At 44.4% G+C, this 57,671-nt stretch carries 43 protein-coding genes, 1 tRNA gene and 1 riboswitch (1 of these 45 running past the window's edge); of the genes, 26 read left to right on the top strand and 18 right to left on the bottom strand.

Annotated features, from left to right (window positions below; translation table 11 throughout):
• From rsxB to AB4138_RS04425, 6 genes are all read right to left on the bottom strand, one after another.
• On the bottom strand, positions 1–38 hold the 5' portion of the coding sequence (gene rsxB / locus AB4138_RS04450; protein WP_004734040.1) for an electron transport complex subunit RsxB. It extends 556 nt beyond the left edge of the window; only the first 38 of its 594 coding nucleotides appear in the window; it begins with the start codon at positions 36–38; its stop codon lies beyond the left edge, outside the window.
• 2 nt (positions 39–40) lie between these two features.
• Positions 41–619, bottom strand: coding sequence for an electron transport complex subunit RsxA (rsxA, locus tag AB4138_RS04445; protein WP_004734039.1), 579 nt, complete (start codon positions 617–619; stop codon positions 41–43).
• 269 nt (positions 620–888) lie between these two features.
• A complete protein-coding gene (locus AB4138_RS04440; RefSeq protein WP_086775400.1) occupies positions 889–1,893 on the bottom strand; it encodes a substrate-binding domain-containing protein in 1,005 nt (334 codons plus the stop codon).
• A 282-nt stretch (positions 1,894–2,175) separates the two neighbouring features.
• Positions 2,176–5,277 (bottom strand): beta-galactosidase, encoded by a 3,102-nt coding sequence (locus tag AB4138_RS04435; RefSeq protein WP_372305109.1) that lies wholly within the window; start codon positions 5,275–5,277, stop codon positions 2,176–2,178.
• 129 nt (positions 5,278–5,406) lie between these two features.
• The gene (locus tag AB4138_RS04430; RefSeq protein ID WP_102321135.1) at positions 5,407–6,309 is read right to left on the bottom strand and encodes a MalM family protein; all 903 of its coding nucleotides are present in this window, start codon (positions 6,307–6,309) and stop codon (positions 5,407–5,409) included.
• Between the two features lie 107 nt (positions 6,310–6,416).
• The gene (locus AB4138_RS04425) at positions 6,417–7,661 is read right to left on the bottom strand and encodes a carbohydrate porin (RefSeq protein ID WP_102321134.1); all 1,245 of its coding nucleotides are present in this window, start codon (positions 7,659–7,661) and stop codon (positions 6,417–6,419) included.
• A gap of 831 nt (positions 7,662–8,492) precedes the next feature.
• Here AB4138_RS04425 and AB4138_RS04420 point away from each other — a divergent pair.
• A complete protein-coding gene (locus AB4138_RS04420; RefSeq protein ID WP_102321133.1) occupies positions 8,493–10,610 on the top strand; it encodes an alpha-galactosidase in 2,118 nt (705 codons plus the stop codon).
• A 475-nt stretch (positions 10,611–11,085) separates the two neighbouring features.
• Positions 11,086–12,459 (top strand): melibiose:sodium transporter MelB, encoded by a 1,374-nt coding sequence (melB, locus tag AB4138_RS04415; RefSeq protein ID WP_372074419.1) that lies wholly within the window; start codon positions 11,086–11,088, stop codon positions 12,457–12,459.
• A gap of 289 nt (positions 12,460–12,748) precedes the next feature.
• Here the strand turns inward: melB and AB4138_RS04410 are convergent.
• Positions 12,749–12,824: transfer RNA gene (locus tag AB4138_RS04410), tRNA-Asn, on the bottom strand.
• 508 nt (positions 12,825–13,332) lie between these two features.
• Here AB4138_RS04410 and uvrB point away from each other — a divergent pair.
• From uvrB to luxU, 3 genes are all read left to right on the top strand, one after another.
• Complete coding sequence (gene uvrB / locus AB4138_RS04405; RefSeq protein WP_017066592.1) at positions 13,333–15,363, top strand: excinuclease ABC subunit UvrB; 2,031 nt, start codon at positions 13,333–13,335, stop codon at positions 15,361–15,363.
• A 302-nt stretch (positions 15,364–15,665) separates the two neighbouring features.
• Positions 15,666–17,054 carry a quorum-sensing sigma-54 dependent transcriptional regulator LuxO gene (luxO, locus tag AB4138_RS04400; protein WP_004734031.1) on the top strand — a complete coding sequence of 463 codons (1,389 nt, stop codon included), beginning with the start codon at positions 15,666–15,668 and terminating at the stop codon, positions 17,052–17,054.
• 24 nt (positions 17,055–17,078) lie between these two features.
• On the top strand, positions 17,079–17,423 hold the full coding sequence (gene luxU / locus AB4138_RS04395; RefSeq protein ID WP_017062179.1) for a quorum-sensing phosphorelay protein LuxU: 345 nt from the start codon (positions 17,079–17,081) through the stop codon (positions 17,421–17,423).
• Positions 17,424–17,497: 74 nt separating this feature from the next.
• Here the strand turns inward: luxU and AB4138_RS04390 are convergent, their stop codons facing one another.
• Complete coding sequence (locus AB4138_RS04390; RefSeq protein ID WP_017062178.1) at positions 17,498–18,385, bottom strand: YvcK family protein; 888 nt, start codon at positions 18,383–18,385, stop codon at positions 17,498–17,500.
• A gap of 194 nt (positions 18,386–18,579) precedes the next feature.
• Positions 18,580–18,732, top strand: a riboswitch (molybdenum cofactor riboswitch).
• Here AB4138_RS04390 and moaA point away from each other — a divergent pair.
• The 11 genes from moaA to AB4138_RS04335 all read left to right on the top strand — a co-directional run bounded on the left by moaA (position 18,721) and on the right by AB4138_RS04335 (position 28,859).
• Positions 18,721–19,710, top strand: a complete 990-nt coding sequence (moaA, locus tag AB4138_RS04385) for a GTP 3',8-cyclase MoaA (protein WP_009848642.1) — start codon at positions 18,721–18,723, stop codon at positions 19,708–19,710. (Overlaps the previous riboswitch by 12 nt.)
• Before the next feature lie 86 nt (positions 19,711–19,796).
• Entirely contained in the window at positions 19,797–20,309 is a 513-nt protein-coding gene (gene moaB / locus AB4138_RS04380; RefSeq protein ID WP_004734027.1) for a molybdenum cofactor biosynthesis protein B, read from the top strand.
• 12 nt (positions 20,310–20,321) lie between these two features.
• Positions 20,322–20,801, top strand: coding sequence for a cyclic pyranopterin monophosphate synthase MoaC (gene moaC, locus AB4138_RS04375; RefSeq protein WP_004734026.1), 480 nt, complete (start codon positions 20,322–20,324; stop codon positions 20,799–20,801).
• Complete coding sequence (moaD, locus tag AB4138_RS04370) at positions 20,798–21,043, top strand: molybdopterin synthase sulfur carrier subunit (RefSeq protein WP_055319720.1); 246 nt, start codon at positions 20,798–20,800, stop codon at positions 21,041–21,043. The genes moaC and moaD overlap by 4 nt, the downstream gene beginning before the upstream one ends.
• 2 nt (positions 21,044–21,045) lie before the next feature.
• Positions 21,046–21,501: a molybdopterin synthase catalytic subunit MoaE gene (moaE, locus tag AB4138_RS04365; protein ID WP_017062176.1), complete on the top strand. Its 456-nt coding sequence runs from the start codon at positions 21,046–21,048 to the stop codon at positions 21,499–21,501.
• 650 nt (positions 21,502–22,151) lie between these two features.
• Positions 22,152–23,783, top strand: coding sequence for an ABC transporter substrate-binding protein (locus AB4138_RS04360; RefSeq protein WP_372305106.1), 1,632 nt, complete (start codon positions 22,152–22,154; stop codon positions 23,781–23,783).
• Between the two features lie 103 nt (positions 23,784–23,886).
• Complete coding sequence (oppB, locus tag AB4138_RS04355) at positions 23,887–24,807, top strand: oligopeptide ABC transporter permease OppB (RefSeq protein WP_017067676.1); 921 nt, start codon at positions 23,887–23,889, stop codon at positions 24,805–24,807.
• A 15-nt stretch (positions 24,808–24,822) separates the two neighbouring features.
• On the top strand, positions 24,823–25,725 hold the full coding sequence (gene oppC, locus AB4138_RS04350) for an oligopeptide ABC transporter permease OppC (RefSeq protein ID WP_019823598.1): 903 nt from the start codon (positions 24,823–24,825) through the stop codon (positions 25,723–25,725).
• Between the two features lie 42 nt (positions 25,726–25,767).
• On the top strand, positions 25,768–26,739 hold the full coding sequence (locus AB4138_RS04345) for an ABC transporter ATP-binding protein (protein ID WP_012603544.1): 972 nt from the start codon (positions 25,768–25,770) through the stop codon (positions 26,737–26,739).
• Entirely contained in the window at positions 26,736–27,722 is a 987-nt protein-coding gene (gene oppF, locus AB4138_RS04340; protein WP_017062172.1) for a murein tripeptide/oligopeptide ABC transporter ATP binding protein OppF, read from the top strand. Before AB4138_RS04345 ends, oppF begins: the two co-directional genes overlap by 4 nt.
• 198 nt (positions 27,723–27,920) lie before the next feature.
• On the top strand, positions 27,921–28,859 hold the full coding sequence (locus AB4138_RS04335; RefSeq protein WP_372084081.1) for a glutathione S-transferase family protein: 939 nt from the start codon (positions 27,921–27,923) through the stop codon (positions 28,857–28,859).
• An 83-nt stretch (positions 28,860–28,942) separates the two neighbouring features.
• On the opposite strand, the gene pta is transcribed toward AB4138_RS04335, so the two are convergent.
• Together pta and AB4138_RS04325 are read right to left on the bottom strand one after the other, a co-directional pair.
• A complete protein-coding gene (gene pta / locus AB4138_RS04330; RefSeq protein ID WP_017069189.1) occupies positions 28,943–31,108 on the bottom strand; it encodes a phosphate acetyltransferase in 2,166 nt (721 codons plus the stop codon).
• Positions 31,109–31,254: 146 nt separating this feature from the next.
• Positions 31,255–32,451, bottom strand: coding sequence for an acetate kinase (locus AB4138_RS04325; protein ID WP_017062169.1), 1,197 nt, complete (start codon positions 32,449–32,451; stop codon positions 31,255–31,257).
• Positions 32,452–32,792: 341 nt separating this feature from the next.
• Here AB4138_RS04325 and yfbV point away from each other — a divergent pair, with 341 nt between their 5' ends.
• The 3 genes from yfbV (at position 32,793) to AB4138_RS04310 (ending at position 36,231) form a co-directional block, all read left to right on the top strand.
• On the top strand, positions 32,793–33,245 hold the full coding sequence (yfbV, locus tag AB4138_RS04320) for a terminus macrodomain insulation protein YfbV (protein ID WP_017062168.1): 453 nt from the start codon (positions 32,793–32,795) through the stop codon (positions 33,243–33,245).
• Between the two features lie 302 nt (positions 33,246–33,547).
• Positions 33,548–34,513, top strand: coding sequence for an ABC transporter substrate-binding protein (locus AB4138_RS04315; protein WP_017062167.1), 966 nt, complete (start codon positions 33,548–33,550; stop codon positions 34,511–34,513).
• Between the two features lie 251 nt (positions 34,514–34,764).
• Complete coding sequence (locus tag AB4138_RS04310; protein WP_372305102.1) at positions 34,765–36,231, top strand: GGDEF domain-containing protein; 1,467 nt, start codon at positions 34,765–34,767, stop codon at positions 36,229–36,231.
• 143 nt (positions 36,232–36,374) lie between these two features.
• Here AB4138_RS04310 and dusC read toward each other — a convergent pair whose 3' ends face one another.
• On the bottom strand, positions 36,375–37,331 hold the full coding sequence (gene dusC / locus AB4138_RS04305; protein WP_017069187.1) for a tRNA dihydrouridine(16) synthase DusC: 957 nt from the start codon (positions 37,329–37,331) through the stop codon (positions 36,375–36,377).
• A gap of 175 nt (positions 37,332–37,506) precedes the next feature.
• Here dusC and AB4138_RS04300 point away from each other — a divergent pair, with 175 nt between their 5' ends.
• On the top strand, positions 37,507–38,127 hold the full coding sequence (locus AB4138_RS04300) for a YecA family protein (protein ID WP_372305099.1): 621 nt from the start codon (positions 37,507–37,509) through the stop codon (positions 38,125–38,127).
• Between the two features lie 127 nt (positions 38,128–38,254).
• On the opposite strand, the gene dsbB is transcribed toward AB4138_RS04300, so the two are convergent.
• Together dsbB and nhaB are read right to left on the bottom strand one after the other, a co-directional pair.
• Positions 38,255–38,764, bottom strand: coding sequence for a disulfide bond formation protein DsbB (gene dsbB / locus AB4138_RS04295; RefSeq protein ID WP_102394342.1), 510 nt, complete (start codon positions 38,762–38,764; stop codon positions 38,255–38,257).
• Positions 38,765–39,190: 426 nt separating this feature from the next.
• Entirely contained in the window at positions 39,191–40,783 is a 1,593-nt protein-coding gene (gene nhaB, locus AB4138_RS04290; RefSeq protein WP_372305097.1) for a Na(+)/H(+) antiporter NhaB, read from the bottom strand.
• 640 nt (positions 40,784–41,423) lie between these two features.
• Here nhaB and fadR point away from each other — a divergent pair.
• Complete coding sequence (gene fadR / locus AB4138_RS04285; RefSeq protein WP_017062161.1) at positions 41,424–42,263, top strand: fatty acid metabolism transcriptional regulator FadR; 840 nt, start codon at positions 41,424–41,426, stop codon at positions 42,261–42,263.
• A 194-nt stretch (positions 42,264–42,457) separates the two neighbouring features.
• On the opposite strand, the gene AB4138_RS04280 is transcribed toward fadR, so the two are convergent.
• Entirely contained in the window at positions 42,458–42,937 is a 480-nt protein-coding gene (locus AB4138_RS04280) for a DUF1456 family protein (protein WP_372305095.1), read from the bottom strand.
• A gap of 221 nt (positions 42,938–43,158) precedes the next feature.
• Complete coding sequence (gene metG / locus AB4138_RS04275; RefSeq protein WP_017062160.1) at positions 43,159–45,219, bottom strand: methionine--tRNA ligase; 2,061 nt, start codon at positions 45,217–45,219, stop codon at positions 43,159–43,161.
• 157 nt (positions 45,220–45,376) lie between these two features.
• Here metG and apbC point away from each other — a divergent pair, with 157 nt between their 5' ends.
• The 3 genes from apbC to AB4138_RS04260 all read left to right on the top strand — a co-directional run bounded on the left by apbC (position 45,377) and on the right by AB4138_RS04260 (position 49,635).
• Positions 45,377–46,453: an iron-sulfur cluster carrier protein ApbC gene (apbC, locus tag AB4138_RS04270; protein WP_017063474.1), complete on the top strand. Its 1,077-nt coding sequence runs from the start codon at positions 45,377–45,379 to the stop codon at positions 46,451–46,453.
• 295 nt (positions 46,454–46,748) lie between these two features.
• The gene (gene udk / locus AB4138_RS04265) at positions 46,749–47,390 is read left to right on the top strand and encodes a uridine kinase (RefSeq protein WP_004734002.1); all 642 of its coding nucleotides are present in this window, start codon (positions 46,749–46,751) and stop codon (positions 47,388–47,390) included.
• A 106-nt stretch (positions 47,391–47,496) separates the two neighbouring features.
• Positions 47,497–49,635: an AsmA family protein gene (locus tag AB4138_RS04260; RefSeq protein ID WP_102427874.1), complete on the top strand. Its 2,139-nt coding sequence runs from the start codon at positions 47,497–47,499 to the stop codon at positions 49,633–49,635.
• 223 nt (positions 49,636–49,858) lie between these two features.
• Here AB4138_RS04260 and cobO read toward each other — a convergent pair whose 3' ends face one another.
• Positions 49,859–50,464 carry a cob(I)yrinic acid a,c-diamide adenosyltransferase gene (cobO, locus tag AB4138_RS04255; protein ID WP_017062158.1) on the bottom strand — a complete coding sequence of 202 codons (606 nt, stop codon included), beginning with the start codon at positions 50,462–50,464 and terminating at the stop codon, positions 49,859–49,861.
• Between the two features lie 84 nt (positions 50,465–50,548).
• On the opposite strand from cobO, the gene AB4138_RS04250 reads away from it, so the two are divergent.
• Positions 50,549–50,998, top strand: coding sequence for a low molecular weight protein-tyrosine-phosphatase (locus AB4138_RS04250; RefSeq protein ID WP_017067202.1), 450 nt, complete (start codon positions 50,549–50,551; stop codon positions 50,996–50,998).
• A 114-nt stretch (positions 50,999–51,112) separates the two neighbouring features.
• Here the strand turns inward: AB4138_RS04250 and AB4138_RS04245 are convergent, their stop codons facing one another.
• Complete coding sequence (locus tag AB4138_RS04245; RefSeq protein ID WP_239716289.1) at positions 51,113–52,660, bottom strand: SulP family inorganic anion transporter; 1,548 nt, start codon at positions 52,658–52,660, stop codon at positions 51,113–51,115.
• A gap of 258 nt (positions 52,661–52,918) precedes the next feature.
• Positions 52,919–56,086 carry a ribonuclease E gene (rne, locus tag AB4138_RS04240; RefSeq protein WP_372305092.1) on the bottom strand — a complete coding sequence of 1,056 codons (3,168 nt, stop codon included), beginning with the start codon at positions 56,084–56,086 and terminating at the stop codon, positions 52,919–52,921.
• Between the two features lie 618 nt (positions 56,087–56,704).
• Here rne and rluC point away from each other — a divergent pair.
• Complete coding sequence (rluC, locus tag AB4138_RS04235; protein WP_372305089.1) at positions 56,705–57,649, top strand: 23S rRNA pseudouridine(955/2504/2580) synthase RluC; 945 nt, start codon at positions 56,705–56,707, stop codon at positions 57,647–57,649.
• Positions 57,650–57,671: the final 22 nt, after the last annotated feature.

Genomic DNA, 57,671 nt, shown 5'->3' with positions numbered 1-57,671 from the left:
ACGGCTAGCGCAATGATCGCAATTAAAATGGTACTCATGCTTATTTCACCAACCCAGTAAAGCCCATAAATGCCAGAGACATTAGGCCTGCTGTGATCATCGCAATCGATGCGCCTTTGAATGGCATTGGAACATCAGCAACCGCAATACGTTCACGCATTGCAGCAAATAGGATCAATACAAGAGAGAAACCAACCGCTGCGCCGAAACCATAGATGATCGACTGAATGAAGTTGTGGTTTTCATTGATGTTCAGAAGTGCCACACCTAATACCGCACAGTTGGTGGTGATAAGAGGTAGGAAGATACCCAGCAGGCGATAAAGAGTCGGGCTGGTTTTGTGAACGACCATTTCCGTAAATTGAACAACCACCGCGATAACCAAGATGAAACTCATGGTACGCAGGTATTCAATACCCAGAGGGGTAAGGATGTAGGTTTCTACTAGGTATGCAGAGACCGACGCTAACGTTAGAACGAAAGTCGTCGCGAGGCCCATGCCAATCGCAGTCTCCAGTTTCTTGGAGACTCCCATAAATGGACATAGTCCTAAAAACTTCACTAGCACAAAGTTATTGACCAGCACTGTGCCAACCAACAACAAAAGGTATTCGGTCATAATGGATTAATTCTTGAGATTCCGATCCCGATATTATCCTGCTTTGCTCACCTAATAACAACCAAGGATCACTAGGGATTTAGACACTTGGTGAAAAAATCAACGGGTAACCGTTTGATTAAGATGGATCAGGTTAAGTATAGGTGGGTATTTGCGGGGAATGAAAAATAAGATTAACTCAATGATAACTCATCGAATCAATCCTATTTTCTTCGTTGTAAAAAGTGTCGAGGAACGAAATGACTTAGTCTTTATGAACCTGAGCTTTTTCAATTAATGTTTCGAACAGAGGCTCTGCGCACCAAAATTGGCATAAATAGCTTATGTTCCGGGTGCTCTTTTGGTTCGTCACTTGCGAGTTGCAGAGAGAGCTTAACCGCTTGGTTAGCCATAACTTGGATTGGATAACGAATGGTGGTCAATCTAGGGTAAATGAAGCGAGCAATGTGGCCGTCATCAAAACCAATAACTGACATATCTTCTGGAATACGAACGCCATTTTCTTGTAATAACGCCAAACAGCCTGCTGCCATGTAATCGTTATACGTTGCAATGGCAGTGATATCTGTGTTTTTTGCCATTAAGTTAACCATGGCTTGCTCACCGCCTAGCTCGTCAGGTTCACCATATTCGATATACTCATCGTTTGATTCAATACCGTGATCTTTCAATGCATCCAAATAGCCACCTAAGCGGTCGTGAGCATCTTCAATATCGTGACTCGAGCAGATGTAGCCAATGTGTTTGTGGCCGTTTTTAATCAAATACTCTGTCGCGATGTAAGAGCCGCGACGGTTGTCGAGAGCAATACAGCGGTTTTCGATATCGGGAACAATTCGGTTGATGAGAACCAAGCCGGGCACTTCATTCGCTAGCTTAACCAATTCTTCGTCGCTAATGCCTTTGCTGTGAACGACGAGTGATTCGCAGCGGCTGTTGATAAGCAGGTTAATCGCATTACGCTCTTTGGTGGCGTCATGGTAGCCACTGCCAATCAGTAACTGCTTTTCTTGCTCACTTGCCACGGTATCAATGGCTTTGATCATCGAGCCGAAGAACGGGGCAGAAACATCATTAACCAGTACACCAATCGCGTTTGAAGATTTGCTGACCAATGCACGGGCGTTGGCATTTGGGCGATAGCCGAGTTTTTCCATAGCGGCTTTTACCGCCGCAATTGCGGTTTCACTGGTGTGAGGTGCATTGTTGATTACTCGAGAGGTGGTCGCGATTGATACGCCTGCTTCCTTCGCAACATCTTTAATGGTAGCCATTCCGCTCTCTTATTCTGAATATAATGCTGTGCTAGTGGTTGGACATTTAACAACGGATAGTTAGCCAATTCAAATACTAAACATCAAATATGACGAGGTTTGATGGTTTATTTTTGGTTGGTTGATTTGTTTGAAAATAAAAAGCCAAGCTCTAGATTTGAGCTTGGCTTTTGAGTCACATTGGCGTGTGAACTGTTGTCGTGTGAAGTAAGGTAATCATAGGTAACCCAAAGTAATAGGGAACCAAGTGGCTTTAGAGCAAACCACTTGGCCCGAATCTGCTTACGATGCGCTTGTTAGCGTAACCTGATAACGATATTGATTGTCGGTGAGTTGAAACTCTTGGTGAACACTTGGACTCCAAGAATCATCACCACCAACGCCCATATGTTGGTGATCTACGCGTACATAGATTTTCTCTTCACGAGTTAGGTCATTGGTATGCTTAGCATCCGTTAATTGTTGCTGGCTGTACTGACTCACACTGAATGAAAAATCGCCTTCGATCCCGATATTTCCAACATTCAAGTTTTTGGTTCCGCAACGTAACCCGCTATCGGTTGGGAATATATACGGCGTGTGCATATGATTCAGTGTTTGTTTGTGTAAACCGAATCGAGCAGCGGCCAAACGGTCTGGATAGTTTTCAAAAGGACCTAATCCCTGCCAAGAAACTGGAGTTTCATTGCTTGTTTCGAGTGGTAAAGGCAGTTCCATTTCAAGACCAATGCGCGGCATCGGTGGTAAGTGATCGGCTAAGTTGACATCAATCGCGATATTCATTTCACCTAAGCTATTTAAGGTGTATTGCCATTTTGTAATCGCTTGGATTTGGCCATTAAATTGGTAGGCGAATACTGACGTCACTTGTACTGAGTCTGCGAGTGCTTGCACTACACAACTTGTACACTGACGTTCCCATTGACCAATGCCTGCAAGTTCCCAACGACAAACCCATGCATTTGGGTCGATGTTGTCTATCTCACTGATACCAATATCGTTATCAAGTGGCGCGCGATAGAAGTTATCGACAGGTGCCTTGATAACTTGCGGTTGCCCATCAACGATCCAGTGGGTCAACAATCCACTCTTTGTATCCCATTGCCATTGATGTGTCTCATCTAGACTAGACACGACCACTTTATTGTCTTGCTGATTTAACTTAGGAGCCAAAGCATTTGCAGTGCTAGGGAATTGCAAGCCAGCATGGTTTCGTAAAGCAAATTGCTCCGTCGCACAAACATGGCCTTCTTCTGCCCACTTGGTTGAATGAGTCAGGGTAATATCGGTGTTGAGATGATATTCGGCTTGTGCTTTTGGCGTGAAAGCAAGGTCAATTACCAGGTCTTGTTTACTATCTTCAGCAACGGATAATACTTGTTGCCCTGATTGAATCACGATGCCATTTTCGAGCAATTGCCAGCGTAAGATTTCATTGTCAGTCGCTCGGAACAGGTTTTCATTGGTTACCGTTAGGCGGCATTGATCTTCAGTTTGCTCTGCTAACGTAACATTGATCATTCTCTGGCAGTATTTCGCCTCTTCTAAGGTCGGGTGTACGCTGCGATCTGGGAAGATCAAACCGTTGATGCAGAACTGACGGTCGTTGATGACATCGCCAAAGTCTCCACCGTAGGCCCAGAAGTGTTCACCGTTTTCATCCCATTGGCTTAGTCCTTGGTCAACCCAATCCCAGATGAAACCGCCTTGTAGGCGAGGATATTCTCGGAATGCATCCCAGTAATCATTAAAGCTACCCAAACTGTTACCCATTGCGTGTGCGTATTCACAAAGAATAAGCGGGCGTTGCTCGTTAGGCAGAGAAACCCATTTCTTGATAGACCATTTTGGAACGGCATCGTCTTCGATAGTGCTGTTAACGCGTGCGTACATTGGCGCAATGATATCGGTCGCTGTGGTATTTGAACCACCGCCTTCATACTGTACCGGGCGAGAAGGATCGTACTGTTTCGACCAAGCATACATCGCATTGTGGCTGCTGCCGTGCCCTGACTCGTTGCCCAAAGACCAGATGATGATAGAAGGGTGGTTCTTATCACGCATGACCATTTGCGTATAGCGACTCATATAAGCGTGTGCCCATTGCGGATCCGCAGACAAGCGATTCATAGGCTGCATGCCATGGGTCTCGATGTTCGCTTCATCACACACATATAAACCGTATTCGTCACACAGCTCGTACCATCGTGGGTGGTTAGGGTAGTGAGCGGTGCGCACAGCATTGAAGTTGTACTGCTTCATTAGACAGATATCGCGGATCATGTCTTCTTCTGTCATCACATGCCCCAACTCTGGGTGATGCTCATGACGGTTGACGCCGCGAATCAATAGCGGTTTGCCGTTTAGCTTTAGCTGACCGTCTGTCATTTCGACTTTACGGAATCCAACTTGATAAGCTTCACTTTCTATGTGGTTACCTTGCCTATCAAGCAATGACACGACAATTCGGTAAAGGTTAGGAACTTCTGCGCTCCATTTCTTCGGATCTCGAACATGAAGAGTTTGGAATACCACATCATCGTAGGTGCCACGCTCGTCAATTCGTCGATTATGAGGGCGATCGATAAGCGGTTCAGTCACCGCGTTTTCACCGTCAAACAGTTGAACCTGAACTTTGTAAGTGTCTGGTGCCGTAATTTTGGTGACAATAGACAGTGAACCATCGCGATAGCATGCGTCTAAGTCCGGCGTAACGAACACATCTTCAATGCACTGCTTTGGTTTAGCTAGTAAGGTCACATCACGGAAAATACCGCTTAGCCACCACATATCTTGGTCTTCTAAATAGCTACCATCACACCAACGTATCACCATGACAGAAAGCGTATTGTCGCCAACAGTTAGATACTGAGTTAAGTCGAACTCGGCAGGTAAGCGGCTATCTTGGCTGTAACCAACCCAATTGCCATTACACCAAAGATGAAAAGCGGAATTGACGCCATCAAAGATAATACGTTGGGTGTTCTTTAGGTCATTTTTAGTCAACGTAATTTGAGTGCGGTAACAACCGGTTGGGTTTTCTGCCGGTACAAACGGTGGGTTCACTTCAAATGGGTATTTTACGTTGGCGTAGATAGGTTTATCGTAGCCTTGCATTTGCCAGTTCGATGGTACGGTAATCTCGTCCCATTGTGAGTCATTGAAACTTGTTTCGATAAATTCACCGTCAACTTGTTCAGGTGCATCAAAGTATTTGAACTTCCATTGTCCATTAAGAGATTTACGTTGTGACTCAATGCCGTCTCGAGCGTGCTTAAGGTTGCGGTAGCTTGATAATGGGCTGTGCGCATTAAGGCAGTGGATATTCACAGACTGTGGGTTTTCCCAATCGCGTCTTTGGATGATGTTTGAAAATGCCTTCATGGTATTCCTACTCTTAAAGTGTTCAATATTGGTAATAATTCTATTAAGTCATCGGTCTTTTAAGCCGTGATGACCGTTATCAAATCGTTGGTTATGCGTATTGTTCTGTTGGCTTATTCAGCTATTCAGCTATTCAGCGAGCTGTTTTAATAAATAATCTTTTGCTTCGGGTATGCCCTGTTCGGCCGCTTGATTAGCAATAAATGCAGCTTGTTTGATGTCATTGTTGTTTAGGGCTTGGTCAATGTCTTTTTGGATATTCAGCCATTGCGCCTTTTGATTGGTTTCAATTGTCTGATTTGATGGTTGAGAAACTTGCTTTGAACCTAAGGTTTCGGGTTCATTGTCGGATGAAACACCAAGCTCAGCCAATAGAGTCAAAACCGCACTGTTTGTTGATTTGCTCGCCGTAACATCAATGACACCTACGTTGCTCAACGTCGCAGTCAACGGCAGTTGCTTATTGCCAATAATCTGCTGAGATTCTGAATACAGATCTTCAGGATGAATTCGATTGATGGCGCTATCTAACTTAGTGCTATCGGCGCTGACCACAATAAATTGCGCGTTGTCTCGTTGAGGTTCGAGTGCAATTGATGCTTCAATTCTTTCTAACCCTTGCATCGCTGTCGGGTAGTAAGTGAAGTCGTTAGTACTGTATTGACCAAGCAGTCGCCATTGTTTGTCAAAGACATAAATAGACGGTGCGAATAGCGCATCATTTTTAATGTATGAACGAATGAGTAAGGACAGCGATTCTGTCGTGTCACTGATTTGGTACGCGATGGTCGGAAAGCGTTGGCTATCCGCTTGTGTATTGTCATTTAACAATGAAGAGGAAAGGGTCGGTAAATGACCGTCCATAATCACTTGTTGGTGGAATGGAACAGACAATTGCGTCATTGGCAGCGCACTTAGCTGAGAGCAGCATGCACTCTCATTGAAATCAGTATTAAGTTCCTTTTCAGGTATTCCGCTGCATGCGCTAACTGTGAGTGCCGCGACAATGATCACCAATGATTTTAATTTCATCTGATTGTTACCTTAGTAAAGGGGAAAACATCGGCTTTCCCCGTTAAATTGCTATTCCAGTGTTGAGCGTCAATTCGTTGATTGAACAGACGCTCGGGTGTGGTGGTTTACCACCAAGTCTCTACGTTGAAACCAAAGGTAATCTCGTCAACAGTCTCGGCATTGATGCTTGTTGCCGTTCCATAAGTCTCGTTACCACGATCCCATTCGTTGTTGGATTCAGAGTACGTCGCAAAAATACGAATAGATGGACGAGCCCATACCCCTTTTCCAGCTTGGAACATTTGAGCCACGGTCACTTTATACATATCGTTGGTGCCCGAGCCGTTTTGAGCTTCTACCGTTTCGTAACCCACCTCTAATGCTGTCGACATGTAATCTGTCCAAGCATATTGAGGACGAGCTCCGACACTGAACCACTTCTCACCATCGTTGTTATCTAGGTTTTTGTCTTGATAAGCGATGGAGTACATCACTTGAACATCTTCACTGATATTCAAGTCACCGTGGTTAAATAGGCGCCAGCTAGAACCATCGTGTTCCACACCCGTGCTGTATTTTCTGTTTGATCCACCTTCAGCACTCATTAATCCACCTGCCAACGCATCGGTACCATATTGGAAGGCCAAGGTGTTTGAACCGTAGTTCCAAGCTTGACGGTAAAGAGCAGAGAGCATTGCGCCAGAAGTAGTAATGTCTTTATCGTCGTAGCTTGAGTTCTGCGTGGTTACGTAGTTTAGGCCGAGTGTTAGGTCTGCTGTTTCACTTAGCTCAATGCCACTTAAGCGGGCATCGATGTTATGAAGGCTGCGTCCATCGTCACTTGAAGAGTTTGGTGCCATCCAAGCTAAGTGAGCATCAGCAAAGCCGAGATCCCAATCTTCAATACCAAGACCGGTGCTGGATGTATCCCAGTACTTCACATCTATCATGTGGACTTCGTGGCGACGGTAAAAACGTTCACCTGCCCAAATTTTTGCGTTGGGTTGGCCGTCGATAAGCCCATGGCCTGCTGACCAAAGCTGAATCGTACTCACGTCTCCCCAGCTATCTCCACTGCCTAGATAAATCGTGGTGTCAAAATAGGCGTCATTGTCACGCCATACATCGGCTTTCACTCCCGCTTCCCACCAATTTAGTTCATTACCTAAACGGTAGTTACCGTAACCTTGGCCCGCTCGAATAACGTCGTTGCGTTCTCCTTTGCCGTCGTTATGTTGGTCATTATCGGTGTAGATGTTGCCCCATTTTGCATAACCAAAATACGTTACGTTCTCCACTGCAGCGAAGCTGACTAATGGGGCGAGGGACAGAGTGAATCCTAATGCTTTGACTAGCATTTTTTGTTTCATGAAGTGTCTCCATTATTTTTTATTTATGGATATTTTTATGTTTGAGTCCTAACTCGAGCGAGAGTGTAAATAAACTCTGGAAACGTTTTCATGATGAAGTTGGCATTTTTATGCTATTGATGGGTTTGTGATTATTTTGTGTGATTTTGATCTGATTATTGGGCTTGTATAGGTGTTTTTACGCTAGGTTTTGTGATTTTAAAGTGGAATCGTTTTCTTTACTCAGTGCTATGCGGTGGTTTAGAGGGAGTGATTATGCTGTTGGTTGTCTTGGAATTTGAGGTGAAGCGGGTTTGAGGTACTTTGAGTGTCGGGTTGTTCGAGGGCTTTGAGGAAAAGCAGCCCAGTTAATGATAACTGGGCTCGTGAGACAAGGAAGTAAGTATCAAAGCAAATGCAGCAGCAAGGCTACAAGCATCGTGTTCTGTACCGTCAAGCTGGAATGTAAAAGTTAGGACCCAGAGAGACACTTCATAGATGTACTCGAAGATCTAAGAATACGAGTGTGATGTGATCAGTTCAAGAGGAAATGTATTTTAGCCTATGTGTTAATGGGAACTTTGATTTAATGTACTGAATTTAAAAGATTAAATTGCCATTAATTATCGTTTTATATTGCTTTATTTAGAGTGGAAAGTTCAATTCTACCTAGAGGTAGGCAATATGAGATGGAATGGTGGTCAATCTAAATCTTTGAATTAGGAGCTATTTACCAAAGTTATCAGTCTTGAATATTTACTGGAAACGTTTTCATGATTTCGAGTTTGATCACAGAAACTCTGGGCTTAATAATTATGATACGGGGTAATTAAACGCGTTAAGGTTAAAAAAATGACGAATAAATCCCTAATTGATATTACCGGTCAACACTCGCAACTGATTGTAGAACTTGGCGATTTTGCCGAAATTCTTCATTGGGGAGCTCCCGTTCGTGGTGATTTAGCTAGCTTCCGTGTTTCTCTTGAAAGACCGGTTCCATACGGCCGCCTTGATAATGATGTTGCTATGTCTCTGAGCCCAGAGCTCGGGCGCGGTGTTTTCAGCAGTCCGGCATTAGAAGGGCACCGAGACGGATTGGACTGGGCGCCTGTTTTCTCTATTACGGATGTTCAACAAACACCATCTAGCCTAATCATTGAGAGTGAAGATATACGTGCAGGCTTACGTTTAACAACCGAGTTATGCCTCGATAAACATGATGTTGTGAAATCTCGTCACACCTTAACCAACGTTAAAGCCGGCCTTTATCAGGTGAACCGTCTCGCCAATACTTTGCCATTACCAGCAAGAGCTAATGAGTTGATGACGTACTACGGCCGCTGGGTACATGAGTTCCAAACGGTGCGTCAACCCTTACAGCAAGGGGGCTATCAGCAAGAAAATCGTCGCGGAAGAACGTCTCATGAACATTATCCAGCGATGGTTGTCGGTACCGCTAACTTTAATGAAATGGCAGGTGATGTGTGGGGGATTCACTTCGCTTGGAGTGGTAACCACAGACTGCGCGCGGATGTAAAAGCAGACGGTCGTCGCTACGTGCAAGCGGAAGTTATTTATCTACCGGGTGAGATTACATTGGATGAAGGTGAAAGCTTAACGACACCTTGGTTATATGCCAGTTTCAGTTCGGAAGGCTTAAATGGAATGAGCCATCAGTTCCACTCCCATGTGCGTTGTTCCATCTTGCCGGAGTCTTTCGCACAAAAGCCTCGACCTATCCATCTTAATACTTGGGAAGGCATCTATTTTGACCATGATCCTGATTATATTATGTCGATGGCTAGCCAAGCCGCGGATATGGGAGTAGAGCGTTTTATCATTGACGATGGCTGGTTCAAAGGGCGCTGCGGAGACAAGGCTGCGCTAGGGGATTGGTTCTTAGATGAAGAAAAATACCCAAATGGTTTAGATCCGATAGTTGAGCACGTTAATCAGTTGGGTATGGAGTTTGGATTGTGGTTCGAACCTGAGATGATCAATAAGGATTCTGACTTATACCGAGCCCATCCAGACTGGTTGCTTGCGGTTGACGGCTATGACCAACCAACGGGTCGTAATCAATATGTTATCGATCTTCAGAATCAACAAGCATTCGACTTTTTGTTTGAGCGTCTTGACCACTTCTTAAGTCAGTACAACATTGCTTACATTAAGTGGGATATGAACCGAGAAGTTGTACAACCTGCGCATCTAGGCAGGGCTGCGGCTCATCAACAAACCGCTCGTTATTATGAGTTGGTCGATAAAGTCCGAGAGAAGCACCCAATGGTTGATATTGAATCGTGTGCGGCTGGTGGTGGTCGTATCGATTTTGAGGTTCTTAAGCGTACGCAACGTTTTTGGGCGTCTGATAACAATGACGCTCTGGAAAGACAAACGATTCAGCGTGGGATGAGTTACTTCTTCCCCCCTGAGGTAATGGGAAGCCATATTGGTGCGAGCCACTGCCACAGCACTCGTCGTCGTCATAGTATTGAGTTTCGTGGTCTAACAGCACTGTTTGGTCATATGGGGATTGAATTAGATCCTGTGAAAGAAGTGCAAGAAGAGAAGCAGGGCTTTGAACACTACATCAAGCTACATAAGATGCTGCGCCCGTTACTGCATAGCGGGAGAACTTGGCGAGTTCCAACGGACGATAGTGCCCATCAAATCCATGCGGTCGTCTCCGAAGATGTGTCAGAAGCTGTGGTGATGATTGCACAGCTTGCGATGCCAACCAATTCATTGAGTGGTCATTTGCGTATACCTGGGCTAGATCCACAAAGTTTATACAAGGTATCTGTGATTGATAAACCGTCAAATTACGATGATATTGTGAATTATCAACCGCCATGGACAGAGTCTTGCTGTGAATTATCAGGTGCTTGGTGTGCCGAGGTGGGGCTGACGATGCCAATACTTGACGCAGAAACAGCGATGCTGATTAAGTTTGAACGTATCGAGTAAGTTTTAGCATAGGCTTTATATTTGATGAACCGCGTAGGTGAAATTACGCGGTTTTTTATTGCCTTTAATAAGCCGTCATGAACTATCAAATCAATTTGATGTGCCCGTATAGATTGGAGAACTGTAGGTATTCCCAGCGTGATACTGTACTTATGTAATCGTTCTCATGCGTTATTTCACACAATGAACTGTTTTGAGCACTTTAATTAGCGATATTCTCTATCAATTCGAGGGTTTTATTGTTCGATCTCTCACTTTGGATATTTGACTGAAAACGTTTCCATGGAGTGGTTGTTGATCACAGTATCTGTTCGTTGGAATGGTTACATTAGCATCGGACTTGATACTTGAGTGTTTTAAGAAGCGACCACAGAGTGGCTCTAAAACAGAACTTGAGTGGATAAATTATTATAAATAAAAGGTAAGCGTTTCAACGTCTGTTAGGAGATGAAGTTACGCGCCTGAAGGAAATACTATGTCTGATCAAATTACTCTACAAACCAAATTATCGTATGGACTTGGGGCTTTAGGTAAAGACTTTGCCTGTGCTCCAATCTACATCTTCTTAATGTTTTACTTCACCGATGTTGCTGGGCTGTCAGCGGCATTTGTGGGTACTATCTTTTTGGCCGCGCGCATTGTCGACGCGGTGACCGACCCAATGATGGGCGTTATCGTTGATAACACACGCTCTAAGTTTGGTAAATTCCGTCCTTGGATAGTGATTGGAACCCTGTTAAATGCTGTAGTGCTTGTTGGTCTTTTTAGTACGCATATGTTTGAAGGCACTACGTTATACATTTATGCAGCGGCTGCTTATATTCTGTGGGGCCTTACGTACACTATTATGGACATTCCATATTGGTCTTTGATTCCTGCACTATCGAGCTCTCGTCAAGAACGTGAAAAGCTGGTTGTTTGGCCACGATTATTTGCTAGCTTGGCGTGGTTTATTACGGGTACTTACGGGCTACATATTGTCGGTAAACTGGGTGACGGCGACCAAGGACAAGGTTTCTTCAACGTTGCTATGTTGATTGCTGTGCTGTTCGTGATGAGTGCATTCTTGATTGCTCGCAACGTAAAAGAAAAATCGGCACCAGCAAATGCGAAACCAGCTGAGCGTTTCAGCTTTAAAGATGTAATGGTTATCATTGGTAAGAATGACCAACTAAAAGCACTTATTGGTACCGTATTGTCGTTCCAAATAGCAAACTTGTTGGTGGGTGGTTTTGCGATTTACTACTTCTCTTACGCTTTAGGCAACGCTGACTTGTTCCCCGTTTATATGATGGTGGCAGGTATCGCTGAAGTTGCAGGCGTATTCTTGTTCCCTCGTATTGCATCAGTGTTACCACGCAAACACCTATGGGTTATCGCTTGTGGCTTCCCAGTGCTGTCTTGTACCACTCTACTTATCATGGGCTTTATCGCTCCAGGTAACGCGATTCTAATCGGTATCGCAGGTGCTGCTATCAAGTTTGGTGTGGGTATCGCTAACGCACTGCAAACTGTAATGCTTGCCGATGTTGTTGATTACGGTGAACACAAAACGGGTCGTCGCAGTGAGAGTGTTATCTTCTCTGTTCAAACGATGCTTGTTAAGTTTGCAGGCGCGGCTGGTGGTTTTATTGTTGGTATGGGCTTGTCTGTGGTGGGTTATGTACCAAACGTGGAACAGTCTGACAGCACTATCATGGGACTGCAGTTTATGATGGTAGGTTTACCAGCGATTCTAATGACGGTAAGTGCTCTTGTTTATAAGCGCTACTACCACCTGCATGAAGGGTTTGATAAAGACCAAGCGGGTAACGAGACTCAGACGAATGTTGTTGCAGCAGAAGCATAACCGCTAAAACGACGTCGAATCTAGAATAACGCTCAGTTTAGTCACTAAGCCCAAACGCCTCCTTGTGAGGCGTTTTTTATGGATGTTGGTTAATCAAAGCTGTGCCTGTAGAGCTTTTGTTTCGACTAAAACGCAAAAAGCCGCATCGAATGATGCGGCTTCTTTAAATTTGGCCCCCTTGTCGAGACTTGAACGCGGGCGGCTAGGTTTGTGACATTAACTTGGAACAAGTTAGTCGCAGTTATATACGAAAAGAGCCCAATCTTTCGATTGGGCTCTTTTCTGAATTTGGCTCCCCTTGCAAGACTTGAACTTGCGACATACGGATTAACAGTCCGCCGTTCTACCAACTGAACTAAAGGGGAATTGCTTGTTAGCGACGCGAATTCTAATAATTGTCCGGATTTCTGTCAATAAAAAATATCAGAAAAAAGTAAGATAAAAAACTTTACTTTCTTGAACGCCTTATAGGATTTAGCTTTGCTTTAGTTATCCACCAAAATTGTGGATAAGTGTGTGTGTGAAACTTTAACAACAATAATCGGGATAAATCGAAAAATGTAAAAACCTTATCTAACGTAATGTATTTAAAAGATTTATAGAAAAATGTCGCAATTGTATAACTTTTGTAGATTATAAAACGAACAGTAAAACAAGCGGTATTTTTAGGTTTTTTGGGGAAAAGTAGTGGATTAAAATTCGAGTAATTTAGCTGGGGAAACTTTGCAGGGCACGGATAATACCAAGTTCTAAAAATAAAAGCTATAACTGATCTCTGATCTTAAGATGCATTTCTCTAGATAATTGTTGCAACGACACTCCTCCTAGAGTGACAATGACCTGATTAAAAAAACAGTATGGAAATGGCGACCTATGAGTAAACTCTTTGACTTGGTATCGGACTACAGCCCGTCCGGTGATCAGCCGACAGCGATAACCAAATTATTAGACGGATTAGATTCTGGTTTGGCACATCAAACTCTACTAGGGGTAACGGGCTCAGGTAAAACCTTTACCCTTGCCAACGTCATTTCCCAATCTCAAAGACCTGCGATTCTGTTAGCGCCTAACAAGACATTGGCGGCTCAACTTTACGGTGAGATGAAATCTTTCTTTCCAAACAATGCCGTTGAGTATTTCGTTTCTTACTACGATTACTACCAACCTGAAGCCTACGTTCCAACCACGGACACGTTCATCGAGAAAGATGCGTCTGTGAACGCTCATATCGAACAAATGAGGCTTTCGGCAACCAAAGCCTTATTAGAACGAAAAGACGCCATCATTGTGGCTTCTGTGTCGGCTATCTACGGTCTGGGTGATCCTAAGTCTTATTTGAAGATGATGCTTCATTTGAGTCGTGGCGAGGTGATGGATCAGCGAGACATCCTGCGTCGATTGGCTGAGCTGCAATATTCAAGAAACGATGTCGCCTTTGAACGTGGTCAGTTCCGTGTTCGTGGTGAGGTGATTGATATCTTTCCGGCTGAATCTGACCAAGATGCGGTTCGAATTGAGATGTTCGATGACGAAGTGGACTGCATTAGTATTTTTGATCCTCTGACTGGTGCGGTGAAACAAAGAGACTTGCCGCGCTTTACGGTTTATCCAAAAACTCACTATGTAACGCCAAGAGAAAAAATCCTTGAGGCGATTGAGAACATCAAGGACGAACTGCGCGATCGTGCTCAATACTTAAAAGACAACAATAAGCTTTTGGAAGAGCAGCGTATCTCTCAAAGAACTCAGTTTGATATTGAGATGATGACTGAGCTTGGCTTCTGTTCCGGTATCGAAAACTATTCACGATACTTGAGCGGCCGTGCGGAAGGGGAAGCGCCGCCAACGTTATTTGACTACCTGCCTGATGATGGTTTGCTGATCATCGATGAGTCACACGTGACTGTGCCGCAAATTGGTGCGATGTATAAAGGTGACCGTTCTCGTAAAGAAACCTTGGTCGAGTTTGGTTTTAGACTGCCTTCTGCATTGGATAACCGTCCAATGAAGTTTGAAGAATTTGAGTCTATAGCCCCACAAACGATTTTTGTGTCGGCAACACCAGGTAATTACGAGATTGAAAAATCAGATGGCGAGATTGCTGATCAAGTGGTACGTCCTACTGGTCTGTTAGACCCAATCATCGAAGTAAGACCTGTCGCGACGCAGGTGGATGACTTACTGTCTGAAATCAGAATCCGTTCAGTGAAAGAAGAGCGTGTTTTGGTTACCACGTTGACCAAGAGAATGGCAGAAGACTTAACCGAATACCTAAGTGAGCACGGCGTTAAAGTGCGTTACTTGCACTCGGATATCGATACCGTTGAGCGTGTAGAGATCATCCGAGACCTACGTTTGGGCAAGTTCGATGTGTTAGTGGGCATTAACTTACTTCGTGAAGGTTTGGATATGCCTGAAGTGTCGCTGGTGGCGATTCTTGATGCAGATAAAGAGGGCTTCTTGCGTTCTGAGCGTTCTCTGATTCAAACCATTGGTCGTGCTGCTCGTAACTTGGAAGGTCGAGCAATCCTTTATGGTGATTCGATTACTAAGTCGATGAGAAAAGCGATTGATGAAACCGATCGTCGTCGCGAGAAACAGCAAGCCTACAACGAAGAGCAAGGCATCACTCCGCAAGCGTTGAAACGCAATATCAAAGACATTATGGAACTGGGTGATCTAACCAAGTCGAAGCAGCAGCGCCAATCGAAACAAGTTCCACTATCTAAGGTGGCAGAGCCTTCTGAAAGTTATGCAGTACTTACGCCGCAACAGCTTGATAAAGAGATCAGCAAGCTAGAATCTGCGATGTATCAGCATGCTCAGAATCTGGAATTTGAATTGGCCGCACAGAAGCGTGATGAAATTGATCAGTTAAGAAAGCAGTTTATTACCAACAGCTAATCTCACTTTTCGCTCGAGAATTGATCCCCCTCAACACAAGAATTGAGAGTGTTTCAGACAAAAAAACAGCCAGTAGTAAATGTTCTACTGGCTTACGTTTGTGAACAATCGGTCCACTAACAACGTCAGTTGGCTAGGTGACCCGAAGGTCATTTATACCGTTGCATCGTTCGTGCCAGATAGATAAAACATTGATTGTTTGAAGCAAGTAAAAAAACACACTACAAATACTGTGGCTAATTTGCATAATGCAAAGCGGAATGCGACTATAATAAGAAATGCAAATTATAAATGGCTAGGATATGCAATCAAAAACGCTAGATAACAAATCGAAGTATTTGTTGATGGTAGAGGATACCGCTTCGGTAGCAGCTTTATATCGCTCGTATCTTACACCGCTCGAAATTGATATCAACATTGTCGGCACTGGCCGCGATGCAATCGAGAGTTTGAATCATCGAATCCCAGACCTTATTTTATTAGATCTACGTCTGCCTGATATGACGGGTATGGACGTACTATTTGCTGTAAAACAAAAATACCCTGAAGTTCCAGTTATCTTCATGACGGCTCACGGCTCTATCGATACCGCTGTAGAAGCGATGCGTCATGGCTCTCAAGATTTCCTTATCAAACCGTGTGAAGCCGACCGACTCCGTATTACGGTGAATAATGCGATCCGCAAAGCCACCAAACTTAAAAATAGCTCGGAACACCCGGGAAACCAGAACTACCAAGGTTTTATCGGCAGCAGCCAAACCATGCAGCAGGTTTACCGAACTATCGATTCTGCTGCATCGAGTAAGGCGAGCATTTTCATTACTGGTGAAAGTGGTACCGGTAAAGAGGTATGTGCAGAAGCCATTCATGCGGCGAGTAAGCGTGGCGATAAGCCGTTCATCGCGATTAACTGTGCCGCTATCCCTAAAGACCTGATTGAAAGTGAGCTGTTTGGCCACGTTAAAGGTGCCTTTACCGGTGCTGCGACCGATCGCCAAGGTGCTGCTGAGCTTGCTGATGGTGGAACACTGTTCCTTGATGAACTGTGCGAAATGGACTTAGAGCTGCAAACCAAGCTGCTGCGCTTTATCCAAACCGGTACTTTCCAAAAAGTCGGCTCTTCGAAGATGAAGAGTGTCGACGTTCGTTTTGTGTGTGCGACCAACCGTGACCCTTGGAAAGAAGTACAAGAAGGTCGCTTTAGAGAAGATTTATACTATCGTTTATACGTGATTCCATTGCACTTGCCGCCATTGCGTGAGCGTGGTGAAGATGTCATCGAGATCGCGTATTCTCTGCTAGGCTATATGTCGGTCGAGGAGGGGAAGGCGTTTGTACGTTTTGCTCAGGAAGTACTTGATCGCTTTAATCAATATGAGTGGCCGGGTAACGTTCGTCAGCTACAAAACGTGTTGCGGAACGTGGTGGTTTTGAATAACGGCAAAGAGATTACTCTCAACATGCTTCCACCACCGTTGAACCAACCGATTGAAAACAGTCTGCGATTGAAAGAGAAGCAGAATGAAGACATCACGGTAAAAGATATTTTCCCATTGTGGATCACTGAGAAAACGGCTATCGAGCAGGCCATTAAAGCGTGTGATGGCAACATCCCTCGTGCGGCAGGTTTCTTAGATGTCAGTCCATCGACGATATACCGTAAGTTGCAAACGTGGAATGCGAAGCAGTAATCAACAAACAATAAGAAAATAATAATGACGAAAGTATTAAATCAGCAAAAAGTTGATGAGCTTGCCGGCGAAATAGGCCAAGAGAATGTCCCGGTTTTACTGGAAATCTTTTTAGGTGAGTTGAAAGGCTACTACGAACACCTAGAGATAAATAAAGAGTCGGATACCTCTAAGTACTTGGCTGATATCAGTCATGCGCTTAAGAGCAGCGCAGCAAGCTTTGGTGCGGATTCTTTGTGTAGTTTTGCGATTAGCTTAGACGCAAAAGTGAAGCAAGCGTTGCCTGTAACCGAGATTGATTTTCAAGATATGCAAGACCTCCTGTTATCGACGTACACTGAATATCAGCAGTTGATGACGGACCTTTAAAACAGCGAGTTATTACTGAGATTAAAAAAGGAGCAGCATGCTCCTTTTTTGTTGTTTGTCGCTTGAACCTATGGCTACGCCAACTGGGCTTCAATGGCTTGTTGAAGCTTCACACGGTCGTGTCGCCAATCTCGGTTTGCCGATGCAAGATCTGTGGTCACACAATTCCATTGCACTTCTAGTTCCGGGTGAGGTTCATTGCCTAACACGATGTCTATTTTCCTTGCCTTACAGGTACGTTCACACCACTCCAATTGCTCTTGAAGCGTCATTTTCCCTGCGGGACCGTGCTCTGGTGAAAGGTTTTCAACGAAGATAACTTTTGCCTTGGTGTTCTCAGAGATTGCTTTGCCAATCTCTGGAAGGAGAAGAGGGGGCATCACACTGGTTAAAAAGCTTCCAGGGCCAAGGACAATGCAGTCTGCTTGCTCAACGGCAGCAACGGCTTCTTTGGTTGCTGGCACTTCTGGAGACAAGTCCATCATGCGCAGCTTTTCCGTCATGTCATCAACGTTGGTTTCGCCGGTAACCCAGCGGCCGTCCATTGATAGAGCCGTGAGGTCTGAAGGATGCTCAGTCATCGGCACGATATTGACATCGACCTTGAGCATATTTCGAATCAGGTTAATTGCTTCCAATGGGCGAACGGAAAGGTTGTCTAACGCCGTCAGCATTAGGTTACCCAAGTTATGACCGTCTAGCTCACCTTGACCACGAAAGCGGTATTCGAACATCATCGAACTGATTGAAGGCTCTGTGATTAATTGGTTGATACAGTTGCGTGTATCTCCCCATGCGATGCCACCTTGGCAATCTCTAATACGTCCGGTGGAACCGCCGTTATCTGTCGTTGCAACAATGCCAGTTGCGTTGTTACCAAAGTCTTTTAATGCAGCTAACATGCGACCTAAGCCATGGCCACCGCCGATTGCTACGACTTTCTTTGAAGAGTAAATATTCATTTATTGTTCTTGTTAGGTTATTACCAACTATAATTTAGGTTAAATGCTTCTCGCTATATACTCAACAAGAGTTATTTTGAGCGTTTGATACGTTTTTTTTGCCGATGTGACCCGTTTTTTACCATCAGAGCTAGATTCACGTACAAATATTAAGTATTTTATTACTCAGCTACTGCGCGTGTGAATATAACGCTCAGTTGCCATAACTCCGAGCTCTCGCATGCTAAGTCGCACAGTGGTATTTGCTGTACCGATACGCATCAAGAGCCAGTGACATGTTGTCACAAGGGCTTAATTGGAAATGATTATGCCTCCCGTGTTTGGAAAGGTGTTCCGTGGCGCAACAATTCGAAGATAGATTCCATCGCAAGTTTTATTACTTGCGCTTGTCGGTTACAGACGTCTGTAACTTTAAATGTACTTACTGCTTGCCAGATGGTTACAAACCGTCAGGGCAAAAAAACTCGTCTTTTTTAAGTGTTCCCGAGATCAAACGCGTTGTTAAAGCGTTTGCAGATTGTGGTACCTCAAAGATCCGCATTACAGGCGGAGAGCCGAGTCTGCGTAAAGACTTTCCTGAAATCATACATACCGTTGCTTCTACTCCAGGCATCGAAAAAGTAGCCACCACAACGAATGGCTACCGCATGGAGAAACAAGTAGGGCAATGGCGTGATGCTGGTTTAACCCATATAAACGTGAGCGTGGATAGTTTAGATTCGCGCATGTTCCATCAGATCACTGGTGAGAATAAGTTTACTGAGGTTATGCGAGGCATTGATAAAGCGTTTGAGGTTGGCTTTGAACAAGTCAAAGTCAACGTCGTATTAATGAAAGACCTCAATAGTCAGGAATTACCAGCCTTCCTTAATTGGATCAAAGACAAACCTATTCAATTACGTTTTATCGAGCTGATGAAAACCGGCGAGATGGACGAGTTGTTCGATAAACATCATGTGTCTGGCGTTGCGATTCGCAACCAGCTTATTGCTAATGGTTGGCTGTTAAAAGTCAAAGCCGTTAACGATGGCCCGGCGCAAGTGTTTGTCCACCCAGACTACAAGGGTGAAATCGGTTTGATCATGCCTTACGAGAAAGACTTTTGTGAGAGTTGTAACCGACTGCGCGTTTCTGCGACCGGTAAACTTCACTTATGTCTGTTTGGCGACCATGGTGTTGAACTGAGAGATCTGATTCAAGAAGATCAACAAGAGCAAGAACTCATTGATCGAATTCAGGCTCAGCTTCAAACCAAGTCCGTTAGCCACTTCTTACACGATGGCAACAGCGGCATGACTCCAAACTTGGCGTCAATCGGCGGTTAACCCGCTACACACTCTAAAGCATTTTATCGCTCAGCTTCTTCAGGCTGGGCGAATCAGTCTAATGAAAAATTTATATAGGTGAACAAATGGGTCACGCAGAAAGCAAATTCCAAGCAGCAAACATCGCAGTACTAACGGTTTCAGATACTCGTACAGAAGAAAACGACACTTCAGGCGGTTACCTAGCAGAGCATGCTAAAGAAGCGGGTCACAACGTGGTTGATAAGCAAATCGTTATTGATGACATGTACAAGATCCGTGCGATCGTATCTAAATGGATCGCTGATGAAAGCGTACAAGCTATCATGATCACGGGTGGTACTGGTTTCACTTCTCGTGACAGCACGCCTGAAGCGCTTAAGCCACTGTTCGACAAAGAAGTAGAAGGCTTTGGTGAGCTATTCCGTCAAGTATCTTACGAAGAGATCGGTACTTCGACAATTCAATCTCGTGCGATTGCGGGTTTTGCTAACCACACGGTTATCTTTGCGATGCCAGGTTCTACAGGCGCTTGCCGCACCGGTTGGACTAAGATCATCAAGCAACAGATGGATGCTAGCCACCGTCCTTGTAACTTCATGCCACACCTTTCTGTATAAGGCGGTTTGAGTATGAGCCAATTTACACACATTAACGCGTCTGGCGAAGCAAACATGGTCGATGTATCGGCTAAAGCGGAAACAGTACGCGAAGCGAGAGCGGAAGCATTCGTTCAAATGTCTGCTGAAACGCTAGAGCTGATTGTTTCTGGTAGCCACCATAAAGGTGATGTTTTCGCAACGGCACGTATCGCAGGTATTCAAGCGGCTAAGAAGACGTGGGATCTGATTCCACTGTGTCACCCTCTGCTATTAACTAAAGTAGAAGTGCAGCTTGAAGCTATCGAGTCTGAAAACAAGGTTCGCATCGAATCTGTTTGTAAACTTGCTGGTAAGACAGGCGTAGAAATGGAAGCGCTAACGGCTGCTTCTGTTGCTGCGTTAACGATTTACGATATGTGTAAAGCTGTTCAGAAAGACATTGTTATCGAGAATGTACGCCTGTTAGAGAAGACGGGTGGTAAATCTGGTCACTTCAAGGTGGAATCATGATTACAGTACTTTTCTTTGCTCAAACTCGTGAACTTGTTGGTGTGGACAGCGTTGAAGTTGATGCACAGTTCAAAACGATTGAAGCGATTCGCAGCCACCTTGTAGAACAAGAAGGCAAATGGGATATCGCTTTGGAAGAGGGCAAGCTTCTGGCTGCGCTTAACCAATCTATCGTGCCTTTGACGACTGAAGTGAAAGACGGTGATGAAGTTGCTTTCTTCCCACCAGTGACTGGAGGCTAAGCATGGATCCAAGAGTATTAGTGACAGCTGAGGACTTCTCGGTAGGCGACGAATACGACTACTTGGCTCAAGGTACAGCTGCCGGAGCGATTGTGACGTTCGTTGGTAAAGTGCGCGACATGAACCTTGGCGACAATGTGATAGGTTTGTCTCTGGAGCACTACCCGGGTATGACAGAGAAATCACTGAGCGAGATCTGTGATCAAGCTGAGGCACGCTGGCCAATCCAAAAGATGCGAGTGATTCACCGCGTGGGTGACCTAGATATCGGTGACCAGATTGTTTACGTTGGTGTCTCCAGTGCGCATCGTGGCGCTGCCTTCGAAGCGTGTGAGTTTGTTATGGACTTTCTGAAAACCAAAGCGCCGTTTTGGAAAAAAGAACGTACCACTGAAACAACTCGCTGGGTTGATTCTCGCGATTCAGATACAAAAGCTGCGGAGCGTTGGGAGAAATAATTCTCGCAATATGATGTTGCTCCAAAAATTCGCTCTGTTGATTGAGACAGTAAAAAGCCGACGTTGAACGTCGGTTTTTTTGTGCGTGCTACAAAGTCATTTATAAATAAATGGTGCATTAATAAATGGTTAGTCATTCAAGTTGCATATAAATTCGGAGCGTGATTTTGTCTGTCTTGGTGCATTGCTAAATCTGTTTTGGTGCAGAGCATTATGCTGTCTTGTATAAAGTGATTATCCTCACAAATAGTGTAGACGGTTTAGGTGATATGTGATGTGCAATTAGATTTCATGTGGCATTAATGTTAATTTGCGCTCAGTGTTCTAGCATAAGATGCTAAAAAAAAGCATCAACACAGACACATCAACACTAAAGGCTGTTTTTTAATTAATCCCTCTATGCAAGTCACTACTGATTTGGGATTTTTTAGATATTTACACTGATACCTTAAGTATTTCGGAGAATTATCCGATTTTTTGCGACTTGTTTGTGGCAAATTACTTCAATGGTTGATAGTGTGTGCCTCAATCTTTGTAAGGTTTTAGATTTTTATGCTTAAATTTTGAGCTAAATAAATCTAAATCACTGCCGTTCAGTGAACCAAGCAAAGAAGTCATGGATGCAATACATAAAACTTGGAGTTTATTAAATGTACAAGAATAAAATCACTCAGGCTCTTCTTCTAGGTGCTGGTTTGGCAGTGGCTGCCACTTCTACTCTTTCTATCGCTGCTGAAGTTCCAGCAGGCACTGAACTAGCAAAAGTTCAGGAACTGGTTCGCGGTAATGGTACTGAAGTAGCAACACTCGACCCTCACAAATCTCAAGGTGTACCAGAATCTCACGTAATTCGTGACCTTCTAGAAGGTTTAGTGAACCAAGATGGCGACGGCAATACTATCCCAGGAGTAGCTGAAAGCTGGGAAACGACAGACAACAAAACATTCACTTTCCACCTACGTAAAGACGCAAAATGGTCTAACGGCGATCCTGTAACGGCAAATGACTTCGTTTACAGCTTCCAACGTGCGGTTGATCCTTTAACTGCTTCTCCATACGCTTGGTACATGGAATATACCAAGATGGCGAATGCGAAAGACATCGTTGCGGGTAAGAAAGACAAGAGTGAACTAGGCGTTAAAGCTTTAGATGACTACACGTTAGAAGTGACTTTAGATACAGCTGTCCCATATTTCGTAATGATGATGGGTCACACAACAGTGAAGCCAGTACATAAAGCAACTGTTGAAAAATTCGGTGACCAGTGGACTAAGCCTGAAAACTTTGTTGGTAATGGTGCATTTGTTCCAAATCAATGGGTAGTTAACGAGCGTCTTGAACTAGTACGCAACGAAAATTATTGGGATAACGAACATACAGTTCTTAACAAAGTAACATTCTTACCAATCGAAAACCAAGTAGCGGAAATGAACCGCTTCCTCTCTGGCGAACTAGATTTCACATACGAAGTTCCTAACGAGCACTTCCGTCGCTTACAGAAAGAATACCCAGAAGATGTAAACATTAAGGGTAACCTGTGTACTTATTACTACCAATTTAATGCACAGAAAGCACCTTTCGACGACGTACGTGTTCGTAAAGCAATGTCTTATGCGATGGATCGTGACATCGTGACGAAAGCGATTCTTGGTCAAGGTCAAAAACCAGCTTACTTCTTGACTCCTGAAATTACTGCTGGTTTTGCCCCGGTAACTCCAGAGTATGGTCAACTTTCTCAAAAAGAGCGTATTGCTGAAGCGAAGCGTCTTCTTGAAGAAGCGGGCTACACGAAGAGCAACCCACTTGAATTTAACCTGCTTTACAACACGTCTGAAAACCACAAGAAGCTTGCTGTAGCAATCGCATCAATGTGGAAGAAAGAGCTTGGTATTAACGCGAAACTCGAAAACCAAGAGTGGAAATCATATCTAGACAGTAAAGATACTGGTAACTTTGACGTTGCTCGTGCAGGTTGGTGTGGTGACTACAATGAAGCATCTTCATTCCTAACATTGATGGTTAGCCAAAATACAACTGCTGGTCAGCACTATAAGAGCGCAGACTATGACAAGATTATCGATAAAGCACTAAGCTCTACTTCAGAAGAAGAGCGTACTAAGCTATATATCGAAGCAGAAAAATTGCTAGCTAAAGACATGCCAATTGCTCCAGTCTACCAGTACGTTACAACACGTCTTGTATCACCTCAGCTAGGTGGTTACCCAGAAGGTAACGCCGAAGATAAGATCTATTCAAAAGATCTTTATATCAAAGCAAAATAACCTCCTATAAAAATAAAATATAACTAACTTAGACCTGTGTGCGAGAAATCGCACGCAGTGTCTATTTAATTTTTAATTGTCACAGACTGAAAAGAGTGAGTTTATGCTTAAATTCATTATGAAAAGGATATTCGAAGCGATTCCAACCATGTTGGTGTTGATCACTATATCTTTCTTTCTCATGCGTTTTGCACCGGGTAACCCGTTTTCGAGCGAACGCCCATTACCGCCAGAAGTTATGGCTAACATCGAAGCTAAATACGGCTTAGATAAACCTGTATTTGAACAGTACACCACGTACTTGACTAACATCGTTCAAGGTGACTTTGGTCCATCATTCAAATATCAAGATTACACCGTAAATGAGCTGATCGCAGTCGCACTTCCAGTATCTGCGAAGGTAGGTTTTATTGCCTTTATCTTTACCCTGATTATGGGAGTATCGGTCGGGACGATTGCCGCCTTGAAGCACAACACCTGGATTGACTACACCATAATGTCGACCGCTATGCTCGGGGTAGTAATGCCATCCTTCGTGTTGGCTCCAGCGCTTATTTACCTGTTCTCTCTGCACTGGAACATATTCCCAGCAGGTGGTTGGCACGGCGGTACTTATATGTACATCGTCCTGCCAGTTATCGCGATGTCTCTTCTTTACGTAGCCACATTTGCTCGTATTACTCGCGGTAGCATGATTGAAACGCTAAACAGTAACTTTATCCGAACTGCTCGTGCAAAAGGCCTAAGTTACCGTTACATCGTTCTAAAACATGCACTGAAGCCAGCACTGCTGCCTGTCGTTTCTTATATGGGACCTGCGTTTGTAGGTATCATTACAGGTTCTGTTGTTGTTGAAACCATCTTCGGCCTACCAGGTATCGGCAAGCTGTTTGTTAACGCCGCGTTTAACCGTGACTACTCGCTAGTAATGGGTGTAACCATCTTGATTGGTTTCCTATTCATCTTGTTCAACGCAATCGTTGATATTTTGCTAGCGCTAATTGACCCGAAAATTCGCTACTAACAGGGACGCATGGTTATGTTGAAGAAAAAAGAAAATTTAGAAGCGATCGAAAAGTTCTCTGAGAGTTTAGAGATTGAAGGTCGCAGTTTGTGGCAGGATGCCCGCATTCGTTTTATGCGAAACAAAGCGGCAATGGTAAGCCTGTTTATTCTTACGCTTATGGTACTGGCGGTTATCTTCTTACCGATGCTTGCTCAGTACACTTATGATGATACTGACTGGTACGCAATGCATGCAGCGCCAAGCGCGGACCACTGGTTTGGTACTGATAGCTTAGGCCGTGATTTGTACGTTCGTACTCTTATCGGTGGTCGTATCTCATTGATGGTTGGTGTGATGGGCGCATTCGTAGCGGTACTGATTGGTACGCTTTACGGTGCAGCTTCAGGTTTCATCGGCGGTCGTACTGACCGAGTGATGATGCGTATCCTAGAGATCTTGTACGCGGTACCATTTATGTTCCTAGTAATCGTCCTGGTAACGTTCTTTGGTCGTAACATCATCCTAATCTTCGTTGCTATTGGTGCGATTGCTTGGCTAGATATGGCGCGTATTGTACGTGGTCAAACGCTGAGCTTGCGTAGTAAAGAGTTCATTGAAGCCGCACACGTATGTGGTGTAAGCAAATGGAAGATCATTACACGTCACATCGTACCGAACGTACTGGGTATCGTAGCGGTTTATTCTACGCTGCTTATTCCAAGCATGATCCTTACAGAATCATTCTTATCTTTCCTTGGTCTTGGTGTTCAAGAGCCTATGACAAGCTGGGGCGCATTGCTTCAAGAAGGTTCGCAAACAATGGAAGTTGCAATCTGGCAATTGACATTCCCTGCGGCATTCATGGTAGTTACGCTGTTCTGCTTTAACTACGTAGGTGATGGTCTGCGCGACGCGCTTGATCCAAAAGACAGATAACGAAATAGCAATTAAAAGCTATAAAAGATTAAGGAAGCAATAATGAGCTTATTAGATGTCAAAGATCTGCGCGTCGAATTTACCACGCAAGATGGTATCGTAACCGCAGTAAACGACTTGAACTTCTCACTTAACCAAGGCGAAACGCTGGGTATTGTTGGTGAGTCGGGTTCAGGTAAATCACAAACGGTATTTGCACTGATGGGGCTGCTGGCTAAAAACGGCATCATCTCAGGCAGTGCAAAGTTTGAAGGCAATGAAATCCTCAACCTGCCTGAAAAAGCGCTGAACAAGGTTCGTGCTGAACAGATCGCAATGATCTTCCAAGATCCAATGACGTCACTGAACCCTTACATGAAAGTAAGTGATCAGTTGATGGAAGTACTGATGCTGCACAAAGGCATGGGTAAAGCAGAGGCGTTTGAAGAATCAGTACGCATGCTTGAAGCGGTTAAAATCCCTGAAGCACGTAAGCGTATCACCATGTACCCACACGAATTTTCTGGCGGTATGCGTCAGCGTGTGATGATCGCAATGGCACTGCTGTGTCGTCCTAAATTACTTATCGCTGATGAACCAACAACGGCACTGGATGTAACCATTCAAGCGCAAATCATGGAATTGCTGAACGAACTTAAAGATGAGTTCAATACGGCAATCATCATGATCACCCATGACTTGGGTGTTGTTGCTGGCTCATGTGACAAAGTACTTGTGATGTACGCGGGTCGTACAATGGAATACGGCACGGTTGATGAAATCTTCTACGAGCCAAGCCACCCATATGCGGAAGGCCTGCTTAAAGCGATTCCTCGTTTGGATACCGAAGGTGAAATTCTACCGACGATTCCAGGTAACCCACCTAACTTACTTCGCCTACCAACAGGTTGTCCTTACCAAGACCGTTGTCACCGTGTAATGGACCGTTGTAAGCAAGAAGCACCGATTTTGCAGCCATTTGCTAAAGACCGTCAGCGTGCTTGTTTTTCAGATTGGGAGACTTGGACAAAATGAGTAAAGAATTACTATTAGATATTAAAGACCTGAAAGTTCACTTTAGCATTGCAGCTAAGTCTGCTTGGCCTTGGGCAAAACCATCAAACCTTAAAGCGGTTGATGGGGTTGATGTTCACCTTTACGAAGGCGAAACGCTTGGTGTAGTAGGTGAGTCTGGTTGTGGTAAGTCGACTTTTGCCCGTGCGATTATCGGCTTGGTTGAAGCGACTGAAGGGCAAGTGATGTGGTTAGGTCAAGACCTAACTAAGATGCAGGAAGTGAAGCGTCGTGAGACTCGTAAAGAGATTCAGATGATCTTCCAAGACCCGCTAGCATCGCTTAACCCACGTATGTCAGTAGGCGATATTATTGCTGAGCCTCTAGAGACTTTCTTCCCTGAACTTTCTAAACAAGAAGTGAAGGACAGAGTTAAAGAGATGATGGCAAAGGTTGGTCTACTACCCAACGTAATCAACCGTTACCCTCATGAATTCTCTGGTGGTCAGTGTCAGCGTATTGGTATTGCACGTGCGCTTATCTTGAAACCTAAGATGATCATCTGTGATGAACCTGTTTCTGCACTGGATGTATCTATCCAAGCTCAAGTAGTTAACCTTCTGAAGGAGCTACAAAAAGAGCTAGGTTTGTCTTTGGTATTCATCGCGCACGATTTGTCGGTTGTTAAACACATCTCTGATCGCGTATTGGTGATGTACCTAGGTAATGCGGTAGAACTTGGCGAATCAGATGCATTGTTCTCTGATCCTAAGCACCCATACACCAAAGCGTTGATGTCTGCAGTTCCAATTCCAGACCCACGCTTAGAGCGCAGCAAAACCATTCAGATGTTGGAAGGTGATCTCCCATCGCCAATCAATCCGCCATCAGGTTGTGTGTTCCGTACTCGTTGCCCACAAGCAACAGAGGCGTGTGCGCAAACTAAGCCAACCATTCAAGGCGATGACGTTCACGCAGTATCTTGCTTGCACGTACAAGTCTAGAGCCTATTTAAAACGGTTCAGCCTGTGACAGGCTTAAGCGCGACTAGTTATTAGAGTCGCGCTTTTTTTGTCTTAGGCTTATTGGTTCGCTCAACAAGCTTCATCAAAATATTCGAACAACTAAGCCAACTTCTTCTAGTTTTGAAAAAGTTGGCTTTTTTTATACTAGAGAAAAGTTTCGATGACAGAGGTTTGGATATGGGTAAGTTAGTTGAAGGTGTTTGGCACGATGTGTGGTACGACACCAAAGAAAGCGGTGGTAAGTTTGTTCGTGAAGATGCGGGCTTTCGTCACTGGATAGAGAACAAACCGGGCGCGCAGTTTGAGCCTGAAAGCGGCCGTTATCACTTATACGTATCGTTAGCTTGCCCTTGGGCGCACCGAACCCTTATCTTCCGCGAGCTGAAAGACCTAACCGATCACATTGACGTGACGGTTGTTTGCCCAGACATGATGAGTGAAGGTTGGCAAATGGGGTTACCTGAACCTCTATTTGGCCATACCCGCATGCACCAAATCTACACCCAAGGCAAACCGGACTATTCAGGTCGAGTCACGGTTCCTGTTTTATGGGATAAGAAAACCAACACCATTGTGAGTAACGAGTCGTCTGAAATCATTCGCATGTTTAACTCAGAGTTTAACGAGCTAACGGGTAACACCGATGATTACTACCCGTGGGAGTTGTCCAAGAAGATTGATGAGTGGAATGATTATATCTACCCAAACATCAACAACGGCGTATACCGAACCGGCTTTGCGACAACACAAGAAGCCTACGAAGAAGCGTATGACGCCTTGTTTGAAGCCTTAGACAAAGTAGATGCGCACCTTAGCGAACATCGCTATTTGGCGGGTAACGAGATTACAGAAGCGGATTGGCGCTTGTTTACCACTCTGGTTCGATTTGATGCGGTTTATGTGGGTCACTTCAAGTGTAACAAGCAACGAATTGCGGATTACAAACATATCCAAGGTTATCTAAAAGAGCTCTATCAAATAGAGGGTATTAAAGAGACTACGGATTTCTACCACATCAAGCGCCACTACTATTACAGCCACACTGGTATCAACCCGACTCAAGTGGTGCCTAAAGGGCCTGATCTGGATTTAGATTCGCCTCACGGACGTGGTTAGAATCATTAATTAATCCGCTTTTCTTCAGGCGTAAAAAAACCCTAGATAAACATCTAGGGTTTTTGCTTTTTACAAAAGAAAAATTAGTTAATTACTTTTTCTTCAGCTTGTGCAGCTTGGTCTGCTTGGATAGCCGTTAGAGCTACTGTGTAAACGATATCGTCTACTAGAGCGCCACGAGACAAGTCATTTACTGGCTTGCGCATACCTTGAAGCATTGGACCGATAGATACTAGATCTGCTGAACGCTGTACAGCTTTGTAAGTCGTGTTACCCGTGTTTAAGTCTGGGAATACGAATACTGTCGCTTTACCTGCAACTGGAGAGTTAGGCGCTTTAGAAGCGGCTACGTTTTCCATGATTGCTGCATCGTACTGTAGAGGACCGTCGATCACTAGATCAGGACGCTTCTCTTGAGCAAGTTTCGTTGCTTCACGTACTTTATCTACGTCTGCACCCTTACCAGATTCACCAGTAGAGTAAGAGATCATAGCAACGCGTGGGTCGATACCGAATGCCGCAGCAGAATCTGCAGATTGGATAGCGATTTCAGCAAGCTGTTCAGCTGTTGGATCTGGGTTGATCGCACAGTCACCGTATACAAGAACTTGATCAGGCAGAAGCATGAAGAAGATTGAAGATACGATAGAAGCATCAGGAGCAGTCTTGATGATCTGGAACGGAGGAACGATTGTGTTCGCCGTTGTGTGAACAGCACCAGAAACTAGGCCATCAACTTCGCCAGCTTCAAGCATCATAGTACCTAGGAATACTGAATCTTCTAGCTTCTCACGAGCAACAACTTCAGTCATACCTTTAGCGCCACGAAGTTCTACTAGACGAGCTACGTAGTTTTCGCGAACTGATGCAGAATCGATGATCTCAACGCCAGCGCCAAGCTCAACACCTTGCTGTGCTGCAACGCGACGGATTTCTTCAGGGTTACCTAGAAGTACACACGTTGCGATACCGCGCTCAGCACAGATAGCCGCAGCTTTAACTGTACGTGGCTCATCACCTTCAGGAAGAACGATGCGCTTAGCCGCTTTACGAGCAAATTCAGTTAGCTGGTAACGGAATGCTGGTGGGCTTAGACGACGGATGCCTTGAGTACCTTCAGATAGAGAATCAATCCAAGGGCCATCAATGTGGCTTGCAACGTGATCGTTAACGAACTCGATACGCTCTTTATCGTCTGCAGGCACTTCTAGGTTGAAGCTCTGTAGGTTTAGAGACGTCTGCCAAGTGTTACCTTGCGCTTTGAAGATCGGTAGACCTGAAGCGAATGCTGGTGCACAAAGGTTAGCAATGCTTTCTGGAATGTCGTAACCGCCAGTAAGCAGGATTGCGCCAATCTCAACACCGTTTTTCGCAGCAAGAGCCGCAGCAACGATAACGTCAGGACGGTCTGCAGAAGTTACTAGCAGTGAACCTGGTTTGAAGTGCTCAATCATGTGAGGTAGAGAACGTGCACAGAAAGTGATGCTCTTAATACGACGAGTTGAGATTTCACCTTCGTTAACGATTTCAGCGTTAAGGTGCTTAGCCATATCAACCGCACGAGTTGCGATTAGGTCGATGCTCCATGGCACGCAGCCAAGAACACGGATAGGGCTAGAATTGAAGATTTGCATTACTTCAAGGTTCGCTTGCTGAGCGCTGTCTGCATCATCAAAGATTTCAGATAGGTCAGGGCGAGTACGGCCAGCTTCATCAACAGGAGCGTTAAGCTTGTTGATGATTACGCCTTTGATGTTTTTGTTCTTAGTACCGCCGAAGTTAGAACATGCTACTTCGATACGCTCTTTAAGCTGCGTAGGGTTGTCAGTACCAGGAGTCGCAACGAATACGATCTCCGCGCCAAGTGTTTTTGCGATTTCCGCGTTCACTTGGTTAGCAAATGGGTGCTTACGAGTAGGTACTAGACCTTCGATTAGCGTTACTTCTGCGTCTTTGTTGATCTTGTTGTATTGCTCAACAACAGACTCAAGAAGCTCGTCCATTTTTTCGCTACCGATCAAAGCTTCAGCTTTAGTCATTGCGATTGGCTCACCAATCTTAATGTCGCTGTTTGCGCTGATGATAGTAGACGTTAGATCTGGTTGGTTACCACCGCTGCGAGGCTGAGCGATTGGCTTGTAGAAAGAAACACTTACGCCCTTACGCTCCATAGCGCGAAGAACACCCATGCTAACACTAGTAAGACCAACACCAGCGCTTGTAGGGATAAGCATAATAGTACGTGACATTGACGAACACCTTTGACTATTGGAAATAAAAAAGCTCAACTGCTATTCCCACCGATATTTAAATTGGGGTAGGAATAGAAGTTGAGCCCCATTTTCTTGATATGAAAAACTGACTAGCTTCGAATGAAGCTAGTCAGGAAAATCAATTAAAGACCTGCTAGTTTCGCAGTGTCTTCAGCAATTACTAGCTCTTCGTTAGTAGAGATAACCATTGCAGGGATACGGCTGTTAGCTGTAGTGATAGTACCTTCGCCGCCGAAACGAGCTTTAAGGTTAGCTTCACCGTCAACTTCGATACCGAAGATGCCTAGGCGGTTAAGAACCATTTCACGGATTGGGCCTGAGTTCTCGCCGATGCCGCCAGTGAAAGTGATTGCGTCTAGACGACCTTCTAGAGTTGCAGTGTAACCAGCTACGTACTTAGCTAGACGGTGACAGAACACGTCCATTGCACGAGTTGCTTCTTCTTTCTCACCGTAGTTGTCTTCAACGAAACGACAGTCAGAAGTCACTTCAGTTAGACCAGCAAGACCAGACTCTTTAGTTAGCATGTTGTTGATTTCTTCAACAGAGTAACCAAGTGCGTCGTGTAGGTGGAAGATGATTGCAGGGTCTAGGTCACCACAACGAGTACCCATTACAAGACCTTCAAGAGGAGTAAGACCCATAGAAGTGTCTACAGATTTACCGTTCTTGATTGCACATACAGAAGCGCCGTTACCTAGGTGACAGTTGATGATGTTAACTTCTTCAACTGGCTTGTTTAGTAGGCCTGCAACTTCACGAGTGATGAATAGGTGAGAAGTACCGTGCATGCCGTAACGACGGATGCCGTGCTCTTTGTACAGGTTGTACGGTAGAGCGTATAGGTAAGACTCAGAAGGCATTGTTTGGTGGAACGCAGTGTCAAAAACAGCAACGTTTTGTAGACCAGGGAAGTTCTGTTGAGCCGCTTCGATACCGATAAGGTGAGCAGGGTTGTGAAGAGGTGCGAAAGTCGCAGCGTCTTGAATACCCTTAAGAACTTCATCAGTGATAAGTGCAGAAGAAGTGAACTGCTCGCCACCGTGTACGATACGGTGACCGATAGCGCCAAGGTTAGCTTTAAGCTCAGGCTTAGAAGCAAGAATAGTTTCTACCATGAAAGATAGTGCTTCTACGTGAGCTGCGCCCGCGCCTAGTTGTGCTTCATGCTTGCCATCAAGTTTCCACTTCATACGAGCTTCTGGAAGACCTAGACACTCAGCAAGACCAGTTAGGTGCTCTGCACCTGTTTCTGCATCAACAACAGCGAATTTAAGAGAAGAACTACCACAGTTTAAAACTAAAACTAGCTTAGACATTAATGACTACCTGTTTATTTTTCTGATCGAAATCAGTTAAGGATGAAAATTAATCTCAAGAATAGTCGAAGCACATAGGCTTGCGTACTAACCTTGGTCAAAAAAACGTTAATTTCCGTATAAAGTGAAAGCGCTCTTTATCAAAAAGAGGCTTGTGCATTCCTTGCAGAAGTCTTCTCAAAGTTGCTTAAATTGTAAATAAGGGCAACAATGAGATTGAGGTCTGCAAATAATAGCGATATTGTGCAAATATAACAAAAAAATTTGAAAGAATATTATTTTTCGTCAAATTTTTGTGTTTTTAGTTGATGATTTCAACTTTTTTTTAATGGGAGACTCATATGAGCAATAGAGTTGGTTTAGCTAGTAGTTTAAAAGATGGCCAAAAGTACATGGATCTCTGGCCCGTCCGAAAAGAGTTAAACGCGATCTTCCCAGAACAACGCATTATTAAAGCGACCCGTTTTGGCGTGAAAGTGATGCCTGCGATTGCCGCTATCAGTGTTCTTACACAAATGGTCTTTAATAATTACCAAGCGATGCCACAGGCTGTGGTTATGGCTTTGTTTGCGATCAGCTTGCCGCTACAAGGTATGTGGTGGTTGGGCAATCGCTCAAATACACAACTTCCGCCGGCGCTAGTATCGTGGTACCGCGAACTGCATGAAAAGATCACTGAAACGGGTTTTGCGTTAGAGCCTATGAAGCCGCGCCCTCGCTATAAAGAATTGGCAATCATTTTAAATCGTGCCTTTCGTCAGTTAGATAAATCCTCAATGGAGCGTTGGTTCTAAAGAATCCCAGCTCTCCCTCTTGTCTGAGAACAACTATTCATCTTCTATAGCTTGTTCTCAGATTTGCTCCTCTTTTTGTTACCTCGCTTACTTTCCGTTTAGCTTACCTGTCCTTATTCACTTGGTTTCTTACCTTCCTCCGAAGTCAATATAACCTTTCTCACATAACTCGAGCCTTGTTGCATTTTTGTTAAATATCACTTCAAGTTATCAATGGTTACTGGTAATAATGTCAATAGTGATTTTGATGTTGTTCTCTTTGAGCGAGTAATGACGGGTAGAGCTTGATTCAGGGAGCGATAATGAGTTCTGTAAGAAAGGTATTGGCAGCGGTTTTAAGTTGCTTGATGTTGCTATGGACTGGCAATGCAATGGCAAACGTTGCCAAAGTGTCGGTTTCACAAGTTGTTGACCATCCAGATCTGAATGCGACACGTTTAGGGCTTCTTGAAGGATTGAGAGCCAATGGTTATGAACCCGGTAAGAACTTAGAATTCTCCTATGAAATGGCGAATGGTAACCCGGCTCAGGCAGCCAAGATTGCCAGAGAGCTCGTCAGTGAAAATCCACATGTACTTGTTGGTATCGCGACACCGACTTCACAAGCCTTAGTGTCGGCGACTCGCTCGATTCCTATCGTGTTTACCGCGGTTACGGATCCTATCGGCGCTAGGCTCGTTAAACAATTAGAAAAGCCGGGGCGTAATGTCACGGGGCTTTCTGACTTATCTCCGATCACTCAGCATGTGTCATTAATCAAAGAACTGCTCCCTGAAGCTAATTCAATCGGTGTAGTTTACAACCCAGCAGAAGCAAATGCCGTTGCGTTAGTTGGGTTATTGAGAAAGGCAACTCGAGATTTCGGTTATACACTTCACACCGAAAAAGCGCTGACTGTTGACGATGTCGAAGCAAAAGCAGAATCCATTGCTAAGAAGTCCGATGTTATCTATGCCTTGACCGATAATACGGTTGCAAGCGGCATGGAGGGTCTTATCAAAGCGGCTAACCATGCAGATACGCCAGTCGTCGCAGGCGCCACATCTTATGTCGGAAAGGGAGCGATTGCTGGTTTAGGTCTAGATTATTATGATGTTGGGGTTCAGACCGCGGATTATGTCGCAGCCATTCTGGAAGGACAGAAGCCCGGGAAGTTGAGTGTCAAAACTGCGCAGAGTTCTCAGCTGGTGGTCAACCTAGATGCTGCTCGTGAGCTTGGCGTGACAGTGCCTCAATCTGTGATTGAGCGTGCGGTTATTAGCCGGTGAATTGAGTTTGGTGTTAGGTGAGCTAATAGGCCATAAGTCATATTATTAACAGCATTGAAATGGGCTCAGATAACAAACTCACCTGCTCTATATGTTGGCGCTTCTCTATTTTATTCATTTGTAAGCGGTTATTTGACCGTTAGGTGTGTCGTTAATATCAATTTACATTATTTTACGTCGAGCGAATTGCCGATTAATGTAATAATATTAATGGGGAAAATGAAAATAGCTGAACGCTAAGAGCACATTATATGAAAGTAAATAGGCACTTTAGCCTAACCTTTGTTTTCGGGTTTCCCGCTGTGATCGCCGCGATGTTACTTGGCCTAATAGGAAAGAATCATTTTGATTTGGTGAAGAAAGACATTGGCAGTGAATTCCAGCGTATTGAAGAGGTGTTCAAACGAACCACAAAGGTGGCGACAGCCCTAGACTACAGCTTCTCCAACTATTATAAATCAGGAAACCCTCTCTTTCTTGATCACAACAAACATGTTGTGGATGGTCTTTGCCAAATCTGGCCTATTGATGTATTGCTACTTGCCGACGGTAAAACCTCAGACATTCCCTCTGTCGATATCGACTATATGCTAATTGGTCAAGAGTCTCTTTGTTCTGAAAGCAGTGATAGTTATAAGAGCGCGTCAGAAAAAATAGCGTTAGCTCCTATTCTTTCATTTTTATCCCAGCTTGATGAATACCATGCCGGCGTGCACTTTATTGATACGAGCGGCTATGTGATCTCTTCACCTGAAGGTTTTGCCAAAGGGCTGAGCAAAGAGTTACTCTCGACCATAAAGAGTCGTCCTTATTGGCAGAAAACAGCCAACAACCCTGACCAACTTACCCTTTCAGGCCCTGGTTATCGTTTTGATTCCCTTGACCGTATAATCAGTATGACGATCCCTGTATTCCATAAAGGCGTTCACCAAGGGATGCTGTCGGTGGATATTAATGCTGACAAGCTGCTCGCAAACTCGAATGAGCATCTTGCAGGTCGGATCGATATCATTGATACCACTTTAGCGACTCCGGTAGATTCTGCGGCGTTTTATCACGAGATCAAACTGGATGGTGTCTCGTCTCACCATGCGATGTATTACAAATTAGACATCGCGAAAGAGGTTGAGCACTTTTTCGTCTACGAGAAAGACAGCCTTATTGTTGCCATCATTGTGTATCTGTTCTCAGTAACCATCTTCTTCTACGTCAATTCCAATATTGAACGTGGTTACTTCAAAGATCTCGCAGCCAAAGACCCTATGACAGGGTTATTGAATCGTCGTGGCTTAGAAGCGTTCTGGCGCAGTGTAGAGCACGATCAACTGTTTGCATTAACCGTCTTCGATATTGATTATTTTAAGTCAATTAACGACACCTACGGCCACGATAAGGGGGATGATGTGATTCGTTATATGTCGCGTCAGATCAGCAACAGTATTCGAAGCAGTGACGTTGCAGCACGGTTTGGCGGTGAAGAGTTTGTCGTTTATATGAAAGGCGAAGATCGTGAAACTTTGATGAGAACATTAGAGCGAGTGAAGAATGCGATTTGTTCCACTTCAGCCGACATTATTCCAAATGGATTTACGGTGTCTGGCGGTGTCTGCATTGTTGAAACTGAGCAAAGTAAACTTAACTTCGATGAGATATTTAAGTACGCCGATGAAAAGCTGTACGTGGCTAAGACGACGGGCAAAGACCGTCTTAAATTTTAACCACGTTATTGAATCGATGCTTTGTATGAAAATGAAAATGAAAATGAAAATGAAAGAGGGAAGAGCTTGGTGTCTACCAAGCAAAGCTTATTTGCACCGGTAAACACGTTTGTAGCGTTGGGTATTTAACCCTAAACATAATCTTAAACAGGTTGGCGGCGTTCTTCTTGATAACGCTGAAGGCGTTCTACAATCGGTGGCGCCTTTTTGAAAGTACGAATTTCTTTAAACAGTTCGTTCGCTTCAGGGTAGCCTTTACTTAGATAAACAAACCACTGCTTCACTCTATTGGGGTAGTACATGCCTTTGTCCCCTTTAATTTGAAACTCTGAATAGCGCAGCAAAAGTTCAATGACTTTATCCCACGGCATTTTCTGGTGGTTGTGCTTAACGACGTTACCAAGGTTTGGAATATTGAAAGCACCACGGCAGACCATTAATGAATCGACGCCTGTTGCTTCTATGCAATCTTGACCATCTTGATAGTTCCAGATCTCCCCATTAGCAATCAACGGCAGAGATGTTTTTTCTCTTATTTGATTGATGAAGTCCCATTTGATTTCGCTGGCTTTATAGCCGCCAACTTTGGTTCTTGCATGCACGGTGAGTTCGTCAGCTTTGGCTTGTTCGATGGCATCGACGATTTCAAAGCACTCTTCCGGATGCTCCCAACCTAATCGAATCTTTGCGGACACAGGAATGTGTGCCGGTACCGCTTCTCGACAGGCGTTCACCACTTGATAGATGAGCTCTGGCTCTTTTAGCAATGAAGCGCCACCATTACTTTTGTTGACCGCTTTTGCTGGGCAACCAAAATTAAGATCGATCCCTTTCGCGCCTAAGCTAGCAGCTTGAAAAGCATTCTCGGCCATCCAATTTGGGTGTTGCCCTAGAAGTTGGAGATGGATTGGCACACCAGCCATGGTCTGAGAGCCTTGATGTAGCTCAGGGCAAATACGGTGGAACACATGCGGGGGAAGAAGTTGATCTACGACGCGCACAAACTCTGTCACACAGAGATCGTAATCATTAATCTCTGTGAGAATTTCACGCATTAGGTGGTCTAGAACGCCCTCCATAGGGCCAAGTATTACGCGCATGTTGCTTTACCAAAACTGAATGAACCGAAAAATTCGAGGCGTGATTGTACGGTGTGCTTACAGAATTGTCACTATGAGTGTGGTGCATGTCTTAATGATGGTTTCGTCTCTTAATAGCGACATCTTTGGGAGGATGGCGTTATAATATCGAAAATGCCCAATATCCAGAGCTTTCATGACATATCAATTATTAAGCCTACCAGAATCAATCACTGACATTACTCCGCAGTTTATGGAAGGTGCAATCCTTGCCTCTAACTTAGCGACCAAACCACTCGATCCAGAAGAGTGGCTGGTTATCGTTGCGCCTGAAGCGGGTAAAGAGCTGGTAACAACGGTGACAGAACAGATTAATCGCCAGCACAACCTGATTCAGCGTAATGAATACCTATTAACAGACGTACTGGCTGAAGGTGACTTTAACGAACAGTTCGCTGATTTTTCTGAAGGCTTCATGATGGTTTGGCCAACAGTGGAAGAGCAGTGGCAGAACGTGACAGTCGCGGATGGTACTCTGCGCATGTTGCAAGCGCTCTTAACCACCTTGATGCTTGCGATTGATGAAGAGCAAACTCAACAACAAATGATCGCTGCAGGGCTTACTAACCCACCATCGCTTGCCGATTTAGTGGGTCAAGTCGATCTGATGATCTCAGAAGTGGCAATGGCAGCGGATGAAGCTATGTTGGGCAATAAGTCCCAGAGCGTGAACCCGTTTAAAGACATCGGTCGAAACGACCTTTGCCCTTGTGAAAGCGGCAAGAAGTTTAAACAATGCTGCGGTAAAAGCAGCTAATCACGGCTTGTTGAGCAACTTAGTTTGTGTGAATAACAGACTCTCTTAATATGTTCAAAAGCTTAAGTAATAAAAAAGTCGACCTCGTGGTCGACTTTTTTGTTGTCCAAGTGTCAACGGCTTACTGTTAGTCGTTTTTCGACTTCACAAATTGAGAAATAACCACAATACCGAAAGCAACCAAGTTACCTGCAAAGATAATTACTAGCCACTGAGGCATAGAAAGATCGAAGAACTGCCACACAACCTTGCTGCAATCGCCGTAAGCCTCAAACATCCACGGAGCCCATTGGTTTAAAGGCGCCCAGCTAGGGAAGGTTACGAATAAGTCGCAGGTTGCGAAAGGGGACGGATTGAACTGGTAATCGACGTGCTCTAAAGCAAGCATCAAACCTTTGTATGCGCCAAATCCCCAGCTAGCAAGGCCTAACCAGCGTGATATTGGGTTATTCGGGGCAATCGCACCAATCATGGCGGCAACACCGATAGCGAGCATAGCAACGCGCTCATAGATACACATCACGCAAGGACCAAGCATCATCACGTGTTGGAAGAAGAGAGCGCACGCTTCAAAAAAGACAATAAAAGCCAGCAGTAAAAGCCAAGATAAACGTCCCTTAGAGAAGTCTTTGATCATTGCTAAAAAGTTCACGAATTGAATCCTGTCTATAAAATAAAAAAGCCCTGATTACTCAGAGCTTTTTATCTTGGATAAGTTTCCTAATCAACTAATATTTTTGATTAGCTAGGGCGTGTTGACCTTTCGCGATTAAATTTTGTTCGAGATAAAAGCGTTTTAATCGCGGCGAGGGGGAAGTAGCCTAGCATTCTAAGCAAATCCCCCTCAACAAAGAGTAAAACGCTTTTTGCGGGGGCGCCCAGCTTGAACCCTTCGGGCAGCGTTTGCTGGTCATTTCTACTACGTTATCGGCTTCTCATGTAGGCTAGCTACACATCAAAGCCTCTGCCTTGTATAAATACCCAGCAACTCGCTGCAAAAATCAGCTCGAAAGGTCAACACGCCCTCGATACACTTATTGTGGTTTGCGACACAATGTTTAGCTTAATGACCACCAGAGATAACTGGAGCAACGACTTCACCAGAGCGTTGAATGATCCAACCTGCATCATAGAACCATGCTGTCATTGGCTCTACGAAGAACACAATGCCTGCTAGGCCAACCAGTGCCAATACGATGGTGTATGGCAACGCCATGATAACCATGCGACCGTAAGACAATCTAATTAACGGAGCAAGTGCTGATGTTAATAGGAATAGGAATGCAGCCTGGCCGTTTGGCGTTGCAACAGAAGGTAGGTTAGTACCAGTGTTGATAGCAACAGCAAGTAGGTCGAACTGATCACGAGTGATGATGCCTTCAACCAGTGCAGTTTTCACTTCGTTAATGTAAACCGTACCGACGAACACGTTATCTGAAACCATCGATAAAATACCGTTGGCAATATAGAAGAGTGCGAGCTGTGCGCCTTTATCTTCAACGTGAAGTACTGCATCGATGACTGGCTTAAATAGAGCTTGGTCGATGATCACAGCAACAACAGCGAAGAAAACGGCAAGAAGTGCAGTAAATGGCAGCGCTTCTTCAAAGGCTTTACCCATAGAGTGTTCTTCAATAACACCCGTAAATGCTGTAGCTAAGATGATCACAGACAGGCCAATCAAACCTACTTCAGCAACGTGAAGTGCAAGGCCGACGATAAGCCAAACTGCGATTGCACTTTGAACCCATAGTTTTGCTACGTCTTGCTTTGTGCGGTTTGCACGTTCTTTGTTGTCAAACTCAACTAAGATTTGGCGAACATTCATTGGTAGTTGAGCACCGTAACCAAACACTTTGAATTTCTCGACAAGTGCACAAGTTAAAATACCGCAGAAGAAAACAGGTAGTGTTACTGGCAGCATACGGATGATAAATTCACCGAACTCCCAACCTGCTTGCTTAGCAATTACCAAGTTTTGTGGTTCACCTACCATGGTCATTACACCACCCAGTGCTGTACCCACACCAGCGTGCATTAGCAGTGAACGTAGGAAAGCACGGTAGTTTTCTAGGTCATCACGAGTTAGCTCTGAGATCTCTTCATCATGAGTATGATCGTGCGAAGACGTTGTGCCCTTGCCTGATGCAACCTTGTGGTAGATAGAGTAGAAGCCGACCGCAACGCTAATAACTACGGCGATTACTGTTAGTGCATCTAGGAATGCTGATAAGAAAGCGGCAGCAACACAGAAGGCAACGGAGAGTAAAATTTTAGATTGGATGCCAAGCAAGATCTTCGTGAAAATGAACAAAAGCAGTTCTTTCATGAAGTAAATGCCAGCAACCATGAATACGAGCAAGAGTAATACAGGAAGGTTTGCTTGCAGCTCGTGATAAACCATTTCTGGTTTGGTCATGCCAATGGCGACTGCTTGAATAGCTAATAGACCACCCGGTTGAAGTGGGTAGCATTTGAGAGCCATAGCTAGAGTGAAAATAAACTCAACCACCAATAGCCAGCCCGCAACAAATGGGTCAACTAGGAAGAAAACAAACGGGTTGATGATTAAAAAGGAAATGATGGCAAGTTTATACCAATCAGGAGCTTTACCAAGGAAGTTCTTGATAAAAGCGTTTCCGAGAGACATCGGCATGTTAATACTCTTTTATGTTGATTATGAATAGACAAGCAATACAACATTTTGAGAATCGAGCTATAGAAATTGTTAAAAACTATGACTAACAGTGACTTAGAAAAACTACATTCCATGTAATGTTCTGTGGTCTTGCCAAGTCACTCCCTTAGAAACTCAAGCACTGCTTATTTTTGAGCGCAACTTTACTCTTAGATAACATTTAGTCAACAGGAAAAGCCCTGTAGCCCTAAAAATACCTCTTTTTTGTTGAGAAACGCGATCAAAGTAGCGCAAGCATACCACTTAAAATGTGATAAAAACCGACTAGAATCAATATTTCAGCGAAATGATTGAAAATTACAGAATAACGACGGCTTATATATGATTATTACAACTTAATATTGCAAATTAATAGCTTTAAAAATATGACCAATCCCATTGATTTTAAAGAAAAATTGTTGTGTTAACGGTTTGTTTAAATGGTGGTTTAGAGTCGCTTGCTTTACAAACCTGAGGTGCAAACGTGTGCTGAACTTTAGAGTTATAACTCTAACGGTGTTTAGGGTGAGTAAAATTTTTGAGGGTGTTTCCGCTAGGTGTGAACTAGTGGTATGATGAGTAAATTAGAACAGAATAATTAAATTGGATTGAAGTGTAGATGGTCATTAAGGCGAAGAGCCCGGCAGGATTTGCAGAGAAGTATATCATTGAAAGTATTTGGAATGGCCGTTTCCCTCCAGGTTCTATCTTGCCCGCAGAGCGTGAGCTTTCTGAGCTGATTGGTGTTACACGTACTACGCTTCGTGAAGTACTACAACGTCTTGCTCGTGATGGTTGGTTGACAATCCAACATGGCAAACCAACTAAAGTTAACCAGTTTATGGAAACCTCAGGTCTTCATATCCTTGATACGCTAATGACGTTGGACGTTGATAACGCAAGCAAAATGGTAGAAGACCTGCTTGCTGCTCGTACTAATATCAGCCCGATCTTTATGCGTTATGCATTCAAAGCAAACAAAGAAGCTTCAGAGCGTACTATCAGTAACGTGATTGAATCTTGTGAAGCGCTACTTGCGGCACCAACTTGGGATGAGTTCCTAGAATCGTCGCCATACGCTGACAAGATCAAACAAGCGGTAAAAGAAGATTCAGAAAAAGATGAAGCGAAACGTCAGACGATCTTAATCGCGAAGACTTTCAACTTCTATGATTACATGCTTTTCCAACGTTTGGCATTCCACTCAGGCAACCAGATTTACGGCCTGATCTTTAACGGTGTGCGTAAACTTTATGACCGTATCGGTAGCTACTACTTCTCTAACCCAGAAGCACGACGTTTAGCGATGGACTTTTATAAAGAGTTGTTCATTATCTGTGAAAGTGGCGAGCGCGAAACTTTGCCATTAGTGATTCGTAACTACGGTATCGCAAGTGCACAAGTTTGGAATGAAATGAAAACGACATTGCCGACGAACTTCACTGAAGACGACAGCTAAGGCATAGGTTTACTATTGTTGTTCCTGTTTAGTCAGTGACGTAAAGAAAACGAAAAAGCGGCGAGATAATTCAATTATCTCGCCGCTTTTTATTTATCTGTCGTTACTAGAAAATTATCAGTGGGTCAGTTACTTACCTATGACGAGTAATTTATCTATGTGTAGCAACTTAAAATTTATCTAGGAGTAGTAACTTAACCCGCAAACTCTTCTGAGTCTGGACGGTTGGTAAATTGCACACCGTTTAGAAAATCGCAAAGTAGTTGGTCTTCACACACTTTGTAGTTTTTGTTTTCTGGCTTGCGGAAGTAAGCGCCGATTTCGTACTTGCTCAAGCTAATGCCAACCACTTCTAGTACGTCCAAAACATCTTCTGCTTTCATGTTTAATGCGATACGAAGCTTCATGAAGATCATGTTGTTCGTCAGTGCAACTTCAGGTTTAGGTTGCTCGCCTTCTTTTTTGCCACGCTTAAGGTTGATGAAACCATTTAGGAATACCGCCAACTCTTTATCTTTCATCTTAGAGCATGACTTGTCGTTGTCATCTTTTAGCCAGTTAATCACTTGGTCATGAGCAACAGTCACATCAGCTTGTTCGATAGCTTTGATGATTTGTGCATTTTTAAGGTTTAGTGCGTGTTGAATACGGCGCAAGGTTTCGTTGTTAGTCACTGGGGATTCCTAAAAAGGGTTTTAGAGTAAAGAGGTGTTGGTTTAGCCTATTTTTGTCGACGAACCAATTTCTACTCTACATAGCATAGTTGACGGCGACTCTAACAGAGAACGCTAATTTTCGGTAGATATAAAAAATCCCCAATGCTGATTAACTCTTTCAAGTCAAAAATGCATTAGGGATTTAGTGATGGGTGCTTGTTATCTGACTGGAGTCAGAATTACATTACACGCATACCAGGTTGAGCACCTTCGTGTGGCTCAAGGATCCATAGGTCGCTGCCGCCAGGGCCCGCTGCTAGGATCATGCCTTCAGACATACCAAACTTCATCTTACGAGGTTTTAGGTTTGCTACCATTACAGTTAGCTTGCCTTCTAGCTCTTCAGGTTTGTATGCTGATTTGATACCAGAGAATACTTGGCGAGTCTCACCACCGATGTCTAGTTGGAACTTCAGTAGTTTGTTCGCTTTTGGTACTTCTTCACAAGAGATGATACGAGCGATACGCATGTCTACTGCTGCAAAGGCATCGAACTCAATCTCGTCTGCGATTGGCTCTTTGTCTAGCTCAGTTTGGCTTGCTTGCTCTTTTTCAGCTTCTGCTTTTTCTTTCGCTGCTGCTTCAGCGGCTGCATCTTCTTTAGAAGACTCAACCATTGCTTCCACTTTCTTAGGGTCAATGCGGTTGAATAGCGCTTTGAACTTAGTGATCTCGTGATCAGTTAGCGGAGTAGCAATCGCTTCCCACGTTAGCTCTTCGTTTAGGAAAGCTTCAGTGCGAGCTGCAAGCTCTGGCATCACTGGTTTCAGGTAAGCCATCAGTACGCGGAATAGGTTAATACCTACAGAAGAAACTTGTTGAAGCTCAGCTTCTTTGCCTTCTTCTTTTGCAAGAACCCAAGGTGCTTTTTCGTCGATGTACTGGTTAGCTTTATCCGCTAGTGCAGTGATTTCACGGATAGCACGGCTGAATTCACGAGTTTCGTATAGCTCACCGATACGCTCAGCAGCAGCAACGAATTCGTTGTATAGCTCAGGCTCTGCAAATTCAGCAGCTAGCTTGCCTTCAAAACGCTTAGTAATGAAGCCAGCGTTACGAGAAGCTAGGTTAACAATCTTGTTTACTACGTCAGCGTTTACACGTTGAGTGAAGTCTTCAAGGTTAAGATCTAAGTCATCGATGCGGCTGTTTAGTTTAGCAGCGTAGTAGTAACGTAGACACTCAGGGTCTAGGTGGTTTAGGTACGTGCTTGCTTTGATGAATGTGCCTTTCGACTTAGACATCTTCGCACCGTTCACTGTTACGTAGCCGTGTACGAATACGTTGTTTGGCTTACGGAAACCTGCGCCGTCAAGCATTGCTGGCCAGAATAGGCTGTGGAAGTAAACAATGTCTTTACCGATGAAGTGGTAAAGCTCAGTTGTGCTGTCTTTCTTCCAGTATTCATCGAAGTTTAGATCGTCACGTTTGTCACAAAGGTTCTTGAAAGAAGCCATGTAGCCAACAGGTGCGTCTAGCCATACGTAGAAGAACTTGTCTTTTTCGCCTGGGATTTCAAAGCCGAAGTAAGGTGCATCACGTGAGATATCCCACTGTTGCAGACCAGACTCAAACCATTCCTGCATTTTGTTTGCAGTTTCATTCTGTAGAGAGCCAGAACGAGTCCACTCTTTAAGCATGCTTTCGAACTGAGGTAGGTCGAAGAAGAAGTGCTCAGAGTCTTTCATTACTGGAGTTGCGCCAGAAACCGCTGATTTAGGGTTAATTAGCTCAGTTGGGCTGTATGTCTCACCACAGTTATCACAGTTATCACCATACTGGTCTTCTGACTTACACTTAGGGCAAGTACCTTTTACGAAGCGGTCTGGTAGGAACATCTCTTTCTCAGGATCGAAAAGCTGAGAAATAGTGCGGCTAGAAATGAAGCCGTTCTTTTTAAGTTCTAAGTAGATGTGAGAAGCCAGTTCACGGTTCTCTTCGCTGTGTGTGCTGTGGTAGTTATCAAAGCTGATATCAAAGCCAGCGAAGTCTTTTTGGTGCTCTTCACTAACAGCAGCGATCATCTCTTCTGGCGTGATACCCATCTGTTGAGCTTTAAGCATAATTGGCGTGCCGTGAGCATCGTCAGCACAGATGAAGTTTACAGTGTTGCCACGTAGACGCTGGTATCGAACCCAGATATCAGCTTGGATATGCTCAAGCATATGGCCAAGGTGAATAGAGCCGTTAGCGTACGGAAGCGCACAAGTTACCAAAAGTTGTCTTGGATCAGTTGCCATACTTAATAATTCGCTTTTTTGATAGGTATAAATTTGAGAGGTAATACTACTTTATAACGTGTGATACGCCAAGGTATCAGACTAAGGATTCCCCTAGTTTTTTAGGGGTTCAGTCTTCATCTCGTGGGTGATAGCATAAATAAAAAAAGGAGTCCCAATGCGTAACTTTACTTCTAAGCAAGATTTCTGTTCATGGTTGAATGAGTTCGAGTCACCAATCCTCATCCCAGAGTGGGCGCTACACCAAAATATTGTATCGGTTGATCCGCGTGGATCATTTGTTATCACCTTACCTTTTGCCGCTAATCAGCTTGCGGTTGAATTGGAACAGTGGATTCACTCTCAGATTGAACAACAGCTTGTTAGCGCTTTTCAGTTTGAAGTGAAGGTGAAGCCGTCTGCGTTAGAAACCACGGTTGCGACACCATTGAAGGGGGTGAAGAACATCATCGCCGTGACATCTGCAAAGGGTGGGGTGGGTAAATCGACCACTTCAGTCAACCTTGCTTTGGCTTTATCTAAGTCTGGTTCAAAAGTGGGTTTGTTGGATGCGGATATCTATGGTCCTTCTGTACCTATGATGCTTGGCCAATTAGATGCGAAACCAGAAGTCCAGAATAACAAGTGGATGATGCCAATCGAAGCGCACGGTATTTTCACTCACTCTATCGGTTATCTTGTGTCGAAAGATGACGCTGCGATTTGGCGCGGTCCAATGGCGGCCAAGGCTTTAGGTCAGCTTGTTAACGAAACCGTATGGCCAGAGTTGGATTATCTAGTTATTGATATGCCACCGGGCACGGGCGATATTCAGCTGACGTTATCGCAACAGATCCCAGTGACCGGGGCTGTAGTGGTGACCACTCCTCAAGATTTGGCGCTAGCGGATGCACGTAAAGGCGTAGCGATGTTTGATAAGGTGAGTGTGCCAGTCGCAGGCTTAGTTGAAAACATGAGCTATCATATTTGTAGTCACTGTGGTGAGAAAGAGCATATCTTTGGTGTTGGTGGTGCCGAAGCTATGTCAGAAGAGTTTTACCTCGATATTTTGGCACAGATCCCTCTTCATATTGATGTGCGAGAAGATATCGATGCAGGTTGCCCGACGGTGATTCGTCGTCCAGATAGTGAACATACACGTCACTACTTAGAGCTTGCAGAGAATGTGGCTGCGAAGATGTTCTGGACCGGCAAGGCGAGACCAGAAGCGATTAACTTCTCTATGGTTGAATAACTTCTCTATGGTTGAATAACGAATCTATGGTTGAATAGCGCAAGTTAATCACAAAGTCGTTTAAATATAGTTTGGATTAGATAAACAGCGGTGGATTTAAGTCAATATCCATTGGGCTTGTGCAAATAGTTGTAGGCAAGTTATTTGAAAGCAAACGATTGCATTCATTAAATGCATTGATATCATCAATTTGACTGCAATTAGCTAAAATGGCGACTAGAATCTATGTGCTTTAGCCCCTATAATCAGGCGGTTTATCTCTTCCCACCACCAAACCATATCGGGTGCAAAATTAATGTCTGATAATAATCAATGTGTCATCGTAGGTATCGCTGGCGCTTCAGCTTCAGGAAAAAGTCTGATTGCTAGTACAATTTATAATGAGTTGCGCGAGAAAGTAGGCGACCATCAAATTGGTGTTATCACGGAAGATTGCTATTACAGCGACCAAAGCCACTTGAGTATGGAAGAGCGTGTTAAAACTAACTACGATCACCCAAATGCACTAGATCATGATCTTTTATGTGAACATCTACAGCAGCTAATGAGTGGCAACGCCGTAGAAGTTCCTGAATACAGCTACACAGAGCACACACGTACTTCTGAAACGACTACACTTACCCCAAAGAAAGTGATCATTTTAGAGGGTATTCTGCTTCTAACAGACCCGCGTCTTCGTAAACTAATGCACGCAAGTGTGTTTATGGATACACCATTAGACATCTGTCTATTACGCCGTGTTAAGCGTGATGTGGAAGAGCGTGGTCGTACAATGGACACTGTACTTAAGCAATACCAAGAAACAGTACGTCCAATGTTCATGCAGTTTATCGAGCCTTCAAAACAACATGCAGACATCATCGTTCCTCGTGGTGGTAAAAACCGTATTGCGATTGATGTGCTAAAAGCGCACATTGCGAAGTTGTTGAAGTCTTAATCGAATAAAATTTTGCCTAAGTGACTCACTTAGCTTTATTTTTTACCGAATCAGTGGCACTTTTATAGTGCCACTTTCTTTTGGAATCTAAGCAAGGAATATGCGGATGAAGAAACTACTCATTTTCATAGCTGTACCAGTGTTTGTTGTCGTTGCAGCAATTCTGGCACTAGTGCTGTTAGTGAATCCCAACCAATTTAAGCCATTAATTGTCGAACAAGCCCAAAAACACACAGGCCTAGAGCTAGTGATCGAGGGTGATATCAGCTGGCAATTCTTCCCATCCATTGGCTTTGAACTTGGTCAAACTGAATTACGCAACCCTGAAGGTTTTACGCAACCTAACCTATTTAAGGTTGATACCGTTGGCGTTGACGTTTCGGTTACTCCGCTATTTAGCAACCAACTAGAGATCGGCAACATTACTCTAGATGGTGCAGAATTCTATTTAGAAACGCTTAAAGATGGTCGCAAGAACATTGATGCACTAACGCAAGCGTCAGCGCCTCAAGAATCTGAGCCTGCAGCAGGCACAAGTTCTGAATCAGCGCCTGCCCCTCAAGAGCAAACTACCACAGACGCATCGGGTTGGACGATCAACCTTGCAGGCGTAACTGTATCAAACGCATTGTTTGAAATGGACGACAAGCAAGCGGGTTCATTCACTAAGCTATACGATGTGTCTTTGAATCTTTCTGAGTTTGCCGTTGATACATGGACAACCGCGACATTTGCGGCTTCTGGTGAGAACAATCAACAGAAGTTCTCTGCACAAGGCAGTGCAGAATTCAAATTAGCTGAAGGCTTTGCAAGTTACGCACTTCGTAATATCGACTTAAACGCTAAGTTCAATGATCCAGCGACGTCGATTGAGTCAGCAAAAATTGGCTTGAATACGTTTGAGTTCGATAAGGTAAACCAACTGACTTACGCTGTAATCGGTAATGCAGCTGGCCTTGACCTTGATCTTAAAGGTGGCGGTGAACTTACTGTTGATAGCGCGATTTCAAAAGTAACGCTGAACAAGTTAACGTTAGACTCAACATTCAAAGGCGACACGCTTCCTCAGTCTCCAATGAAAGTCGACATGCTGTCTGACTTAAGCTTCGATCTTAACAAGAGCCACCTGAGCTTTGTGTTAGAGAAGCTACAAGCTAACGCTATTGCATTAGACGGTAAAGCAGACGTAATCCTATCTGAAATACCAAAGGTTCGTTTCTCTCTTCATAGCCCGAATATTGATTTAGATGAATTCTTAGGCTTAGGCAATACAACAGAAACAGCGAGCACAGCGCCTTCTGGTTCTGCTGGTGGTTCAACGTCAAGTTCTGGTAGTTCAGATCCAGCTAAAGAAGTGGAACCTGATCTGTCGGCTCTGAAAACGTTAGACGTGAAAGGTGACATCACGATTGATAAGTTCAAGGCGAACAACGCGAAGATGCAGAATGTTAAAACCGCATTTTCGGTTAACCGTGGTATCGCAGAGCTAACCTCATTCACCTCGAATCTTTACCAAGGTTCTATTTCTGCTACTGCAAAGTTAGACGCTCGTAAAACACCAGCGACTTACACGGCTAAGAAGAAAATCAAAGGCGTGAAAGTACAACCGTTACTGGTTGATGTTGCAGATAACGATATGCTGGAAGGTACCGGTAATATTGATGTCAACGTGAAAGGTAAGAGTCTAACTCCGACGGGTATCAAGAAAAACCTAGTCGGTACTATCGCGATTAACTTTGAAGATGGTGCAGTTAACGGCATCAACGTAGCTCAACTGATTCGAGAAAACTACGCTAAGATCAAGGGCGAGAAAGTTGAAAGCACAAATGAAGCTCAAAAAACGGACTTCAGTGCAATGAAAGCGACGCTGAAAGTGGATAAAGGTTGGGTTTCAACTAACGACTTATCAGCACAGTCGCCACTGTTACGTGTGACAGGTCAAGGTAAAGCAAACTTCATCAATGAAACGGTCGACTTCCTTGTGCGTACATCAATTGTGGGTTCACTTGAAGGTCAGGGCGGTAAGAGCATCGACGACCTGAAAGATGTGACTATCCCAATTAAGGTAACAGGTCAGTGGGCAGCCCCGAAATTTGCACTTGTTTTTGATGATGTATTGAAACAGAAAGCACAGAAAGAAATTGATCGTGGTTTAGAAAAGTTAGACGAAAAGTACGGTGACAAGATCAAAGATGAGAAAACAAGAGACGCAGTAAACGGTCTACTAAAAGGTTTGTTTAACTAGTCTTCATCTCATTTAAAAATGAACAAAGCGCCACTCCTGTTGTAGGAATGGCGCTTTTTATTTTTGGCTCGATAATACTCAAGAGAGATTCCCTATGAAACTCGTCCCTCGCTCTAGGGAATGACGATAGGCCGTCGTCCTTTGTTCAAGAGCGTAACGGCCTAGTGGTCGTCATCCTCGAGAGGGAAGAATGACCGAGTCGGGGATCTCTGGTTGAAGGTGATTACCAGTCAACGCCTTGTAGCGCTTTAACACCAGATTCAAAAGCGTGTTTCACATTGCGAACTTCAGATACTGTATCTGCTATCTCAGTAAGAGTACGGTGCGCGCCACGACCTGTAATGATGACAGACTGCATCTTCGGGCGGTTATTCAACGCCTCAACCACTTCATCGAGTTCGATGTAACCGTAGCTAACCATGTAAGTCAGTTCATCAAACAGAATCACATCGATCGACTCATCAGCCAGCATGCGTTGGCACTCTTTCCATACACGCTGCGCAGCTTCAATATCTTGCGCTTTGTTCTGAGTTTCCCAAGTAAAGCCTGTGCCCATGACTTGGAACTCGACATCAAGCTTTTGCAGAACGTTTTTTTCGCCGTTATCCCAGGTACCTTTAACAAACTGAGCAACGGCGCATTTCTTACCATGACCAACTGCACGTGTAATCGTACCAAAACCGGATGTTGATTTACCTTTACCGTTACCCGTGATGACCAGCAATAGGCCTTTTACTTCTTGTGCTGCAGCGACACGTGCATCGACTTGTTCTTTTACTTTCTGTTGTCTTGCTTTGTGGCGTTGTTCTTTGTTGTCTTCAGTCGACATAACAAATCCTTTTAAGTTGTGATTGCGTCTATCATAGCCTAACTTAACGATAGCAAAAACCATCGGAAGAACAGGTGATTAGGGATGAAAAAGATACTCGTAGTTTGTATGGGGAATATTTGCCGCTCGCCAACAGGTGAAGCGGTGCTAAGGAAGAAAGCGCAACAGCTGGATATTGATGTTGTGGTCGACTCTGCGGGGACGATTGGTTTTCATCAAGGCAACCCGCCAGACTCGCGATCCAAATCTGCAGGAGAGAAGCGAGGCTACAGCTTTAAGGGGATTACTTCTCGTAAAGTGGTAGATAATGACTTCGAAGAATTTGACCTGATACTCGCGGCCGATAGGGCGAATTTAGACGACTTAATGAGCCAATGCCCAGTTCACCTCCAATACAAGCTCGCATTATTTTTGAGCTTTGGAGAGTCACAATATCAAGAGATCCCCGATCCGTATTATGGTGAGGGAAATGGTTTTGAATTGGTGTTGGATTTAATCGAAGAGTCTAGCGAAGCGATACTGCGTTCGATGTAGTGTAGGAACAATGTACGTCGTTTTGTTATCAGCGTAAGGGCTGACCGATAGGTATAAAAAAGGCCGACATTGAATGTCGGCCTCTCTAAATCTAACTTAAAGCTACAGCTAAGATTACTTAGACATTACTTTGTAGATTGGGTCTTCTGCAACGTTCGCTTCAACTAAGCTACCTGCTTTGTGCAGCATAGCAACACAGTCTTGGCTTAGGTGGCGAAGGTGAAGTGTTTTACCTAGCGCCGCGTAACGGTCAGCAATCGTGTCGATCGCTTCAATTGCAGAGTGGTCAGTCACGCGTGAGTTTGCGAAATCAACGATTACATCTTGTGGATCGTTGTATGCGTCAAACAACTCTAGGAAGTTAGCCGTTGAACCAAAGAAGATTGGGCCGTTAACTTTGTACTCTTTTGAGCCTTCAGCGTTTACTGATGTATCTGCGTAGATGTGTTTAGCATGTTGCCAAGCAAACATTAGCGCAGAAGCGACAACACCAACACCTACTGCCACAGCAAGATCAGTCAGTACTGTTACTACGGTAACAAGAACGATAACGAAGAAGTCTTGTTTAGGAACGCGACGCGCAAGCTTGAAGGTTGCCCATTCAAATGTGCCGATAACAACCATGAACATTACGCCCACAAGTGCTGCTAGAGGAATCATTTCAATCAGTGCAGAACCGAACAGGATGAACATCAGTAGTGCAACTGCGGCGACGATACCTGAAAGACGACCACGACCACCTGAGTTTACGTTGATCATCGATTGACCGATCATCGCACAACCACCCATCGCACCGAATACAGAACACGTTACGTTAGCCATACCTTGACCAACACATTCACGGTTAGATTGACCACGAGTGTTTGTCATTTCGTCTAGTACTGTCAGTGTCAGCAGTGATTCGATTAGACCAATCGCTGCCAGAATCACTGCGTAAGGCAGGATGATGTATAGCGTTTCTAGGCTAAATGGTACGGCTGGAATAGAGAATGTCGGTAGAGAGCCCGCTAGTGTTGCTGCTTCGTCACCAGACATAGTGCGTAAGAAATCAACAACAGTACGAGTTTCTAGATCAAGGCCAACAACCAAAGCCGTTACCGTAACAATAGCAACCAATGACGATGGTACCGCTGTTGTTAGTTTAGGTAGGAAGTGGATGATAGCCATAGTCAGTGCTACAAGGCCTAACATCAGCGTCATTTGACCGCTTGGTAACCAAGTTAGCGCACCTGTTACGTCTGGTGCCTTAAATTGTCCAAGCTGTGCTAGGAAGATAACAATTGCCAAACCGTTCACGAAACCAATCATTACTGGGTGCGGAACAATACGGATGAATTTACCTAGCTTAAATACACCCGCTGCAATTTGCAGAAGGCCGGCTAGCATAACTGCCGCAAATAGGTATTGAACGCCATGGGTTGCTACTAGGCTCACCATTACAACAGCCATTGCGCCAGTTGCTCCAGAAATCATACCTGGACGACCGCCGAAGACAGAAGTAATTAAACCTACGATGAATGCTGCATAAAGACCAACCATTGGGTCAACGCCAGCAACAAAGGCGAATGCTACAGCTTCAGGTACCAGAGCCAGGGCTACTGTAAGACCTGAAAGCACGTCATTCTTTACAGAGTGCTTTGAAAATTGTGGGAATTCGAACATGTTTGCTCAGCTATGCTTAAGATGGATTTACCGACACGGGTGTATTGCGTAGCCAAACAGTGATGGAAAAGAGCGGCAATAGCGAAGTGTCGAAAAGATAAGTGCGCGAATGCTACCCAAAAATGTGATTAAGTTCAAGGTTGAACCTAACTTTGAGTAATATATCTGTTAATTTTTATTCGATTAGTAGATATGAAAAAGGCTGCTTTAATAAGCAGCCTTTGATTCTATTTACTCGCGATTACCTATCAGTAATCACTAGTAGTTTGGCTTAGTCATCGCCGCGCCAGCTTTGTTCGACGCTGCCTGACTGCCTGCACCTTTTGATACAAAACGTTCAGTGCGGTACGGAGCTGCAATCACTTCAATCTCTTTGATCTCTTGAGGACCAGGAGCTTTAGTCATTGGTGAACCGGCTTGCTTCTTAGCAACAGCTGCCTTTGGTGCCGCTTTAGGAGCTTCTGCTTTAACAACAGGTGCTTCTTCAACTTTTGCACTTTCAGCTTTAGGCGCTTCAGCTTCAACAACTGGTGTTGCTTCTGCTTGCACAGCTTCTGCTACAACAGGCGCTTCAACTTTCGTCGCTTCTGCAATCACTGGAGCTTCAACTTTCGCGGTTTCAACAACCACTGGTGCTTCTTCAACGACTGCAGGAGCTTCAACTACAGCAGGAGTCTCAGCTACTTGAGCTTCAACAGCAGCATCTTCACGACGGATGATAACTTTACCCATTGCAAGCTCTGGACATGCGAAGCCGCCAGTCATTGCTACGTTGCTTTGTGGTGCCGTCTCTAGAGCAACATTCTGCTCTTGAACAGATGTTTGAGCTTCAGCTGCTACTTGAACTTCAGCCACTTCAGGCTTTGCCTGCTTGTGGTGAGGTTTTGGAATGAAGCGAGGCATCACTTTACCCATAGCCATCTCTGGAGAAGCTACACCACCTTTACGTAGGCGGAATGGGTTAGGGCGACGATCACGACCGCGACGACGACGTTGACCACTTGCACGTAGGTGACGTGGAGAACGACGGTTACGACGTTGTTTCGGCTCTTCCTGTTCAGTTTGCTCTGCATTCGCTTGAGTTGCTTCTATTTGTTCCGCAACTTTTTGCTCTTGAGCTACTGACTGTTCTTTTGAAACAGATAGTTCTTTAGCAGCAACCTGCTCTTTTGAAGCGTTATCTTCAGCTTGAGCTTGTTGGTCTTTAACACGAACTTGCTTGTTCAGTTTACGACGCTGACGACGCTCTTTAATCTTAGCTGCTTTCGCTTCAGGTTTAGCCTTAGGCGCTTCCGGTTTACCAGCTTGTGCTTCTGCTGCTAGCTGTAGACCTTCTTCTGCTAATTTAGATGGTGCTTGCTCTTCGCGTTGCTTCTGCTCATCACGTGGCTTGTTGCGACGGTCTTGCTTAGGCTTGCGAGGCTGACGAGTTTGCTGTGGAGCTGCTTCTTTTTGCTCTTCAGGCTTCTCATCACGAGCTGGCTTACGGCGGCGTTTGTTGTCACGGTTTTCGTTACGATTGTCACCACGTTCACCACGGTCGTTACGCTGTTCGCCACGCTCACCACGTTGGTTACGACGACGGTTATCGTTACGATCACGGCGTTGACGGTTGCCGTTGTTACGATTGTTTTTAGGTTTTTCTTCTTCTTTCTTCTCTTCTTCTTTTTTCTCTTCTTGAGTTGAAGAGCCAAATAAGAAGCTACCGATAGCTTTGAAGAAACGACCAATTAGGCCTGGTTCTTGAGTCGCTGCTGGTTCAGCTTTCTTCTCTTCTACAGCTTTAGGTGCTGGAGCAGGAGTTGGTGCTGATTGAGCAGGAGCTGCGAAGCCTTTCAGAGCAGGTTCTTCGATCTTCTTAGGACGAATAGTCTGTTCAGCAGGCTCTTTGCTTTCCGCTTCTTTTAGAGCTTCTAGCTTGTTAGGCAGCAAGTAAGATAGTAGATCGAACTCTTCACCTTCACGAACACGGATAACCTCAAAATGCGGCGTTTCCATGTCTGAGTTAGGAACAACAGTGATCTTAACTTTTTGGTTCTTCTCGATGTGGTTTACTGAGCGACGTTTTTCGTTCAGAAGGTAAGAAGCGATTGGAACAGGCACAACAGCAAGTACTTGTGCTGTGTTGTCTTTTAGAGCTTCTTCTTCAATCAAACGTAGAACAGAAAGTGCTAGAGATTCGTTATCACGAACAACACCAGTACCTGTACAACGAGGACAAATGTGGTGGCTTGCTTCTGCTAGTGATGGGCTCAAACGTTGACGAGACATCTCTAGAAGACCAAAGCGAGAAATACGACCAATCTGAACACGTGCGCGATCTAAACGAACGGCATCACGTAGACGGCTTTCTACTTCGCGTTGGTGGCGAACCGGGGTCATATCGATAAAGTCGATTACAACAAGACCACCTAGGTCACGTAGACGTAATTGACGTGCAATTTCATCCGCTGCTTCTAGGTTAGTGTTTAGCGCTGTTTCTTCGATATCGCCGCCCTTTGTTGCACGAGCAGAGTTGATATCGATAGAAGTTAGAGCTTCTGTTGGGTCGATTACGATAGAACCACCAGATGGAAGACGAACTTCACGTTGGAAAGCAGATTCGATCTGGCTTTCAATCTGGTAATGGCTGAATAGTGGTACTTCACCATCGTACTTCTTAACGCGATTCATGAAATCTGGGCGTATTAATTGAATGTGCGCTTGTGCACGTTCAAAAATAGTGTTGCTGTCGATCAGAATCTCGCCGATGTCACGACGTAGGTAGTCACGAATCGCGCGAACGATAACGTTACTTTCTTGGTGAATTAGGAAAGGTGCTGCATTTGAATCAGAAGCTTGCTTGATAGCGCCCCAGTGATTCAATAGAACATTCAGGTCCCACTCTAACTCTTCTGCACTTTTGCCAACACCTGCTGTACGCACGATCAAGCCCATACCTTGAGGAAGCTCAAGAGTGCTTAATGCTGCTTTCAGTTGAGTGCGCTCATCACCTTCGATACGACGAGAAATACCGCCAGCACGAGGGTTATTAGGCATAAGAACTAAGTAGCTACCCGCCAAAGAGATGAAAGTTGTCAGTGCAGCACCTTTGCTACCACGTTCTTCTTTCTCTACTTGTACGATTACTTCTTGGCCTTCTTTTAGCACTTCTTTAATGCTAGGACGGCCTTGGTATGTATAACCTTCAGGGAAGTATTCGCGGGCAATTTCTTTAAGAGGGAGGAAACCGTGACGTTCTGCGCCGTAATCAACAAATGCCGCTTCTAGGCTTGGCTCAATACGGGTAATACGTCCTTTGTAGATATTCGCTTTTTTTGACTCGTGACCTGGACTTTCGATATCTAGATCGAACAGTCGCTGGCCATCAACCAAAGCGACACGCAACTCTTCTTTTTGAGTTGCGTTAATTAACATTCTTTTCATTTAGAAATTCTCATTGTCTTTTCTTATTTTCATCATTGTTCTTATCGCTTTATTTCGTTTCTCATGGTGCCAGATCCCATGGCTTTATCGGTGCAGCCTCCCGGCTGGAGAGGGATGCTCTGGGGCACGTCAGTCATCATAGGGAGTTAGCCTATGATCCGCGATGTGGCGGTGAATACTCAACATGAGCGTACGTGAGTAGAGCGATAAGGAACTCAGTTGACCGTGTCTTACGCCGATTGCAGCACTGTCTAATCTGAGTTATCTACTCATTTACTTGCTTATGAATGGTTAGCTGTTTAAATAATAGTCAAACCACTGATAGCAGCTGTGAACTATAGCAGCGGTCGGTAAACACAGCAATCTGCTTTGTCGGAATGCTGTAAAAAAAACAGTTTTTGTTTGGGTTTTGATAGCTCTAACTCACTGTCTATAAATAATTTATCAATTGATATTTTAATTTGCAGGAATCTTGGTGCTTTTTTGTTCGAAGAATCAAAGAAATATAGAACTTCAACGAGCATTTGAGGATAGATCGGTAGGGATTATGGATAAATAAGTTCGGAATCGAGCTAAGAAAATCTCAATTATCAAAAGTGACAGTGATACAATAGCCCAATGAGCGAAATTAGAACCCAAGTCCAATTTGTCGACATTGACGAAGATATGGCTGGTCAGCGTATTGATAACTTCTTACGCAACCAATTAAAAAACATCCCGAAAAGCATGATTTACCGAATCGTGCGTAAAGGCGAAGTCCGCGTAAATAAAAAACGCATTAAGGCTGAGTACAAACTAAAAGCTGGTGATTTAGTTCGTATCCCGCCAGTCACGATTGAAGAGAAAACCGAAGAAAACGTGCCAAGCACGAAACTCAACAAGGTTTCAGAATTAGAACAGTGCATTATCTATGAAGATGATCACATGCTGATTCTTAACAAACCTTCGGGTACTGCTGTTCATGGTGGCAGTGGGCTGAAGTTTGGCGCAATCGAAGCATTGCGTGCACTTCGTCCTGATGCTCGTTTTCTAGAGTTAGTGCATCGTATCGATAGAGATACATCTGGCATTTTGCTTGTTGCTAAGAAGCGCTCGGCGCTAAGACATCTTCAAGCACAGTTCCGTGAAAAAACGGTTCAAAAATATTACTTCGCTTTAGTCATGGGCGAGTGGAAGAACAGCTGTAAGGTTGTTAACGCTCCATTATTGAAAAACGAAGTGAACAGTATTGTTCGTGTGAACCCGAACGGTAAAGCCTCTGAGACGCGTTTTAGAGTTTTAGAAAAATTCAAAGATGCGACGTTAGTTCAAGCAAGTCCAATTACGGGGCGTACACACCAAATCCGTGTGCACACTCAATATACTGGTCACCCAATTGCTTGGGATGATCGCTACGGTGATCGTCGTTTTGATGCTTACACGGGGAAGGTTGGTCTGGACCGTTTGTTCCTACACGCAGCAAACATTAAGTTCACGCACCCAGGTAGCGAAGAGAAGATGGATATCTCTGCACCAATGGAAGCAAGACTTGAAAAAGCACTGACAGGATTACGTAAGCTCTAAAAAGATACGAGATACGAGATAC

The sequence above is a fragment of the Vibrio sp. 10N.286.52.C3 genome, from assembly GCF_041468865.1.
GTDB classification, from domain to species: Bacteria; Pseudomonadota; Gammaproteobacteria; order Enterobacterales; family Vibrionaceae; genus Vibrio; species Vibrio crassostreae_C.
Note: the sequence above shows the minus strand (reverse complement) of the source record. Positions and strands in the feature narration are given on the sequence as shown.

What these genes read in the sequence shown, in the direction of transcription:
- AB4138_RS04300 (WP_372305099.1), top strand. Translation starts at nt 37,507, where the DNA reads ATGACATATCAATTATTAAGCCTACCAGAATCAATCACTGACATTACT.
- nhaB (WP_372305097.1), bottom strand. Translation starts at nt 40,783, where the DNA reads ATGCCGATGTCTCTCGGAAACGCTTTTATCAAGAACTTCCTTGGTAAA.
- AB4138_RS04250 (WP_017067202.1), top strand. Translation starts at nt 50,549, where the DNA reads ATGAAAAAGATACTCGTAGTTTGTATGGGGAATATTTGCCGCTCGCCA.
- AB4138_RS04430 (WP_102321135.1), bottom strand. Translation starts at nt 6,309, where the DNA reads ATGAAATTAAAATCATTGGTGATCATTGTCGCGGCACTCACAGTTAGC.
- rne (WP_372305092.1), bottom strand. Translation starts at nt 56,086, where the DNA reads ATGAAAAGAATGTTAATTAACGCAACTCAAAAAGAAGAGTTGCGTGTC.
- AB4138_RS04315 (WP_017062167.1), top strand. Translation starts at nt 33,548, where the DNA reads ATGAGTTCTGTAAGAAAGGTATTGGCAGCGGTTTTAAGTTGCTTGATG.
- moaC (WP_004734026.1), top strand. Translation starts at nt 20,322, where the DNA reads ATGAGCCAATTTACACACATTAACGCGTCTGGCGAAGCAAACATGGTC.
- AB4138_RS04440 (WP_086775400.1), bottom strand. Translation starts at nt 1,893, where the DNA reads ATGGCTACCATTAAAGATGTTGCGAAGGAAGCAGGCGTATCAATCGCG.
- AB4138_RS04420 (WP_102321133.1), top strand. Translation starts at nt 8,493, where the DNA reads ATGACGAATAAATCCCTAATTGATATTACCGGTCAACACTCGCAACTG.
- moaE (WP_017062176.1), top strand. Translation starts at nt 21,046, where the DNA reads ATGGATCCAAGAGTATTAGTGACAGCTGAGGACTTCTCGGTAGGCGAC.
- oppF (WP_017062172.1), top strand. Translation starts at nt 26,736, where the DNA reads ATGAGTAAAGAATTACTATTAGATATTAAAGACCTGAAAGTTCACTTT.
- metG (WP_017062160.1), bottom strand. Translation starts at nt 45,219, where the DNA reads ATGGCAACTGATCCAAGACAACTTTTGGTAACTTGTGCGCTTCCGTAC.
- uvrB (WP_017066592.1), top strand. Translation starts at nt 13,333, where the DNA reads ATGAGTAAACTCTTTGACTTGGTATCGGACTACAGCCCGTCCGGTGAT.
- luxU (WP_017062179.1), top strand. Translation starts at nt 17,079, where the DNA reads ATGACGAAAGTATTAAATCAGCAAAAAGTTGATGAGCTTGCCGGCGAA.
- AB4138_RS04245 (WP_239716289.1), bottom strand. Translation starts at nt 52,660, where the DNA reads ATGTTCGAATTCCCACAATTTTCAAAGCACTCTGTAAAGAATGACGTG.
- AB4138_RS04335 (WP_372084081.1), top strand. Translation starts at nt 27,921, where the DNA reads ATGGGTAAGTTAGTTGAAGGTGTTTGGCACGATGTGTGGTACGACACC.
- AB4138_RS04435 (WP_372305109.1), bottom strand. Translation starts at nt 5,277, where the DNA reads ATGAAGGCATTTTCAAACATCATCCAAAGACGCGATTGGGAAAACCCA.
- AB4138_RS04360 (WP_372305106.1), top strand. Translation starts at nt 22,152, where the DNA reads ATGTACAAGAATAAAATCACTCAGGCTCTTCTTCTAGGTGCTGGTTTG.
- rluC (WP_372305089.1), top strand. Translation starts at nt 56,705, where the DNA reads ATGAGCGAAATTAGAACCCAAGTCCAATTTGTCGACATTGACGAAGAT.
- AB4138_RS04325 (WP_017062169.1), bottom strand. Translation starts at nt 32,451, where the DNA reads ATGTCTAAGCTAGTTTTAGTTTTAAACTGTGGTAGTTCTTCTCTTAAA.
- pta (WP_017069189.1), bottom strand. Translation starts at nt 31,108, where the DNA reads ATGTCACGTACTATTATGCTTATCCCTACAAGCGCTGGTGTTGGTCTT.
- AB4138_RS04390 (WP_017062178.1), bottom strand. Translation starts at nt 18,385, where the DNA reads ATGAATATTTACTCTTCAAAGAAAGTCGTAGCAATCGGCGGTGGCCAT.
- AB4138_RS04310 (WP_372305102.1), top strand. Translation starts at nt 34,765, where the DNA reads ATGAAAGTAAATAGGCACTTTAGCCTAACCTTTGTTTTCGGGTTTCCC.
- apbC (WP_017063474.1), top strand. Translation starts at nt 45,377, where the DNA reads ATGCGTAACTTTACTTCTAAGCAAGATTTCTGTTCATGGTTGAATGAG.
- AB4138_RS04260 (WP_102427874.1), top strand. Translation starts at nt 47,497, where the DNA reads ATGAAGAAACTACTCATTTTCATAGCTGTACCAGTGTTTGTTGTCGTT.
- oppB (WP_017067676.1), top strand. Translation starts at nt 23,887, where the DNA reads ATGCTTAAATTCATTATGAAAAGGATATTCGAAGCGATTCCAACCATG.
- melB (WP_372074419.1), top strand. Translation starts at nt 11,086, where the DNA reads ATGTCTGATCAAATTACTCTACAAACCAAATTATCGTATGGACTTGGG.
- dusC (WP_017069187.1), bottom strand. Translation starts at nt 37,331, where the DNA reads ATGCGCGTAATACTTGGCCCTATGGAGGGCGTTCTAGACCACCTAATG.
- cobO (WP_017062158.1), bottom strand. Translation starts at nt 50,464, where the DNA reads ATGTCGACTGAAGACAACAAAGAACAACGCCACAAAGCAAGACAACAG.
- yfbV (WP_017062168.1), top strand. Translation starts at nt 32,793, where the DNA reads ATGAGCAATAGAGTTGGTTTAGCTAGTAGTTTAAAAGATGGCCAAAAG.
- AB4138_RS04345 (WP_012603544.1), top strand. Translation starts at nt 25,768, where the DNA reads ATGAGCTTATTAGATGTCAAAGATCTGCGCGTCGAATTTACCACGCAA.
- dsbB (WP_102394342.1), bottom strand. Translation starts at nt 38,764, where the DNA reads ATGATCAAAGACTTCTCTAAGGGACGTTTATCTTGGCTTTTACTGCTG.
- fadR (WP_017062161.1), top strand. Translation starts at nt 41,424, where the DNA reads ATGGTCATTAAGGCGAAGAGCCCGGCAGGATTTGCAGAGAAGTATATC.
- moaB (WP_004734027.1), top strand. Translation starts at nt 19,797, where the DNA reads ATGGGTCACGCAGAAAGCAAATTCCAAGCAGCAAACATCGCAGTACTA.
- oppC (WP_019823598.1), top strand. Translation starts at nt 24,823, where the DNA reads ATGTTGAAGAAAAAAGAAAATTTAGAAGCGATCGAAAAGTTCTCTGAG.
- udk (WP_004734002.1), top strand. Translation starts at nt 46,749, where the DNA reads ATGTCTGATAATAATCAATGTGTCATCGTAGGTATCGCTGGCGCTTCA.
- moaD (WP_055319720.1), top strand. Translation starts at nt 20,798, where the DNA reads ATGATTACAGTACTTTTCTTTGCTCAAACTCGTGAACTTGTTGGTGTG.
- luxO (WP_004734031.1), top strand. Translation starts at nt 15,666, where the DNA reads ATGCAATCAAAAACGCTAGATAACAAATCGAAGTATTTGTTGATGGTA.
- AB4138_RS04425 (WP_102321134.1), bottom strand. Translation starts at nt 7,661, where the DNA reads ATGAAACAAAAAATGCTAGTCAAAGCATTAGGATTCACTCTGTCCCTC.
- rsxA (WP_004734039.1), bottom strand. Translation starts at nt 619, where the DNA reads ATGACCGAATACCTTTTGTTGTTGGTTGGCACAGTGCTGGTCAATAAC.